53 protein-coding genes (2 of these 53 running past the window's edge) are annotated in these 57,671 nt (G+C 53.3%); 17 read left to right on the forward strand and 36 right to left on the reverse strand.

Annotation, left to right across the window (positions count from 1 at the left end; genetic code table 11):
* From JFC11_RS11325 to JFC11_RS11340, 4 genes are all read right to left on the reverse strand, one after another.
* Window positions 1-289, reverse strand: partial view of a lysophospholipid acyltransferase family protein gene (locus JFC11_RS11325; RefSeq protein WP_038480279.1) — the 5' portion only. Its footprint begins 446 nt before the window's first position; 289 of the gene's 735 nt are visible here — the first part of the coding sequence; the start codon lies at window positions 287-289; its stop codon lies beyond the left edge, outside the window.
* Window positions 286-1,176, reverse strand: a complete 891-nt coding sequence (locus tag JFC11_RS11330) for a sugar nucleotide-binding protein (RefSeq protein WP_038480276.1) — start codon at window positions 1,174-1,176, stop codon at window positions 286-288. Before JFC11_RS11330 ends, JFC11_RS11325 begins: the two co-directional genes overlap by 4 nt.
* Window positions 1,177-1,234: 58 nt before the next feature.
* Window positions 1,235-1,894, reverse strand: a complete 660-nt coding sequence (locus tag JFC11_RS11335; RefSeq protein WP_038480272.1) for a single-stranded DNA-binding protein — start codon at window positions 1,892-1,894, stop codon at window positions 1,235-1,237.
* 169 nt (window positions 1,895-2,063) lie between these two features.
* A complete protein-coding gene (locus tag JFC11_RS11340) occupies window positions 2,064-3,443 on the reverse strand; it encodes an MFS transporter (protein WP_038486465.1) in 1,380 nt (459 codons plus the stop codon).
* A 171-nt stretch (window positions 3,444-3,614) separates the two neighbouring features.
* Here JFC11_RS11340 and uvrA point away from each other — a divergent pair, with 171 nt between their 5' ends.
* Together uvrA and JFC11_RS11350 are read left to right on the forward strand one after the other, a co-directional pair.
* Window positions 3,615-6,464 carry an excinuclease ABC subunit UvrA gene (uvrA, locus tag JFC11_RS11345; protein WP_038480269.1) on the forward strand — a complete coding sequence of 950 codons (2,850 nt, stop codon included), beginning with the start codon at window positions 3,615-3,617 and terminating at the stop codon, window positions 6,462-6,464.
* 187 nt (window positions 6,465-6,651) lie between these two features.
* Complete coding sequence (locus JFC11_RS11350) at window positions 6,652-7,392, forward strand: Crp/Fnr family transcriptional regulator (protein WP_038480266.1); 741 nt, start codon at window positions 6,652-6,654, stop codon at window positions 7,390-7,392.
* A 127-nt stretch (window positions 7,393-7,519) separates the two neighbouring features.
* Here JFC11_RS11350 and JFC11_RS11355 read toward each other — a convergent pair whose 3' ends face one another.
* Window positions 7,520-8,314: a ribonucleoside-diphosphate reductase gene (locus JFC11_RS11355; RefSeq protein ID WP_095604349.1), complete on the reverse strand. Its 795-nt coding sequence runs from the start codon at window positions 8,312-8,314 to the stop codon at window positions 7,520-7,522.
* A 59-nt stretch (window positions 8,315-8,373) separates the two neighbouring features.
* Window positions 8,374-10,485: an adenosylcobalamin-dependent ribonucleoside-diphosphate reductase gene (locus JFC11_RS11360; protein ID WP_120385953.1), complete on the reverse strand. Its 2,112-nt coding sequence runs from the start codon at window positions 10,483-10,485 to the stop codon at window positions 8,374-8,376.
* 208 nt (window positions 10,486-10,693) lie between these two features.
* On the opposite strand from JFC11_RS11360, the gene JFC11_RS11365 reads away from it, so the two are divergent.
* Window positions 10,694-11,251, forward strand: coding sequence for a hypothetical protein (locus JFC11_RS11365; protein WP_038486463.1), 558 nt, complete (start codon window positions 10,694-10,696; stop codon window positions 11,249-11,251).
* A gap of 9 nt (window positions 11,252-11,260) precedes the next feature.
* On the opposite strand, the gene JFC11_RS11370 is transcribed toward JFC11_RS11365, so the two are convergent.
* The 27 genes from JFC11_RS11370 to JFC11_RS11500 all read right to left on the reverse strand — a co-directional run bounded on the left by JFC11_RS11370 (window position 11,261) and on the right by JFC11_RS11500 (window position 40,843).
* Window positions 11,261-13,300 carry a sensor domain-containing diguanylate cyclase gene (locus tag JFC11_RS11370; protein ID WP_198349560.1) on the reverse strand — a complete coding sequence of 680 codons (2,040 nt, stop codon included), beginning with the start codon at window positions 13,298-13,300 and terminating at the stop codon, window positions 11,261-11,263.
* Window positions 13,301-13,323: 23 nt separating this feature from the next.
* Window positions 13,324-13,995, reverse strand: a complete 672-nt coding sequence (locus JFC11_RS11375) for an OmpA/MotB family protein (protein WP_038480253.1) — start codon at window positions 13,993-13,995, stop codon at window positions 13,324-13,326.
* Window positions 13,996-13,999: 4 nt separating this feature from the next.
* Entirely contained in the window at window positions 14,000-14,815 is an 816-nt protein-coding gene (locus tag JFC11_RS11380) for a motility protein A (RefSeq protein WP_038480250.1), read from the reverse strand.
* A gap of 39 nt (window positions 14,816-14,854) precedes the next feature.
* Window positions 14,855-15,556, reverse strand: coding sequence for an RNA polymerase sigma factor FliA (locus tag JFC11_RS11385; protein WP_038480247.1), 702 nt, complete (start codon window positions 15,554-15,556; stop codon window positions 14,855-14,857).
* Window positions 15,557-15,582: 26 nt separating this feature from the next.
* Window positions 15,583-16,011 carry a flagellar protein FlhE gene (locus tag JFC11_RS11390; RefSeq protein WP_232482871.1) on the reverse strand — a complete coding sequence of 143 codons (429 nt, stop codon included), beginning with the start codon at window positions 16,009-16,011 and terminating at the stop codon, window positions 15,583-15,585.
* 134 nt (window positions 16,012-16,145) lie between these two features.
* Window positions 16,146-16,724 carry a hypothetical protein gene (locus JFC11_RS11395; protein WP_038480244.1) on the reverse strand — a complete coding sequence of 193 codons (579 nt, stop codon included), beginning with the start codon at window positions 16,722-16,724 and terminating at the stop codon, window positions 16,146-16,148.
* On the reverse strand, window positions 16,721-18,931 hold the full coding sequence (flhF, locus tag JFC11_RS11400) for a flagellar biosynthesis GTPase FlhF (RefSeq protein WP_198349561.1): 2,211 nt from the start codon (window positions 18,929-18,931) through the stop codon (window positions 16,721-16,723). Before flhF ends, JFC11_RS11395 begins: the two co-directional genes overlap by 4 nt.
* A 52-nt stretch (window positions 18,932-18,983) precedes the next feature.
* The gene (flhA, locus tag JFC11_RS11405; RefSeq protein WP_038480238.1) at window positions 18,984-21,068 is read right to left on the reverse strand and encodes a flagellar biosynthesis protein FlhA; all 2,085 of its coding nucleotides are present in this window, start codon (window positions 21,066-21,068) and stop codon (window positions 18,984-18,986) included.
* On the reverse strand, window positions 21,065-22,231 hold the full coding sequence (gene flhB / locus JFC11_RS11410) for a flagellar biosynthesis protein FlhB (RefSeq protein WP_038480234.1): 1,167 nt from the start codon (window positions 22,229-22,231) through the stop codon (window positions 21,065-21,067). The genes flhA and flhB overlap by 4 nt, the downstream gene beginning before the upstream one ends.
* A gap of 117 nt (window positions 22,232-22,348) precedes the next feature.
* Window positions 22,349-23,044, reverse strand: coding sequence for a protein phosphatase CheZ (gene cheZ, locus JFC11_RS11415; RefSeq protein WP_038480231.1), 696 nt, complete (start codon window positions 23,042-23,044; stop codon window positions 22,349-22,351).
* A 42-nt stretch (window positions 23,045-23,086) separates the two neighbouring features.
* Window positions 23,087-23,476 (reverse strand): chemotaxis response regulator CheY, encoded by a 390-nt coding sequence (gene cheY / locus JFC11_RS11420; protein WP_009097747.1) that lies wholly within the window; start codon window positions 23,474-23,476, stop codon window positions 23,087-23,089.
* 121 nt (window positions 23,477-23,597) lie between these two features.
* On the reverse strand, window positions 23,598-25,295 hold the full coding sequence (locus JFC11_RS11425) for a methyl-accepting chemotaxis protein (protein ID WP_038480226.1): 1,698 nt from the start codon (window positions 25,293-25,295) through the stop codon (window positions 23,598-23,600).
* A gap of 36 nt (window positions 25,296-25,331) precedes the next feature.
* Window positions 25,332-26,393: a protein-glutamate methylesterase/protein-glutamine glutaminase gene (locus tag JFC11_RS11430; protein WP_038480223.1), complete on the reverse strand. Its 1,062-nt coding sequence runs from the start codon at window positions 26,391-26,393 to the stop codon at window positions 25,332-25,334.
* Between the two features lie 88 nt (window positions 26,394-26,481).
* A complete protein-coding gene (locus JFC11_RS11435; protein ID WP_038480220.1) occupies window positions 26,482-27,354 on the reverse strand; it encodes a CheR family methyltransferase in 873 nt (290 codons plus the stop codon).
* On the reverse strand, window positions 27,351-29,513 hold the full coding sequence (locus JFC11_RS11440; RefSeq protein WP_038480217.1) for a methyl-accepting chemotaxis protein: 2,163 nt from the start codon (window positions 29,511-29,513) through the stop codon (window positions 27,351-27,353). The genes JFC11_RS11435 and JFC11_RS11440 overlap by 4 nt, the downstream gene beginning before the upstream one ends.
* Window positions 29,514-29,571: 58 nt before the next feature.
* The gene (locus tag JFC11_RS11445; protein WP_038480214.1) at window positions 29,572-30,897 is read right to left on the reverse strand and encodes a methyl-accepting chemotaxis protein; all 1,326 of its coding nucleotides are present in this window, start codon (window positions 30,895-30,897) and stop codon (window positions 29,572-29,574) included.
* Between the two features lie 102 nt (window positions 30,898-30,999).
* Window positions 31,000-31,500, reverse strand: a complete 501-nt coding sequence (gene cheW, locus JFC11_RS11450) for a chemotaxis protein CheW (protein WP_038480211.1) — start codon at window positions 31,498-31,500, stop codon at window positions 31,000-31,002.
* A complete protein-coding gene (gene cheA, locus JFC11_RS11455; RefSeq protein WP_120385960.1) occupies window positions 31,497-33,605 on the reverse strand; it encodes a chemotaxis protein CheA in 2,109 nt (702 codons plus the stop codon). Before cheA ends, cheW begins: the two co-directional genes overlap by 4 nt.
* A gap of 43 nt (window positions 33,606-33,648) precedes the next feature.
* A complete protein-coding gene (gene motB, locus JFC11_RS11460; protein WP_038480205.1) occupies window positions 33,649-34,569 on the reverse strand; it encodes a flagellar motor protein MotB in 921 nt (306 codons plus the stop codon).
* Entirely contained in the window at window positions 34,566-35,435 is an 870-nt protein-coding gene (gene motA, locus JFC11_RS11465; protein WP_038480203.1) for a flagellar motor stator protein MotA, read from the reverse strand. The genes motB and motA overlap by 4 nt, the downstream gene beginning before the upstream one ends.
* A 227-nt stretch (window positions 35,436-35,662) precedes the next feature.
* A complete protein-coding gene (flhC, locus tag JFC11_RS11470; RefSeq protein ID WP_038480200.1) occupies window positions 35,663-36,187 on the reverse strand; it encodes a flagellar transcriptional regulator FlhC in 525 nt (174 codons plus the stop codon).
* The gene (gene flhD / locus JFC11_RS11475; RefSeq protein WP_038480197.1) at window positions 36,184-36,516 is read right to left on the reverse strand and encodes a flagellar transcriptional regulator FlhD; all 333 of its coding nucleotides are present in this window, start codon (window positions 36,514-36,516) and stop codon (window positions 36,184-36,186) included. The genes flhC and flhD overlap by 4 nt, the downstream gene beginning before the upstream one ends.
* 103 nt (window positions 36,517-36,619) lie before the next feature.
* A complete protein-coding gene (locus tag JFC11_RS11480) occupies window positions 36,620-36,913 on the reverse strand; it encodes an EscU/YscU/HrcU family type III secretion system export apparatus switch protein (RefSeq protein ID WP_089040063.1) in 294 nt (97 codons plus the stop codon).
* Window positions 36,897-38,126 (reverse strand): flagellar hook-length control protein FliK, encoded by a 1,230-nt coding sequence (gene fliK, locus JFC11_RS11485; protein WP_198349562.1) that lies wholly within the window; start codon window positions 38,124-38,126, stop codon window positions 36,897-36,899. The genes JFC11_RS11480 and fliK overlap by 17 nt, the downstream gene beginning before the upstream one ends.
* Window positions 38,123-38,530 (reverse strand): flagellar protein FliT, encoded by a 408-nt coding sequence (fliT, locus tag JFC11_RS11490; RefSeq protein ID WP_198349563.1) that lies wholly within the window; start codon window positions 38,528-38,530, stop codon window positions 38,123-38,125. Before fliT ends, fliK begins: the two co-directional genes overlap by 4 nt.
* Before the next feature lie 8 nt (window positions 38,531-38,538).
* The gene (gene fliS / locus JFC11_RS11495; RefSeq protein ID WP_038480185.1) at window positions 38,539-38,955 is read right to left on the reverse strand and encodes a flagellar export chaperone FliS; all 417 of its coding nucleotides are present in this window, start codon (window positions 38,953-38,955) and stop codon (window positions 38,539-38,541) included.
* A 196-nt stretch (window positions 38,956-39,151) separates the two neighbouring features.
* Window positions 39,152-40,843 carry an HD domain-containing phosphohydrolase gene (locus JFC11_RS11500; RefSeq protein ID WP_198349564.1) on the reverse strand — a complete coding sequence of 564 codons (1,692 nt, stop codon included), beginning with the start codon at window positions 40,841-40,843 and terminating at the stop codon, window positions 39,152-39,154.
* A 230-nt stretch (window positions 40,844-41,073) separates the two neighbouring features.
* On the opposite strand from JFC11_RS11500, the gene JFC11_RS11505 reads away from it, so the two are divergent.
* A complete protein-coding gene (locus JFC11_RS11505; protein WP_084183644.1) occupies window positions 41,074-41,457 on the forward strand; it encodes a flagellar protein FlaG in 384 nt (127 codons plus the stop codon).
* Between the two features lie 131 nt (window positions 41,458-41,588).
* Here JFC11_RS11505 and fliE read toward each other — a convergent pair whose 3' ends face one another.
* The gene (fliE, locus tag JFC11_RS11510) at window positions 41,589-41,915 is read right to left on the reverse strand and encodes a flagellar hook-basal body complex protein FliE (RefSeq protein WP_038480180.1); all 327 of its coding nucleotides are present in this window, start codon (window positions 41,913-41,915) and stop codon (window positions 41,589-41,591) included.
* 257 nt (window positions 41,916-42,172) lie between these two features.
* Here fliE and fliF point away from each other — a divergent pair, with 257 nt between their 5' ends.
* The 13 genes from fliF (at window position 42,173) to fliR (ending at window position 54,726) form a co-directional block, all read left to right on the forward strand.
* A complete protein-coding gene (gene fliF, locus JFC11_RS11515; protein ID WP_198349565.1) occupies window positions 42,173-43,936 on the forward strand; it encodes a flagellar basal-body MS-ring/collar protein FliF in 1,764 nt (587 codons plus the stop codon).
* Window positions 43,929-44,936, forward strand: a complete 1,008-nt coding sequence (fliG, locus tag JFC11_RS11520) for a flagellar motor switch protein FliG (RefSeq protein WP_038480175.1) — start codon at window positions 43,929-43,931, stop codon at window positions 44,934-44,936. Before fliF ends, fliG begins: the two co-directional genes overlap by 8 nt.
* On the forward strand, window positions 44,929-45,699 hold the full coding sequence (gene fliH / locus JFC11_RS11525) for a flagellar assembly protein FliH (protein ID WP_038486457.1): 771 nt from the start codon (window positions 44,929-44,931) through the stop codon (window positions 45,697-45,699). The genes fliG and fliH overlap by 8 nt, the downstream gene beginning before the upstream one ends.
* Window positions 45,700-45,739: 40 nt before the next feature.
* A complete protein-coding gene (fliI, locus tag JFC11_RS11530) occupies window positions 45,740-47,128 on the forward strand; it encodes a flagellar protein export ATPase FliI (RefSeq protein WP_038480172.1) in 1,389 nt (462 codons plus the stop codon).
* A gap of 2 nt (window positions 47,129-47,130) precedes the next feature.
* Complete coding sequence (gene fliJ / locus JFC11_RS11535) at window positions 47,131-47,583, forward strand: flagellar export protein FliJ (protein WP_038480169.1); 453 nt, start codon at window positions 47,131-47,133, stop codon at window positions 47,581-47,583.
* A gap of 23 nt (window positions 47,584-47,606) precedes the next feature.
* Window positions 47,607-50,171, forward strand: coding sequence for a flagellar hook-length control protein FliK (locus tag JFC11_RS11540; protein WP_198349566.1), 2,565 nt, complete (start codon window positions 47,607-47,609; stop codon window positions 50,169-50,171).
* Window positions 50,172-50,339: 168 nt separating this feature from the next.
* Window positions 50,340-50,816, forward strand: a complete 477-nt coding sequence (gene fliL, locus JFC11_RS11545; RefSeq protein WP_038480166.1) for a flagellar basal body-associated protein FliL — start codon at window positions 50,340-50,342, stop codon at window positions 50,814-50,816.
* Between the two features lie 20 nt (window positions 50,817-50,836).
* On the forward strand, window positions 50,837-51,892 hold the full coding sequence (gene fliM / locus JFC11_RS11550; protein ID WP_038480163.1) for a flagellar motor switch protein FliM: 1,056 nt from the start codon (window positions 50,837-50,839) through the stop codon (window positions 51,890-51,892).
* On the forward strand, window positions 51,889-52,407 hold the full coding sequence (gene fliN / locus JFC11_RS11555; protein WP_038480160.1) for a flagellar motor switch protein FliN: 519 nt from the start codon (window positions 51,889-51,891) through the stop codon (window positions 52,405-52,407). The genes fliM and fliN overlap by 4 nt, the downstream gene beginning before the upstream one ends.
* Entirely contained in the window at window positions 52,404-52,856 is a 453-nt protein-coding gene (gene fliO / locus JFC11_RS11560) for a flagellar biosynthetic protein FliO (protein WP_120385964.1), read from the forward strand. The genes fliN and fliO overlap by 4 nt, the downstream gene beginning before the upstream one ends.
* 8 nt (window positions 52,857-52,864) lie before the next feature.
* Window positions 52,865-53,632, forward strand: coding sequence for a flagellar type III secretion system pore protein FliP (gene fliP, locus JFC11_RS11565; protein WP_038480156.1), 768 nt, complete (start codon window positions 52,865-52,867; stop codon window positions 53,630-53,632).
* A 28-nt stretch (window positions 53,633-53,660) separates the two neighbouring features.
* Window positions 53,661-53,930 carry a flagellar biosynthesis protein FliQ gene (gene fliQ, locus JFC11_RS11570; RefSeq protein WP_038480153.1) on the forward strand — a complete coding sequence of 90 codons (270 nt, stop codon included), beginning with the start codon at window positions 53,661-53,663 and terminating at the stop codon, window positions 53,928-53,930.
* A gap of 4 nt (window positions 53,931-53,934) precedes the next feature.
* Window positions 53,935-54,726: a flagellar biosynthetic protein FliR gene (fliR, locus tag JFC11_RS11575; protein WP_198349567.1), complete on the forward strand. Its 792-nt coding sequence runs from the start codon at window positions 53,935-53,937 to the stop codon at window positions 54,724-54,726.
* A gap of 101 nt (window positions 54,727-54,827) precedes the next feature.
* On the opposite strand, the gene flgL is transcribed toward fliR, so the two are convergent.
* Both flgL and flgK read right to left on the reverse strand, forming a co-directional pair.
* The gene (flgL, locus tag JFC11_RS11580; protein WP_083000298.1) at window positions 54,828-56,081 is read right to left on the reverse strand and encodes a flagellar hook-associated protein FlgL; all 1,254 of its coding nucleotides are present in this window, start codon (window positions 56,079-56,081) and stop codon (window positions 54,828-54,830) included.
* Between the two features lie 15 nt (window positions 56,082-56,096).
* Window positions 56,097-57,671: the 3' portion of a flagellar hook-associated protein FlgK gene (gene flgK, locus JFC11_RS11585; protein ID WP_198349568.1), read on the reverse strand. It continues 84 nt past the right edge of the window; only the last 1,575 of its 1,659 coding nucleotides appear in the window; its start codon lies off the right edge, out of view — the gene reads right to left on this strand; its stop codon occupies window positions 56,097-56,099.

The raw sequence follows: 57,671 nt of genomic DNA on the forward strand, positions 1-57,671 counted from the left end.
TGCAAACGGGCGGCTTCATCACCTGCAGAAATACCGTTTCCCACTCACATTGGTGGTTGGCCTGGATCACACAGGGGCCCGCCGGAATATTTTCTCGCCCCTGAATGTCGTATCGCACGCCACACGCAACTTTGAACCACGCCATCAAAAAATGGTTATAGAGGTTTAGCAAACGATAACGGGCAGCCAACGGCAAAAACGGTGCAATCGGCAAAAAAAGAACGCCAATCAACAGCATGGCAGAAAAATATCCCACATAAAAAACCAAGCTGCGAACCAGATTGATCAAGCCAACTCTCCTGTCCCTTCGCCCTGCTGTTGTTCCCGCCTCAAACACCACGCATCCAGCATTCGTCCTACCTCCAGCCGCCATGGCTTCTGGTGAACACCAAACACATCAAGAACACGGCGGCAATTAAGGACTCGCCGCAGCTTGGCATCATGGTGATGATTAAGTGCTTGTACTTCGCCAAGGGCGACACTTTCGCCGCGACCTTCCAGATGGGTTGCCAGTTGGGTGCGAACCATTGAGGTAAATGTAAACGCACTGACAGGCTCGGTGCCCGCTAAGTGGTAAGCCCCCCAAGCATCGGCCCCACAGACTTGCTGCTGCAGCATGCCTATCAACGCCATGGCGACAGCATCGGCAGACGTAGGGCAAAAAATGACATCCTCAGCGGCGCGAGCAGACTGCCCAATCATCAAGCTGTCGATTATTTCGTTTAGCCACGCATGGCTGCCTTCCAGCGCAAACAAGGGGCCTAAGCGAACAATGAGATGTCGGTGATACTCAGCACGAATACGATCGCCCGCTTGCACTAAGCGGCGCAGGCTCTCATCCCTGGGAGCAGGCACCACATGTTCATCGATGGGGATTTCAAAACCGTCTTCGTAAAGCTGGTCTGAAACACACCACACCAACGCAATGCCTTGTGCTTGGCATGCATCGACGCAGACATCAACGGCATCAGCGTGTGCCATTACATCGGCAGGTGCCATACTGAGCGGGTGCGCTAATGGGGGAATAATCACCGCATCAGGTGTTATCGCCTGGAGTTGAGCGGAGGTAATCGTAGTACCCTGCTCAATAACAAGCTCAGTATCCGTTCGACGACTGGCTTCTCGGGCTAATGCCAAACTTAAGCAGTGCCCCGCATCTAGTATCAGCAGCTTCAAGACAGAACCTCCCTCTCACCTAACCCCAGGAATGTGGCGAACTATTCAGTTCAGGCGGTCAGAACGGAATTTCGTCGTCAAAATCATCGAAGTTGCCTGGATCGGGGGCCCCATAATTGCTGTTTTGATTAGCCGGGGCTGGCTGGTTGTGTTGTGGTCCACGAGCAGGCTGGGGCGCGCCGCCATAGTTACCTTGAGGAGCACCACCTTGAGGAGGATAACCACCCTGCTGTGGCATACCGCCACCCTGATGACCCTGAGGGGCCGCATGCTGAGGAGCTGAGTGCTGCGGCGCGGGTTGCTGCTGAGCCGGCGCACCTTGCGCAGGGTTATTTTGTGCGTAACCACCTTGAGGGGCTCCGCCACCCTGGAAATCGCCGCCACGGCTATCTAGCATCTGCATATCGTTGGCCACAATTTCCGTGCTGTAGCGATCTTGACCATTTTGGTCTTGCCACTTACGGGTTTGTAGGCGACCTTCAATGTATACCTTGGAGCCCTTTTTCAGGTACTGCTGGGCAATTTCAGCGGTTTTATTGAACAACACAATGCGGTGCCACTCGGTACGCTCTTGGCGCTGTCCACTTTGGCGGTCCATCCAGGTGTCAGACGTCGCCAAATTCAGGTTTGCTACCGCCGTTCCTGAGGGCGTAAAGCGTACTTCAGGGTCTTGGCCCAGATTACCAATCAAGATGACTTTGTTAATACCGCGCGCCATAGGTCGCTCCTTTCAATAATCGGTCATATATCAATACCAGTGCCGTCAAGGGTATCACTGATACGGCTGACAGGCCTGAATGCCATGCAGCAAATGTGTGTAAAAGCTTCGCTATGTGTTTAAACATGGAGGTGTAAACGCTTGCTGTACAAATGATCAGAGATGGTCGTTACGTCTTAGGTGGTGATAACAACCTCGTCAGCGCTGCTTGATCGAGTTCTTTGCGATTCACTTTCAGGTACATCAAGCGCTCCTCCGGCACCACCATTACATCTTCCACGCCCACAACATCAGCGAGATGTTCCATCAACAGATTTAATGCATCAGGCTGCGTATCGTGTAGTGCTACGACTTCGCTGGAGAGAGGCGGTGGCGACGGCATACGCCACATCGCCAGCCACCACAGCAGCGCTAGCCCTGCACAGCCGAAGAACACCGCATCAAGCCCCCATAGATTCGACAACAAGCCACCCAGCGTGCCTCCTAAAAAAGCACCCAAAAACTGGCTGGTAGAGTACACACCCATCGCGGTGCCTTTAGCACCCGCGGGTGCCAACTTACTGAGCATTGATGGCAGCGTGGCTTCGAGCAAGTTAAATCCTGTAAAAAAAACAAATAGCCATGCGAACAGCCAGCTCTCTTGGGAGAATGGCAGCCCCAGGCTGCCCAAGCTAATGACAATGGCGCCGATTGCCAGCAAGCATATTAATTTCATGCGCTGGTATTTCTCGGCCACGATCACCAGCGGCACCATAGCAATAAACGACAGCGCCATAATCGCTAGATAAGCCAGCCCGTGATACTCAATCGCGACGCCTGCATTTAATAGACGGAAAGGAACAGCAACAAAAATCGCCATTAACACCAGATGCAGCGAAAAAATCGACAGATCTAGCCGCCATAAATCGGGGCGCGTAATAACACTTTTAAACTGCTGGCGATCCATCCCCACATCGCGGTGGCGCAAACGGCGTGGTGCGGGCGGCACCCATCGCCAAAGCACCACTAAACCGACGAGCGTTAACAGCGCCGTAAACCAAAAAACGCCCGCTAGGCCCGCCCAAGCCGCCAGCCAGGGGCCAAGAACCATGGCAATCGCAAACGACACGCCAATGGAGAGCCCAATCGTGGCCATCGCCGCCGTCCGCACCTGCTCACGGGTTTGGTCGGCCAGTAGCGCCATAATCGCTGCAGCAACGGCACCACAGCCTTGCAGCGCGCGACCCAAAATAACCCCGCCAATGGAGTCTGCCATAGCAGCGACCACGCTTCCTACGGCAAAAATCAGTAAGCCCATGGCAATAACGCGCTTACGACCAATACGGTCTGACAGCAGCCCAAAGGGGATCTGTAGCGTTGCCTGAGTTAGTCCATAGACACCTAATGCGACACCAATTAACAATGGGGTAGCGCCACTTAAGGTGTCAGCGTAAAGCGCCAACACCGGCAGCACCATAAACAACCCCAGCATACGAGACGCATAAAGCCCGGCTAAGCCGCTGATTGCACGGCGTTCAGTGGCCAGCAGCAGTGCGGAAACCTTGCGCATAATACCCTTGTGGTCAATAAAGGGGCTGAACAGCCCGAGATAACCGTCCATTCTAGCGCTTTGTATCCACGCTGGAAACGCCAAGCGCTGACCCCATATCAATATGGAGCTTTGCCGGGAGGGGTACAGCAAACGTATAATTACACTTTTGCCACGCGATTCGAGGTGTTGATGGACAGCATTCTGGTCAGGGGTGCACGCACCCACAACCTCAAGCAGATCGATGTGGAGCTGCCCCGCGACAAACTTATCGTCATTACCGGTCTTTCCGGCTCAGGTAAGTCGTCGCTGGCGTTCGATACGCTCTACGCTGAGGGGCAACGCCGCTATGTGGAGTCGCTTTCCACCTATGCGCGTCAGTTCCTTTCGATGATGGAAAAGCCCGATGTGGATCACATCGAAGGGCTTTCGCCTGCGATCTCTATTGAGCAGAAATCCACGTCCCACAACCCCCGCTCTACCGTCGGCACGATTACCGAGATTTACGATTACCTGCGCCTACTGTTCGCCCGGGCAGGCACACCACGTTGTCCAGAGCACGGCGAGGAACTGGAAGCACAAACCATTTCCCAAATGGTCGACCAAGTCATGAACCTGGCCGAAGGCACCAAATTGATGCTGCTTGCACCGGTGGTGAAAGGTCGTAAAGGGGAGCACCTGCAACTGCTGGCAGAACTACGGGCTCAAGGCTTCGTTCGGGTACAGATTGATGGTCAAGTGCTAGAACTTGACGATATTGCCCCGCTCGACAAGCGCAAGAAACACGATATCAGCGTGGTGGTTGACCGTTTTAAGGTGCGCGATGATATTGCCCAACGTCTAGCAGAATCGTTTGAAACCGCAATTAATCTCGCCGACGGCACGGCGATGATCCACTTTATGGATGGTGATCAGGAAGACCTTGCCTTTTCAGCACGCTTTGCCTGCCCGGTGTGTGGCTATTCGCTTTCTGAGCTTGAGCCGCGAATGTTTTCGTTCAACAACCCGGCGGGAGCTTGCCCCACCTGTGATGGCTTAGGCGTTCAGCAATATTTTGACCCCGACAAGTTGATTAGCCACCCAGAACTATCGCTAGCAGAAGGCGTGATTAAAGGTTGGGATCGGCGCAACATTTATTACTTTACCCAACTGCAGGCGCTGGCTAAACATTATCAGTTTGAGCTTGAAACGCCATGGATTGAGCTGGCAAGCCATGAGCGTGAGATTATTTTAAATGGCAGTGGCAGCGAACAGATTCCCTTTGTATATGTGGGTGACCGTGGCCGCAAGGTAACGCGCGAGCACGCCTTTGAAGGCGTATTACCCAATATGCAGCGCCGCTATCGGGAAACCGAATCCAATATGGTGCGTGACGATCTGGCCAAGTATATCGCCGTGCAGCCCTGCGCCACTTGTGGCGGCTCGCGGCTGCGCAAAGAGTCACGCCATGTGTTTGTCGATGACCATAACATTGCCGATATTGTGCACTTACCTATCGGTGAGGCATGGCGCTACTTTGCCGAGCTTTCCCTACCGGGCCGCAAAGGCGAGATTGCCGATAAGATCGTTAACGAAATTCATGCCCGGCTAGAGTTTTTGGTTAACGTAGGGCTCGACTACCTGAACCTGGAGCGCAGTGCTGACACGCTCTCGGGGGGCGAAGCACAGCGTATCCGTCTCGCCAGCCAAATTGGCGCGGGGCTGGTGGGCGTGATGTACATTCTGGACGAGCCCTCCATCGGCCTGCACCAGCGGGATAACGACCGTCTGTTGAAAACCCTGGAGCGCCTACGCGACCTGGGCAACACCGTGATCGTGGTTGAGCACGACGAAGACGCCATTCGCGCTGCGGACCATGTACTCGACATCGGTCCTGGTGCAGGTGTCCATGGTGGCGAAATTGTCGCTCAGGGCACGCCTCAAGACGTGATGGACAACCCCAATTCGCTGACCGGCCAGTACTTGTCGGGAACGCGGGAAATCGCTGTGCCCCCCTACCGCATTCCCGGCAATCCGGAAAAGCAGTTGGTGGTGCGCGGCGCTACGGGCAATAACCTGCAAAACGTCACGCTCAGCCTGCCACTGGGGCTGTTTATTGCCGTCACGGGGGTTTCCGGCTCGGGCAAGTCGACGCTGATCAACGGCACCCTGATGCCGATCGCGGCCCGCGAGCTTAACCGCGCCACTACCTTGACCCCGGCTCCCTATGAGAAGGTAGAGGGGCTTGATCAGCTCGATAAAGTGATCGATATTGACCAGAGTCCTATCGGTCGTACGCCGCGCTCAAACCCAGCTACCTATACCGGTATTTTCACCCCGATTCGTGAGCTGTTTGCGGGCACTCAGGAAGCGCGTTCGCGAGGCTACAAGCCAGGCCGGTTCAGCTTTAACGTTAAAGGCGGCCGCTGCGAAGCGTGCCAGGGCGAAGGCATGATCAAGGTAGAGATGCACTTCCTGCCAGATATTTATGTGCCCTGCGATGTGTGTAAAGGCAAACGCTACAACCGCGAAACGTTGGATATCCACTATAAAGGCAAAACGATTCACGAAGTGCTGGCCATGACGGTAGAGGACGCCCTGGAGTTCTTCAGCCCAGTGCCTGCTATCGCTCGTCGTTTGCAAACCCTGTTGGATGTAGGCCTCTCCTATATCCGCCTAGGGCAAAGTGCCACAACCCTTTCTGGCGGTGAAGCGCAGCGTGTCAAACTGGCCCGCGAGCTAGCCAAGCGTGACACGGGGAAAACGCTTTATATATTGGATGAGCCCACCACTGGCCTGCATTTTGAGGATATCCGCCAGCTACTCACGGTACTCCACCGCTTACGTGATCACGGCAATACCATTGTGGTGATCGAGCACAACCTGGATGTGATCAAAACGGCTGACTGGATTATTGATCTTGGCCCAGAAGGTGGCTCCGGTGGTGGACAAATTATTGCCGAAGGAACACCAGAACAGATTGCCAAGCAGAGCGTTTCCCATACAGGGCATTTCCTGGCACCGTTGTTAAAACGTGGTAATCGTGCCAAAAAAACCGCCTAGCGCCACTTCCAGGGTGGGTAACTCCCCCCTGGAAAATGACAGCGATATGCCTGCCCCTCCCCAAGGACGACAAGAGAGCAGAAAAGACCAAGCAACATAGGACGGCCCTGTTTATATTGATTAACGTTTATATTGATCAACAACGCGGCCTGTTAATCGTTGCTAACCTTTTTAGGAGAAGGAAGCTGTGGATCAGGATAAAAGCTGCATTATTAGCCACTTCAGTCACTACTGCTCACTAACTGAAGCAGAAAAAGCGCTATTAATCGAGTTGGAAGAGAGTCCTACCGATATCAAAGCAGGGTCACTGCTGTGGGAAATTGACGCCCCCGCGAATGAGTTTTGCACCTTGCGCAGTGGCTGGGCTTACTCCTATCGACATTTAGAAAACGGCGATCGGCAAATTCTGGAAGTATTTTTGCCTGGCGATATTATCGGTTTGCGAGAGTTTGCGTTTTCCAGGCGGCTGGAAAACGTGCGCATGATTACTGACGGCGTGGTCTGCCATTTTCCCCATAAGCGCATGCTAGAGCTATTTCGTCAGTCACTAACGCTGACCTCGGTGATGTTTGCCATTGGCAGTCGCCATCAGGCGCTACTAACGGAACGGCTGGTCAACTTAGCGCGGCGTAGTGCTAGGCAAAAAATGGCCCACTTCCTCCATGAAATGTACCTACGCTTACGCCAGACTAATCATGACATCAGCGAACAGTTCCGTTTGCCACTTTCTCAAGAACAGTTAGCCGACATTCTAGGTTTGAGCCCGGTTCATGTGAGCCGAACCTTTAGCGCATTGAGTGAAGATGGCTTGGTGTTCCGTGACCGCCATAACGTCACTATTCCCGATTTAAAGGCGTTGGCTACCGAGGGGGAATTCGACGACTGTTATTTAACCGATAACGTCAGGCCGCTACTTGTTAGCGCCTGAGCCCTAGCGCCTGAATCAACGGCAGATTATTCGTTTTTAAACTTTTCTATCCTTAAAATAAGCAACGCCGCGTGGCTCTCTAGACCACGCGGCGTTGTTGGTTAGCGTTCTAGTGGGTTTGTCTGGCTTAGCCGCACTTAGACCAGCCGCAGCCTGCATAGCAGGTTGGGCAGCCATCCATCATAATAAGCTCACCGCGACACTCAGGACAGTTACCCACGGTTGCCGGGCCACTGCCTTCAGGCTTTTTTACGGCGTTTTCTTGCTCAGCGGCACCGCCAATCGGCTCCACAGCGCTAACCGCTGAGCTGGTCTCTGGCTCGTCGACCGGTGGTTGCCAAGCATGGCCATGCTGCATGCGGTGCGCATAACGCTCTACCAACATTTCTACCGGTACTTGGTTACCATCCTGGTCCAAGAACCCGCGCCGATAAAGAATCTGCTGGATCGACCAGGCAATCGCCGCCACTTCGGAATCGTGGAACATTGGCTTGTTCCAACGGTTCATACCACAGCGCACTAACCCTTTATCCCACGCCACTTTACGCAGGTCAGCCACTGCCTGGGTGACATATCCCCCGCGCGCAGCAAGGGAAAGGCTACGCATCGTCGCCGTAATCCATTGGTGCTCGCTGGAAAGCTGTCCTGATGGGAAAAAGAACTCAACCGGGCGCTCAATGACCACACGTCGGCCACCCACCACCCCTTCCACGGGCATAAAAGAGACCAGCAGATAGACTTTTTTGCGACCTTCCGCCCCCACATAAGAGATCTTTTCGGATACCGCTTCTAGCGTTCCTTCTGGGCGCGAGGGAATCCTGACCGTCAGCGGGTCTTCTTCCGGAAGTTCAGGGGCAGGCGCTGCCTGCTCCTGCTGCTTGATACGGTAACCAACGATTTTTGAGGTAATTTCTACAGCCATGGTGTTCTCCACTTAGCAAAGGGTGTCGGGCGATGTTCGTAGCAAGGCGTAGCCCGCCCTTACCATTTGCCGTAGGTGCCCTCTTTTAAGGCATCAAACAGGTTGGCGGCGTTATGCTCTTCACCGTCGTAGACCACCGTTTCATCGCCGGCCAGTTCTAAGGTCTCGCCATTTTCCAGCTCAAACACGTAGGTGGTGTTTTTTAAATCATCTTCACGTACCAGAACGCCCTGAAACGCTTCTGGGTTGAAGCGGAATGTAGTGCAGCCTTTAAGGCGGCTCTCATACGCCTGTAGGTAGAGATCCTGGAATTTCTCAAACGGGAACTCTGTCGGCACGTTAACCGTTTTAGAGATTGCCGAGTCGATCCACTGCTGAGCGGCCGCCTGCACGGCCACATGCTGCTCAGGCGACACGGAGTCTGCGGTAATAAAGTAGTCGGGTAAATCGCTTTCCACCGCATCGGCGGCAATAAAGTGACGATAAGCGGCTAACTCGAACGAGACAACTTCAACCTGCTCTTTGGTTTTCTTACCCGATTGAATGATATTGCGGAAATAACGGTGCGAGAATGAGGGTTCAATGCCGTTGGAGGCGTTATTCCCCATCGACAGCGAAATCGTGCCAGTGGGCGCAATAGAGCTATGGTGGGTGAACCGTGCACCATGTTCCGCCAACTGTGTGACCAACTCAGGATCGAGCTCAGCCACTTTCGCCATATACTGGCTATAGCGGGCATGTAGAATACGTCCTGGTACTTTATCACCCACTTCATAACCATCGGCAGCGAGTTGGGGGCGCTCACGCATCATTTTCGGTGTAATCGTATGCTCTTGCTCAAGCACAGGCGCCATGCCTTTCTCTTTAGACAGCTCTAGCGCTTGCTTCCAGCCTTCCAGCGCGAGGTGGCGGCTAACTTCTTCGGTAAAGGCCAGCGACGCTTGAGAGCCATAGGGAATTTTAAGCATGGTCATCGTTGAACCAAGCCCCAAAAAGCCCATGCCGTGGCGGCGCTTGGCTTCAATCTCACGCTGTTGCTGCGGCAGTGGCAAGCCAGCAATTTCCACTACGTTATCGAGCATGCGAGTGAAGATCGCTACCACCTTGCGATAGCGTTCCCAATCAAAGCGTGGCTTGTCGCTAAACGGCTCAATCACAAACTTGGTCAAGTTGACCGATCCCAGCAGACAAGCACCTTCTGGCGGCAGCGGCTGCTCACCACACGGGTTGGTCGCCCGGATATCTTCGCAGAACCAGTTGTTGTTCATGCGATTGACTTGATCAATCAGAATAAACCCAGGTTCAGCGTAGTCATAGGTCGAGGACATAATGGTGTCCCACAGCTCGCGCGCTTTAATGACTTCAACGACACGGCAAGCCACGCGGCCTTCATCATCGACCGTATAGCCTTCTTCAATGACGGGCCAGTCGCGATAAATCAAATCGCCCGCTTTTACATCGTCTTTTTCACCAGGGTGCAATGGAAACGCCAGCGGCCAGTCGGCGTTGTGCTTCACTGCTTCCATAAATTCGTCGGTAATCAACAGGCTCAGGTTGAACTGGCGCAGACGACCGGCTTCTCGCTTAGCTTGGATAAACTCACGAACATCAGGATGACCAACGTCGAAGGTGCCCATCTGAGCACCTCGGCGACCACCTGCGGATGCCACGGTGAAACACATCTTGTCGTAGATATCCATAAACGCCAGCGGCCCGTTAGTGCCAGCACCAGCGCCAAACACAAACGCTCCCTTATGGCGCAGCGTCGAAAAGTCGTAGCCAATACCGGCGCCAGACTTCAACGTCATGCCAGCATCAACGACGGAGTCGAGAATATCGCGCATAGAATCACGAATAGTGCGCGAAACTGTGCAGTTAATCAGGCTGACCGCAGGTTTGTAGGCTTCAGCGCCCGCATTGGAAAGGATTCGTCCGGCAGGAATAGCGCCGTTTTCTAACGCCCAGCGGAATTTTGGCAGCCATTCGTTAGCATTGTCACCTTCAACCGCCGCTAACGCTCGTGCGACACGCTCGAAGGTAGCACCCACATCCTGGTCAACAGGTTGGCTATGGCGATCTTTTAACCGATATTTAGCATCCCAGATATCTTTTGAGGGAACCTGTAGTGGGACGTCATTCGAAGTCTTCATAGCCTTTGCTGCGGTGCTCATGTCGCGAAACTCCTTCACAACGGGGTGAAATTAGCGCTCAAAACGGTGCGATTATACGTTCTGCGGTTATGAAGTATAGACTTGACTTTACACTATATGCGGCATTTTTCTTGTTAAAGACTACTACATATAGAAAAATCAGCGCGTTACCTTTTGCTTATCGTCAACAAACGATAGGCTAATGTTTTTCTTGTGCGATGCCACCCTTATGCCTACTTTAAAGCCTTTTGCGTTAGCGACCTTCAGCGCCATACTTTCCAGCACTGCGCTGCCTAGCATGGCAGCAACGTTCAATATTGATGCCGCGCAATCACACAATCATTGGCAGTCAATGGCGCTAACATTAGGCAGTGAGCAACACTTTCGTGCTGTGGAAACCCATAGCTATTCGGATGCCACCTTGAGTTTGAACGCGACTCAGGGTGTTTGCGACTTACCGTGGCTGGAAATGCGGGTCACGTTGGCTGAGCAACAAGGCGAAAGTCGCGCGGTTAACTTAGTGCCTACCAGGATCCGAGTGGATGACACACCGATCATCGATACCATGGCCGAGTTTATTACCGAGCGAGGCGATGATGGGTTTTATGCGCACTTCTACCTGAGCGACCTGCAAACATTAATGGCGCAAATGAGCCAGGGAGAACAGCTGTTTATCGGTTTCGATCAACAAGATAGTGAGCCTTGGTATATGACCTTTAGTCTTGATGGTGCTGATGACGCCATAGCGAGAATACAGCGCTTATGCGGCCGCGCCGACGACCAATGATGCCGCGTATCACTGCACGCTTTTTTCGGCGATTTCAACGCGGTTACGCCCATTACGTTTAGCTCGGTACATCGCAGCATCGGCCCGGGCGATAATGGTTTTGCAGCTATCATCGGGCTGCCATACTGCGACACCAATGCTGACCGTTATCGCTTGGCCCAAGCCCTTCACCTGTAGCGTTGCCACTAAACCACGCAAGCGTTCAGCAAGCCCTTCAGCGGCCTCCATACTGGAGTGGGTCGCCAATACCACAAACTCTTCCCCTCCCCAGCGCCCCAAATGATCACAGCCCCGCAGTGAGCTTTCCACCATGCGTGCTAGCGAAATCAGCACATCATCGCCCACGCTATGGCCGAGGGTGTCATTGATCTGTTTAAAATAGTCGACGTCAAATAACAACAGCGCGAAAGCCGCCCCATAGCGTTTTGCTGCTACCAGCTCTGCATCAATAGCCTGCTCGATGCGGTAGCGGTTCCACACCTGAGTAAGTGGGTCAAAATGTGCCAACTGTTCTAACCGTTGATTCGCTTCTGCCAGCGCTTTACGCTCGCGCTCCAGGTGCATATTGAGCGTGCTGATCTCATAAGCCGAAATGGCCAGCGTCAAATCTTCCCCCAGATCAATCGCGGCTAGCCGCTCAACCCGTTGCCAGGCTTCGCTTTTTCCTGTGACCTCCTCGCACCACGCGTCAGAAGGCGACATCATCATAGGCGGTAGTGATGCAGAAGAGGGCTGCATCGCCCAGTAGAGCGTCTCCACTTGTTCAGGGCGAAAAAACATCAGCCAGCCGCGCTGAACAGGGTTAGTAGGCAGCGGCACGGCGAGCACACCACTCTGCTCTAACATGTCTAAAGAGGACGTTAGCGGCTCTTTGGCTGTCTCTTGGGTACACCATGGCCCACTATGGATATGGGCTTTTTCAATTCGTGTGACCAACTGGCTGATCGTTTCTGGCTTGGGCGTATTGCCTGATTGATAGATACTGCCTTTCACCCATAACACAACGCCATTGGCACGAAAGAGCGACTTCCATGTCTCGGCATGCTCCGTAAACAGCTGATAAGGCCCCTGAGGCTTTAAGCGATTATTGCTTGAAAGCACCAGGCTATCTTGTACACGCTGCAAATAGCGCGCTTCTTGGCGAGCTCTCAGCAGTAACAGCCGCTGCGTAGCCATTTGCACCAAGGTACGTACCGCATCTCGTACGGGCGGCGCTACAGGGTAAGCCGCTGCCGAGTGGCAGAATAGCAGCCCCCAAAGGCCGGTATCTCCCTGCATCGCCACGCTTAGTGCACCGCGTACGCCAAGTCGTTGTAAGTACTGTTGCCGCTCAGGGGCCGGAGCGCGCAAGAAGCAATCACTTACATCTACCGCCACACTCGTCGGCAGTAAGTGCTCACAGGGTGCTGCGACATCCTGGATCAGCCGCACCGGATGGCGCTCATAGGCGCGCCGTAGTGCGATAGGGAAGTCCTTGGCGGGAAAGCGTTGCCCTAACAAGGCAGGTAAACGAACTACCGGCAACTCGGTATCGGGCTGAACGCGCCCCTTAGCTAACGACTCGGCCACGATTAACCCATGCCAATCACTATCGAAATGGCATACAGATACCCGGTCATGCCCGGTTAATTCTTGAACGGCTATCACCAGATAATCAAGCAGTTCTTCTTGATGTGTCGCTTCCGCTAAACGCATCAGGCGTTCGTTCACCGTGCCAAGTAGACGCTGCTTACCGAGGGTATGAAGGGGCTCTATCTCAACTAACACATGCGCACCGGCACGGTAAGCATGTAACTGGAAACGGTTTGATCGAGCGGGACACTTAAAGGTGAGCGGCCCCGGCAAACGCTGCTGACCTTGTAGCTCGTAGCGTACGCGCTGGCTTAAGCGCTTGCCTAGAACGCTGGAGAGCGTTGGGAGACACCCCTCACGAAGGCTTATTCTCAGCAATTCAACAAAGTTGCTACTAAACGCCTGTATGCGCCGGCAGTCAGCATCGAGCACCAGTAATGCACCGAACGACTGTAGTAGCGAGTGATGCTTCAACACAGAGATGGCCTCAAGAAATCTCTTTACCCCTCAGTCTGCTGCCTTAGCAACAGTTCAACGCGCCGGTTGGCAGATCTACCTTCCGGTGTTGCGTTACTTTCCATGGGTTGGGTATCGGCGTAACCGACTGCCCGCATACGTGAAATAGCAACTCCCTGGCGCTCAAGATGCCGGACCACCGCAATGGCGCGCCCTACCGAGAGATCCCAATTTGAGGGGAAGCGAGAGGTAGCAATGGGAACATTATCCGTATGCCCTTCTACTGAAATTTGACCCTCAAAGGATGCTAACACTGCCAGAAGGCTTTCTAACACATCTTGCCCCTGGGGCGTTAGTACGGCGTCACCGCTAGGGAAAAGCAAGCTGTCGTCGATACGCAGCGTAACACCTTCTTCACCTTGAGAGACACTAACCCCTGGGATATTAAGCTCCGTCATTCGCGGCTTTAGCCCGCTGTGACGTGGATGAATACCGGTTGCTAAGCTGGCCAACGGAAGCGAGGTGATAGCACTTGCAGAACGCATTCTATCGCGATCAAAGGCTTCCCCTCCCCCCGGCGGGGTCAATGCAAGCAGTAAGACAAACAGCGTGATTAACAGCGTTAATACGTCTAAATAGCTCGTTAGCCAACCTTCATCGCCCTCCCCTGACACAGTGGGCAATTCCAGTGCGTGCCGTGAATCACGATCTAGCATAGCGCTATCCTTTTGCCGCAGAACTAACTGTTGGCCGCGGTTTTACAGAGGCATCACGGATCTCGTCATGATAATTAGCCACAAAGGAGTTGAGCGTTTCTTCAATAAAAGAAGGCAGCCGCCGTTTAGTAATTAGCGAAATGCCCTCCAGCACCATGTTCATGGTGATAAGTCGCTCTTCCGTGCGCCGCTCTAGCTTGACGGCAATCGGTTTGAACACCAGGTTGGCGAGCAGAATACCGTAGAACGTTGTCAGCAGAGCCACCGCCATGCGCGGGCCAATAACGTCAAGGTCACCTGCATCCATCACTTCCAGCATATTGACCAGCCCCACCAAGGTGCCAATCATGCCAAACGCGGGCGCATAGGTGGCCATGGTACGAAATATCTGCGCCTCAGCATGCTCCCGCGCCTTTAATCGTGCGATTCGCCAGCGCAGCATATCGAAAATTTCGTCCTCTTTCGTGTTAGCAATCACCAGTTGAATCCCGGTGCGCAAAAAGGGGTTACGGGTATGCTCTAGCTCCTTCTCAACCGCCCTGACATCGCCTTTAAACCACAGCCGTGCCATGGAAACCAGTTCGTTGATATCATCTCGCACATAGGTGTTTTCACGCCGAAACACCAACCCCACCAGCCGCACCACGCGTAGCACTTCTTTCAGCGGATAACTAATAAAGGTAGCCGCCAAGGTGCCCGTCACCACAATGGCTAGCCCCGGCAAGTTGATAAAGCTTTCTGGCGACTCTGCAGTAAAAAACAGCACGCTTACCAGCAAAAGCATGCTGGCAAAAATACCGATCAGCGTAGATGGGTTCATCAACGGCTCCTCGCCGGTTATTCGTGATTGATAGTAGCGTTAGGTGGTGTCATATAAGCGAGCGCGAAGCCTGCTAATCGCTTGGCTGTGAAGCTGGGAGACACGGGATTCAGTCACACCCAGCACCGCCCCGACTTCTTTAAGGTTCAGCTCTTCTTGGTAATACAACGCCATCAGTAGTTTTTCACGTTCAGGTAAGGCATCGATCGCATCAATTAACGACTGACGCTGCTGTTTATCTAACAACTGTTCGAAGGGCAGGTTAGTGGCTTCCTCTTTCGCAGACTCGGCCCCTTCGGCCACCAGCTCTTCAAAGGGCAACAACTGGCCACTGTTCGTATCGTTGAGCAATTGCTGATACTCACTAAGCGGCATATCCAGGTCACGCGCGATTTCACCCTCTTCCGGCGGGCGCCCTAACTGCTGCTCAAGACGACGCACCGCATCATCCACAGCTCTGGCAGAGCGGCGTACACTACGCGGCAACCAGTCACGTGTTCGCAGCTCATCCATCATGGCACCCCGAATACGCTGACTTGCAAACGTGGCGAACGTTGCCCCCTGGGTCGCATCAAAACGCCCTAGTGCCTCTAATAAGCCCACCATGCCGGCTTGAATAAGATCATCCAACTCAATACTTGCGGGTAGTCTTACCTGCAGCGTTAAGGCCTGACGTCTTACCAGTGGCATGTATTGGGTTAACAGCTCGCTCTGTTTAATCCTGCCTTGTGCTGTATACATCCTCGTGCCTCACGGCTGAACTCTGTTCACTGGTAATTCACAATCACTTGCAGTTCCTGCACCCGTACCGGGCGCTGGCCTGGCGTCAACGCAAAACGAAAGTACAGCGGCCCACTGACCTGTTTACCGGCTAACGCAGTGGTTGAACCTCGCATAGCAGTCAAAGGAACACACTGCTCAGGGTGGCATAGCCACGCATTAACCGGCGCATTAACCGGCATTTGAAAACGCCAATGAATACGCTCTATCGCAGCATGCTCTACCTGCGCCCCTGCCGGTGGTTGAATGGGCTGGCTGCTGACAGCTCGGTCACTCATCGCGACCAGTACGCTAGGCACCTCACTACTCCAACTGCCCGTAGCGGCATAAACACTCATGGTGATGGCGCTTAGCGCCACCATCAACACGGTTTTGAAGTTATCAACCTTGAAGCTAGCGATCTCAAAATAGTCCATTATGTTAAAACTATGTGCGTAACTATCGTGTTGTAATAACGCTTCTTGAAACCAGCGAGAATAGACATTGTTATTCCTTATAGGGGCGCTTGATAGCCACTGTTAAAGCACGGCCACATGGCGTCAGGCTAGCGTCATCGCGCCAGCAGTAAAAGCTCTATATCCAAGTAATAGCTGGCTGCTTCGCGCAGGTTATCGAGCAGACCTCTGCGCGGCAAGTTTGGCTCGTGCAGTGCTAACAGCTGCCTAGGGCCACCGTTCTCCTGCACTTGCCGAAGCGAGCGATACATCTGTGCGAAAGCATCGGCATCGCTATTAATCCATAGCGCCCAACGCGGAAAGCGCTCTTTCAGTTGGCCAAGATTAGCGGCATCCGCATTGACGATGTGAATATCCCAATCATCCGGGTCGCCAGCCCAACGTCGCCCCAGCACAGACCATTGGGCTAGGCGCCCTTTTACTCTTGCCACCTGCTGATCGCCACCGTTAGGCATACCGATCACGATAAGCGGCTTTTGCGGCACCGAGGGCGGTGCAGTGGTTTGCGTTTGGGCAGCAGTTGGCGGCACCGTCAAAGAGTCGGTCATAGCGGTCAGTGACTCAGCCGTAAGTTCGTCTCCCGTGGGGTCACTTTCAACTGACTCTGCTTGGCGCTGCTGGCGCTGTAAATCTGCCCACTTGCGCAGGCCCGCTGCCTGATCCTGGGCACTCATACCAGCCCCTCACGGCTAACGCTGCTGAGTTGACGAATGGCGTCACGGGCCATAAACGCGTGAACAAGCGCATCTAGCATCGCCGTGTCGCGCCGCTTACGCGTGGTGCCCAATAACCTTAGCAAATCGGAACGCAGTGCTATCGCAGCGTCATCATTGGCGATATCTAAGTGTCCCGCTGCTGCGGCGATACCGCTGGCCATCAATAAGCGAACCTCCGTGCTTACTTCGCCATCATCCGCATCTTTCAACTGCTGCCAAGCGCGTTTGGTTAGGCTAGACACCCCTTCGCTTTGCAGTTGGATAACCAGAAGCGAACGCACATCTGCACCTAATCGGGCAGGCGTTAACCAGTAGCGGCGCGCGATGCGTTTGCCATTTTCTGGATCGCGAACTTCACCAACCCATGCCAACAGCGGTGTACCAGCGGCGTCCTCTACAGCAATATGGGTATGCCACAGCTGCACTGTTTGCCCACGAAAACGCAGATCAGTGTGATCTGTGAGCGGGCTATCTGTGAACAGCTGGCGCAGGACATAACGCTCGCCCTGACAGTATACCCGCTGAGTGGCAGCTACTAGCGTGATCCAGGTCAAGTGTTGGGCTTCTAGCCACGCTAACGTGGCGGGGTCGGGAAATACGGGGAGCAGATGTACGGCGGCCCCCAGCGTTTCGCCCTGGCGCAGCAGCCGTGATTGCCAGCCTGCGGGCTGACGGTGCTGTAGGCTGGTTAGCGCTAGCCAACCGCCATCGGCGTCTAGCCCAAGATCGGGCATCGACCAGTCACAGCCTCGCTCATTACGGCGGGGAGACCATGCCATGCCCAGCCCCTTATCCGCGCAGGGCTCGCTAGCCAGTAGTGCATCCAAGCGTCTGTCTTGCACCACGCCCGGTAAAGAGGCGATATCCCATACCGACTCTAACGCTGAAAACCCAATAATCCTTTCACGCAGCCGCGTCAGCACAGAGCTGAGGCGGCGCCCTTGCCCCAGCACGTCTCGCGACCAGCGCGGCAGACTCACCGAGTGAGGCTGCGAAGCGGAGGGCGAAGATCGCCCTTCACGCACTCTTCCCAATGGGGTATTAAGCGCTTGATCGATCAGCGCAGCAGGGTCCGCAACCGCCATATCTTCTGGAACACGTTGCCCGTACGAACCAAATAACACCCGCAAGCCATGGCGTATGACAATATCTAGCACGGGGGCTAACCGGCCAGCTTCGTCCTGCTTGGTAATAATGCAATCATCTAACTCAGCGCCAGCCGCCCGTGCGGCTTGGCGATAGCGCAACACGACCTCTTCCAATGTTTCAGGCTGGCTAGCTGCATTCAACAGCAGCACTAAGCGGACGGACGCTTGCCCACCCTGCAAATGGGCAATTTGCTCAATCACACGCTGGTCACGCTGACTCATACCGACGGTGTCGATAATCACCCACTGTTTACCCTGCAATCGTCCGACCAGCTCATCAATCGGTTGCTCGGCGTCTAAGGCATACATGGGGGTATCAAGCAGGCGGGCATAAATTCGTAGCTGTTCGTGGGCACCAATACGAAAGCTATCAGTGGTGACAAGGGCCACAGGGCGCGTACCGTGGCGCATCACGAAACGTGCTGCTAGTTTCGCAGTGGTGGTGGTTTTCCCCACCCCTGTTGGCCCCACCAGCGCGACAATTCCTGCTTGATCGAAAAAGCCGGTTTCTTCTTTCAGTACGGGTAACCGCGCCATTAGCTGCCCACGAAGCCACTCCATCGCAAGCGCGCTATCGTCATCCGGCTGAGCCAATGACGTCGGCAGCGCCGCCAGCACCTCGTTGCTTAGCTCCTCGCTGAAACCAACGCTAAGCAGGTGCTGGCGCAAACGAAAGATAGGGTCGTCAGTGGTGGCAGAGACGGGCGCATCGGCAGTTGGCTGCCGCTGGGACAGCAGCTCCCGCATCTCTTGCATCTCGCGCAGCAAGCGTTCACTCATTGCCTGCAGCGGATCTGAATCTTGCGCTGAAAAGGCGATTTGGGGAGCTGGGGTAGGTGGAGGTGGCGACGTAGGGGAAGGTTCAAAATGATCGACCGCTTCATCCGCCATCGCCAATATTTCAACCCCACCCTCGGTACGGCGATTGGCGACAATTAAAGCGTCATCACCTAATGTTTCGCGCACTTGGCGCATCACATCGCGGCTGTTTGCTCCAACAAATCGTCTCACGCTCATGCTTTACCTGCGCCTCTTCTTGATGGCTTGGAACGGATGTCCTGCGTCAGTCTCATCCTCGCCCTCCGACTACCGTAGTGACTCGTAACGTACGGTCATCCGGTATTTCTGCTTGAGACATCACCACCAAATGACGCACGCGCCGACGTAAGAAACGTGATAGAACAGCACGCAGCGAATGTTGTACGACCAGCACCGGTGCTTCACCGCTACCTTCATGGCGCTCCAGGGCCTCTTGTGCCTGCGTCATGAGCGTATCAGCAAGCCCGGGCTCCATCGCACCGTTACCATTCATGGCCTGCATAAGCACTTGCTCTAACTGGGCATCGAGTCCCATCACGTTGAGCGTTTCCTGGCCGGCAAACCACTGCTGGGTAATCGCTCGACCCAAGGCAATGCGCACCAGTGCGGTCAGTTCATTAGCATCTTTTTGCTGCCCAGCATGTTCTGCCAGAGTATCTAATACCGTGCGCATATCGCGTATCGAGACATCTTCATCGAGCAGATTCTGCAAAATACGTTGCAACACGGTGAGTGAAATGGCTTTCGGCACCACCTCTTCGACTAGCGACTTTTGATCCTCGCCCAGCTTATCGAGCAGCTTTTGCACTTCTTGCCGCCCCAGCATTTCTGGCGAGTGGCGATGCAGCAGGTGGTTTAAGTGAGTAGCAATGACCGTACTGGCATCCACCACGGTATAGCCGTATACCTGGGCGTGTTCACGCTGATTGGCATCGATCCAGATGGCGGGCAAACCAAAGGCCGGATCTTGGGTGGGCGTTCCCTGCAATTCGCCTGATACCTGACCTGGGTCGATTGCCAGCCATTTGCCCGGCTGTGCATCCGCACGACCAATTTCAGCCCCCTTCATAGAGAGTACGTAGGTATTCGGCGGCAGTTCCAGGTTATCGCGTATATGCACCACGGGCGGTAAGAACCCCACCTCTTGGGCAAACTTCTTGCGCACACTTTTGATCCTAGCCAGCAGCTCCCCTTTCTGGCGGGAGTCCACTAGGGGAATAAGCCGATGCCCCACCTCAAGCCCCAGCGTATCAACCAGTTGCACATCTTCCCAACTGGCTTCCGGTGACTCTTGCTGGGGCAGTGGCGCTGCTGAGATTTCCTCTTTTACCAACGCCTGCTCTTTTTGGCGAATCAAATACCACGCCAAGCCCGCCAGTAGGGCTGTAAAAATAAGAAATACCAGGTTTGGCATCCCAGGCACCATGCCCAGCAGCCCCATCACCATCGCAGAGAGGATCATGACCTGAGGGTTAATAAATAGCTGGCTGATCATTTGCTGACCAACATCCTGGTCAGTGTTGACGCGCGATACAGTGACACCGGCGGCGGTTGAAATCACCAGCGCAGGGATCTGGGCCACAAGACCATCGCCAATAGTTAGCAAGGTATACGTACGAGCGGCATCAGCAAAACCCATATCGTGCTGCATCATACCGATCAATAACCCACCGATGATATTGACCACCATGATGACCAAGCCAGCCATGGCATCACCACGCACAAACTTGCTCGCACCATCCATAGAGCCATAAAAATCTGCTTCCTGGGCGACTTCAGCACGCCGCTTTTTAGCGTCCTCTTCACCAATCAGGCCTGCGTTCAGGTCCGCATCAATCGCCATCTGTTTGCCAGGCATGGCATCTAGCATAAAGCGAGCGCCCACTTCGGCAATACGCCCAGCCCCCTTGGTAATAACCATGAAGTTGATGATCACCAGGATCAAAAAGACCACCAGACCAACGGCAAAATTACCGCCGACCAGGAAGGTACCAAACGCTTCGATGACTTTACCGGCCGCATCCCCGCCTTGGTGGCCTTCCATCAGTACAACACGGGTCGAGGCCACATTAAGCGATAGCCGTAATAGCGTGGTAAACAACAGCACCGCGGGGAAAGCGGCAAAATCGAGTGGCTTTTCCGCAAACATGCTGACCAGCAGCACCATGATGGCCAGTGCGATATTGAACGTGAACAGCAAATCGAGCGCGAAGGGCGGCAAGGGCAGAATCATCATGCCCAAGATCATCAAAATCAGCAGCGGCCCTGCGAGCAGCTTCATGCGCACATCGCCCATCCAATCGCGCTGATTGATCAATTGGGTTAAGCCTTTCATGATTGCGCCTCACTGCCACCGGCATCTCGATTGGAACGTTCCATTTCGGGAGGGACCGATAAATTGTCTGGGGTTGGGGGCACCTCGCCTCCTTGTTGTGCGACCTGCTTCAAGCGGTAAGCCCAGGCCATCACTTCAGCCACTGCGGTATACAGTTCCGCAGGCACTTCAGCGTCTAAATCCACGTGATGATACAGGGCGCGCGCCAAGGGAGCGGCCTCCAATCGCGGCACACCGGCTTCCAGGCCTATTTCGCGGATACGTGCGGCCACTGCATCGGCCCCTTTGGCTACTAGCCGCGGGGCGCCCATGCTACCTTCCTTGTACGCCAGGGCCACCGCATAGTGGGTTGGGTTGGTGATAATGACGTCGGCGTCAGGCACTTTACTCATCATCCGCCCTCTGGCCATTGCTTGCTGCTGCTGGCGAATACGCCCCTTGACGTGGGGGTCGCCTTCCGACTCTTTATGCTCTCGCTTAACCTCTTCCTTGCTCATACGCAGCTTTTTCGCATTACTCCAAAGCTGAAAAGGCACATCAATTAAGATAACCACCACTAGCGATAAAACGATCAGACCAGCGGCTAGCGCCGACATATTCAATGCGCTTGCCAATGCTTGTTGAATGGGCTGATTCATTAGCCCCATAAACTTACCAAGGTTGGCGTACAGAAACGCCGCTGCAATGCCACCGACCAGGATTGATTTGGCAATCGCTTTGGTTAATTCAATCAATGCCTGCGACGAAAAAATACGCTGCAACCCTTTTATTGGGTTTAGCTTTGACAGTTTGGGCTGCATTGATTTTGCTGAGACTAGCCATCCCCCTAGTAATGCGGGTGCGACCAGGGCGATCACCGTCAACAGTAAGAACAGCGGCAGCATTGCAAATAGTGTGCGCTGCCCCAGATCCAGCGCATTGACCAGCATCGGGGTACTTTCCATGGCATGACGGCGCTCGAATAAGAAGGCCTGCTCCATCACCATGCCCAACTGGTCATAGAGCATTTGCCCCATGCTCCACAGCCCGATCACACCGCCTAATAACAGCAAAAAGGTCGCCAGTTCTCGAGACCGGGGTACTTGGCCTTCTTCCCGGGCTTTGTCTAAGCGTCGGGGTGTGGCCTCTTCCGTCTTTTCCTGATCGCTGTCGTTATCTGCCATGCGGCCATCCGGCGGTATATTGCGTGGCTTATCATAAATTCAGCCGCCCCGAGGGACGGCTGAACAAATGCCTATAGTGCCAGATACTGCCTTTCACAATGTCTTAATAACAACGCATTAAAAGCCTAATTCGTCCAATAAGTCGTCGACCTGATCCTGACCAGTAACGATGTCAGGCGCATTGTCCTTCACCTGAGGACCATTCAACAGCTCTTCATTACGACGTGCGTTGTCATTTTTCCATTGGTCTTCTGCCTTACGCTGCATCGACTCACGGACATGGGCACCCGGCACGTTATCGATCAGCACTTGCACCAACTGATGCTCAATTTCTCGGATGACATCCATCATCTTCTTGATGACCTGGCCGGTAAGATCTTGAAAATCCTGGGCCATCATAATATCGAGCAGTTCTTTATTTGTCGCTGCAGCAATGGTTGGCACATCACTTAGATAGGTGCGTGTCTCTTTTACCAAGGCTTTGGCATCATCCAACTCTTGGGGCGCTTCAAACCACTCGGCCCAGCGCTTATCGAGCGCTTCAGCACGGTCAGAGAGTTGGTCTTGCAATGGCTGGGCGCGATCAATAGCGTTTAATGCACGCTCAGCTGCCTGCTCAGTCATGGTAGCGACGTAATGCAACCGGTCACGCGCGTCAGGAATTGCTTCCGCTGCTTTCTCGATCTCTTTGTCCAGACCCAGCTCTCGCATGTTGTCGCGTAACATACGGGTAAGTTTGCCGATGCGAAAGATCAGGTCTTCAGCGGCTTCCTCAGATAGCTGGGTAGCGCTATCCTGCTCATGCTGACTCATCGTGTTGTCTCCTCGTTAACCGAGCACTCAGGCACAGCCGCTTCATTTACCCATCTTATCGAAGATTTTGTTTAGCTTTTCTTCGAGTGTGGCTGCTGTAAACGGCTTGACGACGTAGCCGTTAGCGCCCGCTTGGGCGGCCGCGATGATGTTCTCTTTTTTGGCTTCCGCGGTCACCATCAATACGGGTAGCCCTTTCAGTGCTTCATCCTGGCGGATCTCTTTAAGCATTTCTAAGCCGTCCAGATTAGGCATATTCCAATCAGATACAACGAATTCGAAGTTACCCGCACGCAGCTTATTCAGCGCGTCCTGACCATCTTCTGCTTCATCAACATTGGTAAAACCTAGCTCTTTCAACAAGCTGCGAACGATCCGACGCATGGTGGGAAAGTCGTCCACTACCAGGAAACTCATGTTCTTATCGGCCATTGGTCATCCTCTCAATCAAATTATTTCTAAAATAACGATGCTTAAAAACAGTCCTTAAAGCAGTTCTTAAAACCGTCCTTAAAACCGTCCTTAAAACCGTTCTTAAAACGGCTATTAAAACCTAGAACGCTTCCCACTCGTCGTGGTGGCTGGGCTCTGGGGTTCGGCGAGTGCGGGGCGCAGTGGCTGCCTGCGGCCTGGCAGCAGGCACGTTTACTTGGCTACTCGCTGGCAGTGCTTGACGCTGCACTCCCGCTTGGCTGGTTAACAAAGCAAAGACAGCCACCGCCTCTTCTAACTTATTTGCTTGCTCTTCAAGCGACATAGCCGCCGCGGAGGCTTCCTGAACCAGTGCCGCATTCTGCTGGGTCACTTCATCCATCTGCCCTACCGCTTGGCTTACCTGCTCAATGCCATCGCTCTGTTCCTGAGACGCTGCAGAAATCTCATCCATAATATCGGTCACCCGACGGACAGCCGTCACCACGTCGGACATAGTGGTGCCCGCTTGTTCTACCAGCGTAGAGCCTTGCTTGATTTGTGCAACAGAGGCATCTATCAGTGTTTTGATCTCTTTTGCCGCATCGGCACTGCGGCTAGCTAAGTTGCGAACCTCGCCTGCCACAACGGCAAAACCACGCCCTTGCTCGCCAGCGCGAGCCGCCTCTACCGAGGCATTGAGTGCCAAAATATTGGTTTGAAAGGCGATAGAGTCGATCACACTGGTGATATCTGCCACTTTTTGGGAACTGGTAGAAATACCGTGCATGGTCTGCACTACCTGCTCAACCACTTGGCCACCTTGCTCGGCAGTGGTAGAGGCATCTGCGGCCAGCGTGCTTGCCTGACGCGCATTGTCGGCATTTTGCTTAACCGTTGCCGTCATTTGTTCCATGCTGGCGGCCGTTTCTTCGATCGAAGCAGCCTGCTGCTCAGTGCGTGATGACAGATCCGCATTGCCACTCGCTATCTCTCGAGTGCCGTGATGGATTTCACTACTGCCTTCTCGAACACGTGTCACGATCGCCGTCAGGTTTTGCTGCATCGTGCCCATCGCTGAAAAAAGACGCCCCACTTCATTTTTGCCTGATGCGGGAACGGATTCCGTTAGGTCAGCCTGAGATATTTTGTCCAACCGTCTTACGGCATCATTCAACGGCGCGATGACCGTACGGCGTAATGCTATATAGATGAACACTGTCACCAATAGCGCAATTGCCACGGCAAGCGCATTGACTAACATAAACATATCGCCTTGCGCATCAGCATCGCCACGAATGCTATCTACCCGCTGAAAACCATACTGCACGAAAGCCGTCGCACTATTGGCTAAGCTGTTCAATGGCTCAACCAGTTCACCCCGAAGCTGATTGAAGGTACTGATGTCCATGGTTTCGAACGTCGCATGCTGCTGTTTGACCAAGGCCAGTACTGTGCGGAAGTCTTCTATCAATGCCTCGCCCAATGCCTCACCTTGCCCCGCGCGTGGCGACGCAGCGAAGCTTTCAAAACGCTCTTCGGCACGCGCAATTCGATCCAGAGCAATGTCGACCTGGGCATTGGATTGGCGTGTTTGACCGACCATTAAAAAGTTGGATGCCGTTTCCATGGCCAGCATTGCCTGGTTGAGCAATGAGTCAGCGCGATTAATCTCGTTGAGCTGACTATTACTGATGAGGCTATAGGTTGACAGGTTGGCCTGAGCATTACGATCTGCCATAAAACTGATACCAGCTAACACCACTATCAGCATGACAAAGCTAGCCAACGCGGCAATAACGGCAGAGTGAATACTGATATGACGCAGTGAGCGTGTCATTTTTGTCCCCTTTTTTTATTTATGCGCAATGGGGTGTTATACCCGCTGAGCACGCCCTGAAGCGGCAATTAAGGCCATCAACCGCGATGGAATATCATCTAAAGCAACCACTTCTACTGCTCCCCCGACGGCGATGGCTTCTCTTGGCATACCAAACACCACACAGCTTTCTTCATTTTGCGCAATGGTGGCCGCCCCAGCTTCCCGCATCTCAAGAAGGCCTACAGCGCCATCCTTACCCATGCCGGTCAAAATCACCCCAATGGCGTTTTTACCCGCATGCTTGGAAGCAGAGTGAAACAGCACATCAACAGAGGGACGATGACGGTTGACCGGCGGGCCATCATTTAAGCGCACGACATAGTTAGCACCACTGCGGACAAGCTCTAGGTGCTGGTCGCCTGGGGCAATGTAGGCATGGCCTGGCAAGACACGCTCGCCATCGGTGGCTTCTTTTACGCTAATTCGGCACAGCCGATCTAGCCGCTCGGCGAAAGAGCGGGTGAAACCACCGGGCATGTGCTGGGTAATCAAGATGGCTGGCGCATTCGCCGGCAGTGGTTCGAGCACTGACCGGATCGCTTCTGTGCCGCCTGTAGAAGCACCAATGATAATCAGCTTTTCACTCGACACCATGGGTGCTTTTAGCTGTGTCGGTGGCGGCGCATTTTTATGGCGAGCTTGGCGAGGACGCGAGCGGGCCGCGGCGCGAAGCTTATCGGTAATTTCAGTTGCATACTCCATCATGCCGCTGCGAATACCCAAGCTGGGCTTAGCCACAAAATCCAATGCGCCTAACTCTAACGCACGCAGAGTAATCTCTGAGCCGCTCTGGGTCAGTGATGACACCATGAGTACCGGCATAGGGCGAAGCCGCATTAACCGTTCAAGAAAATCAAGACCATCCATCCGCGGCATTTCTACGTCCAGTGTCAGCACATCAGGATTGTGTTGTTTGATCAGATCCCTCGCAGCAATGGGGTCTGGCGCGACGGCGACGACTTCCATATCCGGCTGAGAGTTGATTATTTCCGTTAACAAATCACGAATCAGCGCCGAGTCATCAACGCACAACACTTTGATTTTGGCTGCGCTCAAAGCACGCCTCCTTTATTACGGTAGCCACCTGTGTGCCAACCCACTCCGCTAAGGCGATTGCCCAAAGGAGTTAACGCACGTAACCGATTTATTTTTTTGCGAGGGTATAAACCGTTTGCCCACGCAGCTTGAATGCATCGCTGATATACGAAAAATTTTCCGAGTGTCCCGCAAACAGTAACGCGTCTGGCTTCATTAGCGGAGCAAACCGTTTTAGAATCTTAGCCTGGGTATCTTTATCGAAATAAATCATTATATTGCGACAAAAAACGGCATCGAAAGGGCCTTTTACCGACCACTGGGGCGCCAGCAAATTAAGCGGCAAAAACTCCACCAACGATGATACTTCTGGCCTTACGCGTGCCAAACCTGCATGACTACCGGTGCCTTTCTGGAAAAACCGCTTAACCCGCCCTTCCTCTAACTTACGCACCTGTTCAAGCGGGTAAATACCGGCACGCGCTTTGCTTAGTGCGTCGGTGTCAATATCAGTGGCAATGACTTTGGCCTGGGTAGCTTTTGGCCCCAGTGTTTCTAACAGCGTCATTGCTATCGAGTAGGGCTCTTCCCCGGTGGACGCCGCTGAGCACCAGATAGTCACGGGACTTTGCTGTTTCTTAATGTGCTCAGCTAATAGCGGAAAGTGATGCGCCTCACGAAAAAAAGCGGTGAGATTGGTGGTTAAGGCATTGGTAAACGCCTCCCACTCTTTAGCGTCCGGCTGACGCTCCAACCGAGACAGATAGTCGGTAAAACGTGTAATACCATGGTGACGCAATCGCTTGGCTAAGCGGCTGTAGACCATTTCACGCTTATGCTCAGCCAGCACTATTCCGGCGCGCTGGTAAATCAATTCCCGTATACGCGCAAAGTCGGCATCGGTTAGCACAAGATCACGTTCGATCTGCCCTCCCGATGCCCACTGGCCGACATCAACTCCCCGCTCGCGTTGGTCGATCAAAATTCTTCCCACTCCTCTACTGCGGCCAGCTGCCGTGTGGTTGGCGACGAAGGCGGTTTAGTTGGGCTATCTGGGAGCTGAGCTCGCGATCGATAGGCAGTAGGGGCTGTACTAAGCGCTGTTGTTGGCGAGTTCTGATGGTTCAAACGAAACGCCTCAACAGACAGGGCTAATAAGCCCGCTTGCTGCTCTAATGCCACGGCGGCACGTGCTGTTTCCTGGACACGAACGGCATTCTGCTGTGTCGCTTGATCCATTTCGGCAACGGCTTGGTTCACCTCCGCGATACCATGACTCTGTTCTGCTGACGCTGACGAAATATCATGCATGATCTGGGTAACATTGCGCGCCGCATCGGCAACCTCACTAATCGCTACTTCGGCTTTTTTGACCAGCCCAGCCCCCACATTGACTTCTTGATTAGAACCATCAATCAGCACACGAATCTCTTGAGAGGCGCTTGCGCTTCTTCCTGCCAGCTTACGCACTTCTTCAGCAACCACCGCAAACCCACGACCATGCTCCCCGGCCCTGGCAGCTTCTACCGATGCGTTGAGCGCCAAGATATTGGTTTGGAAAGCAATCGAGTCAATCACATTGATAATGTCAGTCATTTTTTGCGAGCTTTGGGTAATTCGCTGCATATTCTCGACCAACTGCGACATGAGCTCTCCGGTTTGGGTCACTTGCTTAGCATTGTTATCGGCAAGACGACGCGCTTCTTGAGCGTTATCGCTGTTTTGACGCACGGTCGTGGTCATTTCTTCCATGCTGGATGCGGTTTGCTGTAGCGATGCTGCCTGTTGCTCGGTACGAGACGATAAAGCCTCATTACCGCTGGCAATATCCCGAGCAGCAGGTGTAACCACATTAATACCGCCTTTTACATCGCTAATAATGCTGCTCAAACTTTTCCGCATAGTGTTCAGCGATTCCATCAGCATCCCAACTTCATCACGCTGATGGGGAGGCACTTTAGCCGCTAGGTTTCCACCCGCGATTTGCAAGGTAAAGCGAGACGCGCTTTTTAGCGGCCGAACAATGGAACGTAACGTCATCACCCCAAGCAGGATAAGCGCCAGTACGCCAACACCTAGCACAGCGGCTTGAGCGCTTAGCATGCTGGCTTGACCTTGCTCAGCATCGGCAGCCATCACCTCGGCGTCAGCCTGTTTTTCGGCGATGAGCTGGTTCACCATCGACGAGAGTTCGCGCCCTTCGTTATTCATTACACTGATGACCGCGTCCAAGCCGGTGAACACTTGATACGTGTCTTCTGCTTGCAAGACGGTTTCCGCCTGGAACATGCCATTGTCTAAAAAGGTTTGCAGCTGAGCGTTGAAGGAAGTGGCAAGCGCTGTCGTGTTGACATCACGGGAGTAGTATTGCTGCCAAGCGGACTCAATCGTCGCCGCGCTATTGGCAATCATGTCCCCCATCTCAAAGCGCTGCTGAATCAGCTCCATACGCTCTGGTTCAATCATGGCCTGGCGCGTTTGCGCGATGGTCTGGTCTATTTGCTGTAAGCGAATAACGTCTTGCAGGCCATCATTATTAAGCGTCGCTAGCCGCTCTCCTGCGACGTTAAGGCCATACAGCCCAAGGCCACCACTCACCAGCAGCAGCGCGCCAGCAACGACAATCATGCCAATCAATTTAGCGCGCAGAGTATCTAGTCGTATCCGTTTTAAGCGTTGAGTTAGGCCTTTCTTACGCAACCGCCCCTTGTCTAAATAGAGCTGTTTGTTACGGCCTTCACGTATTTCAGCGTAGGCCTGTTCCGCTTGGGCAATCGCCTCTCGGGTTGCCTGCACCCTGACAGAGGCATAGCCAACGACGTGGTCGTCTTCAATAATCGGCGTTACGCTGGCACTAACCCAGTAGTGGTCGCCATTCTTACAACGGTTTTTAACCAGCCCTCGCCATGTTTCACCGCTTTTCACGGTCTGCCACAGGTTTTCAAACGCCGCTGGCGGCATATCCGGGTGCCGTATCAAGTTATGGGGCGCACCTACCAGCTCTTCTTGCTGGAAACCACTTATCTGGATAAACGCTGGGTTTACATAGGTAATACGCCCTTTAAGATCCGTGCGCGAAACGAGGAAATCATCACTCTGAAGTTCAACTTCACGCTGAGTGACTGGCTGGTTATTACGCATCCGCATACCTTATTTTTAGTATTGAAGCCGAGGAAGTAATGAGCCTAAACCGCAAGGCTTAAAATGCTTCCCACTCATCGACTGCCATGTTGCGAGCGGGTATTTTTTTGGCCGCTGGAGTTTGGGCGGCAGGTACTTGCTGAAGAGCGCGGGGCCGCATGGCATAACCAGATTCCTGTTTCCCCTCAGCCAGGGCAGGCGTCACATGGAAGCGCTCAACCGCTTCTCTAAGGCGTGCCGCTTCGCTTTCTAATTCGTTGGCGCTACGTGCTGCCTGTTGAACCAGCTGGGCATTTTGCTGAACAACCTGATCCATTTGGGCAACCGCTTGATTAACTTGCCCAATACCATTGCTTTGCTCTTCAGAGGCAGCCGCAATCTCATCCATAATATCGTTAACACGCTGCACCGCGGCGACAAGATCCTGCATGGTTTTTCCCGCGTGATTCACCCGCTGGGTACCCGCATCCACTTTGCCAAGCGATGCATCGATCAGCGTACGAATTTCTTTAGCAGCATTAGCACTGCGGCTAGCGAGACTGCGAACTTCCTGCGCAACAACGGCAAACCCTTTGCCATGCTCGCCAGCACGGGCGGCTTCTACCGACGCGTTTAAGGCGAGAATATTGGTTTGAAAAGCAATGTTATCGATCACCGTAATAATGTCGGCAACTTGGTGGGAACTCGCGCTAATGTCCTGCATGGTTTCAACAATATTGGCAACTTCTTCGCCGCTGCGTCTGGCGGTTAGCGTTACCTCATTGGCGAGCTGACTGGCTTGTAGTGCATTGTCTGCGTTGTGCCCAACGGTAGAGGCTAACTGCTCCATGCTCGAGGCCGTCTCTTCTAGCGAAGAGGCCTGCTGTTCAGTACGTGAGGAGAGGTCGTTATTGCCACTGGCAATATGCTGAGAGCGCTCAAAAATTGACGCGCCGCTTTGGCGTACCACACCAACGGTTTCAGACAGTGAAGACTGCATGTGCGCCATCGCTGTGTACAACCTGCCAATTTCATTATTACCAGGCGAGGTAATTTGCTGGCTTAGATCGCCCTGAGCCATTTTCTCAAAGTAACCGACCAGACGATCCAGGGGACGCAACACATTAACAGTCACTCCCCACACCACCACCGCGACCGTTACGCCGGTCATAATGACCACGCCAATCAGCACCCAGCGAATGCGTGTCGCAAACTCACTGAACGCCGCTTGCTGCGCCTGCAAATCACTCGATGCCTGCACAATAGCGGCACCGTGGTGGAGTGCATAAAGACCTATACCGCAGGCCACCACCACCAACATTGAAAAAGTGGCTAATACCAGCCCCCAACTAAGGCGCACGGTCATATTGCTCATCATTTGACGCAGTAGCGGTGTCACACGCATTACTCCAAATACAACCGTAGTGGCCGATGCTATCCGTAGCACCAGAGAGGGCTGTTTTTTTGGCTTAAGAAGGCACTCTCCCTGTGCCCAGTCACAAAGGGATTAGCGGCTGCTGGTGCTATCGACTAAAGCCATTTCTTCGCTGGTCAGCAGCTTATCGATATCAACTAACACCAGCATGCGGTCTTCAAGACTGCCTAATCCGCTTAAGAAATCGGAGGAGAGCGTTACACCAAACTCAGGCGCTGGTTTTATTTGCTCGGGTGTTAGTGTCATGACATCGGAAACGCCGTCCACGACAATACCAACGACGCGGTCGGCGACATTGACCACGATGACAACGGTTTGGCCACCGTACTCCACACTGTCTAGGTGAAATTTAATGCGCAGATCGACAATAGGCACAATGACGCCGCGTAGATTGGTCACCCCTTTAATAAAATCAGGGGCATTGGCAATACGCGTGACGTTTTCATAGCCGCGTATTTCCTGAACCTTCAGGATATCAATGGCATACTCTTCTTCTCCCAAAGAGAACACCAAAAATTCGCGATTATCGGCTTCTGCGGCGGACAACACCGCTCCATTGTTTGCCTGGCTCATGACGGCTCGGCCTCCTGGTAATAAGAGAGATGGGGATAATTCACCTGTTTTCCGGCTTCTTTCTTGGCACGGCTTAACCGGTGTAAACCTGTAATATCTAGAATTAGCGCGACGCTACCGTCACCAAGGATGGTCGCCGCCGAAACGCCCGGCACTTTGCGGTAATTATCTTCTAAGTTCTTTACAACCACCTGTTGCTGGCCAATCAGCTCATCGACCAACATGGCATAACGACGCCCCTCCCCCTGCACGATTACGGCAATACTTTTGGTCGGGTCGGTAATGGCATTTTCCACATCCAACACTTCATGGATCGCGATGACCGGCAGGTACTCATCGCGCACTTTAAGCACCACATCATCACCCGCCATGGCATACATATCGCCTTTGGCAGGCTGCAACGACTCAAGTACCGTGGAAAGCGGCAAAATAAAGGTTTCGCCGCCCACTTTGATCGACATGCCGTCAAGGATGGCAAGTGTCAGCGGCAACACGATGCGCGTGTTGGTGCCTTCACCCTTCTTGGATTGGATTTCAACCCGGCCACCCATGCCTTGAATATTCCGCTTTACCACATCCATTCCGACACCGCGGCCAGAAACGTCTGTGACTTCTTTTGCCGTGGAGAAACCCGGCGCAAAAATCAGCTGAAAAACCTCCTCATCAGACATGTTGTCGGAAACGTTCAAACCATTTTCACGCGCCTTGGCCAACAACCGATCACGATCCATGCCCGCGCCATCATCACGCACTTCAATCAGAATATTGCCGCCCTGGTGGCGTGCCGATAACACCAACTTGCCAACTCGGGGCTTACCTACCGCTTCGCGCTCATCCGGCATTTCGATGCCGTGATCCAAGCTATTACGTACTAGGTGCGTTAACGGATCGGTAATGCGCTCAACCAGACTTTTATCCAGCTCGGTGGACTTGCCTTCGGTGATAAGCTCAATTTCTTTGCCCAACTTACCGGCGGTATCACGCACTACACGTGGGAATCGGCTAAACACAAACTCCATCGGAATCATGCGGATCGACATCACCGCTTCTTGAAGATCCCGCGCGTTACGCTGTAGCAGACTCATGCCATTTTGTAGCGAGCTATTGCCAACGGATTGATCGCCAAGGTCGCTGACCGTTTGGTCTAGCATCGACTGGGTAATAATCAGCTCGCCAACCAAATTGATGATTTGGTCGACTTTATCTACCGACACACGGATTGAGGCTGACTCTGCGGCCGCTTTTTTAGGGGCGGATTTCGCTGGCTTCTCTGGCGAAGGTGCTCTATCAGCAGGTTTAGCCACCGCTGGCGCCGCAGGCTTAGCACTATTAGTAGGCTCAACAACATCAGTAGGCACGGCTACTGGCGCGTCTAACTCAGGGCTAACACTAGCCTCTTCGTTTTTTTCAACCGCTACCACGCTAATTTCAATCTGCTCAGGCTCAATAATGAAGCACATCACTGCTTCAATATCGTCAGCACTAACGTCACCTGTTAGCGTTACTTCGTAACGTTTTTCATCACCCGAGTGGGACTGGACATCACCCAGTTGCTCCAGCTCTTCTACCAGCAACGTGCGATCTTTTTCGCTAACATTCAGTAGCGCAACCAACAGATGGCGCTCGCTTAGCGAGGAGGGTTCAGCAGCCTCGGCGCTGGCTGATGTTTTCTTTTCAATCGTTGGCGCGGGGACCGCAGGTGCATCCAACGTCTGGCCAATTTCTTCTAGTGCGATCTGCTGCAGTGTCTGGCAAATTCGCTCGTAGGCTTCTTGGTTGGGCTCTTCCTCGTTGCGATAGGCATCGAGTTGCTCATGCATGATGTCTTTTGCCTCTAAAAAAGTATCAACGAGGTCAGCTCGCAATGTCAGCTCACCTTTGCGTGCGTGATCTAACAAGTTTTCAAAGATGTGCGTGGTTTTCTGCAGCACGCTGAAGCCGAAGGTACCGGCGCCGCCTTTTATGGAGTGGGCGGCGCGGAAGATAGCGTTTAGCTGTTCGCTATCCGGATCATCGACATCCAGTTCCAGCAGATGCTGCTCCATATCGGCCAGCAGCTCTTCGGCCTCTTCAAAAAAGGTGTCAAAAAAATCCGCTATATCCATGCACCGCTCCACATAAACGTCTTTGTGTTGTGATAAGCCCTGCTCATTCGCTTTCATCGCTCTGAGGCACGCTTTGTGGCAGCGCCTCTAAAAGCGCATCTTCATCAGGTAATGGGCTATCAAGCCCCATAACGCCTGGATTACGAATCGCTTCTGCGATTTCTGGCAATAAGACAACGAGCTCAATGCGACGATTAATCGGGTCTGTCGGCGCAGTGTCAGGCAACCTGACACGATCGGCAAAGCCCGATACGCGCAGCAGTTGATCTGGATCAAGCCCGCCGGCAACTAATTCACGCCGAGAGGCATTTGCTCGATCATTGGACAGCTCCCAGTTACTGTAACCTCGATAACCGCCTGCATAGGGCACGCTGTCAGTGTGGCCGCTGATACTTAAATCATTGGGCAATTCGTTGAGTAGCGGTGCCATCGTACGTAACAGGCTGCGCATGTAAGGAGCTACTTGATCGCGGCCTAACTCAAACATGGGCCGCTGCTCCGTATCGAGCAGCTGAATACGTAGCCCTTCGCGGGTTAAATCAAAGCGCATTTGGCTGCGTAGGTGGCGCAGCTCGGGGTCTTGTTCAATGGCTCGCTCAATGCGCTCTTGCAAGTCGTTGAAGAAACGCCTCTCCTGAGCACTAGGGCGGCTATGTTGAAGCACATCGATTCGGGCACGTTCGCCATCGCTGTGGGTAGGATCTGGGCCACCACCTGGAATCACCTGAGTGCTTCCTGATCGGTCACCACTGGTCATTGCCGTTATTAATGGCGTACTGAAGTACTCCGCAACACTGCGGCGGGTTTCATCGTCGGAAACACTTAAAATCCACATGACCAGAAACAGCGCCATCAAAGCTGTCATGAAGTCGGCAAGGGCAATCTTCCACGCACCGCCATGGTGGGCATGCACCACTTTTTTGCGCCGAATAACAATCGGACGCTTATCGCCCCCCTTACTCATGCATTACCGCCCTTTTTAGCGTCGCGAACATACTCTTCAAGCTCTGCGAAGCTGGGGCGCTCGGTGCTGTGTAATGCCTTCCGACCAAATTCAACGGCTAACTGGGGAGCATAACCATGCAGGCTGGCCAACAGCGTGACACGGATACACTGGAGCATTTTCTCTGCTTCTTTGGCTTGCCGTTCGGCATAGCTAGCGATAGGACTAATAAATCCATAGCCCATTAAAATCCCCAAGAAGGTACCCACCAATGCCATGGCAATCATTTGTCCCATTTGTTCAGGACTGGCATCTGCGTAGGTCAGTGCTTTAATAACCCCCATTACCGCCGCTACGATACCGAACGCAGGCATTGCATCACCTACTTTGGCAATCGCATCGATGGGAATATGTGCTTCCTGCTCAAATACTTCGATTTCGTGAAGCATTAACTCATCGATTTCCATCGGTTCCATGCCACCGCTCACCATTAACCGCAGATAATCGGTTAAGAAATCCATAATATGAGGGTCTGCAAGCACCGTGGGATGCTCTTGAAACAGGGGGCTTTCCTGGGGGTTGTCAATGTCACGCTCAATGCCCAACATCCCCTCGCGGCGCACTTTAGAGAGGATCTTGTATTGCAGCGCCATTAACTCCATATACAGTGCTTTATTATATTTTTTGGTTCGTTTGAGCCTGGGAAGTATTTTAAACGTGGCTTTAATCGCTTTGCCGTTATTTGCAGCAATAAAAGCACCAACGCCTGCACCGCCAATAATCAGCAGCTCCAGGGGTTGGTACAGGGGGCCCAAGCTACCACCTGCCATCACATAACCGCCAAAGACAGATAGCAGTACGACCAAATAACCCAGAGGAATCAGCACAAGCAGTGTCCTTGCGGTATCAGTTTTATTTCAAGGGAACGCTATTTCCGCGTCTCAAAAAGAAGACACAGAAAAGTCCCGCTCCACGCGTTTCTTAGCCATAGCATACGCAGGCGTAGGCAGTTCTAATGAAAAAGTACCCACCCCTTTTGGTGCTATCTATGCGTTAAAGACGCACGTTATTGGTTATATGCTTACCCGCTGTGGGCGTGGCCGTTTTTTATCTTTTAAAGCCGCGCCTTGCGCGTTTTGCCAGCTCGCGAGGGAGGCTGGCAAATACCGCAAACATAATCATGAGCGGGGCTATGCGCATGCGCGACAAAGTGCCCTTCACAACGCGTACACATGTTGAGCTGCAGCAAGTCACTTTCAAAAAACCGTACCAGTGTCCACGCCCGGGTAAGCCCCAGCACCGGTTCAACGTTTTCAAGGTTTATCTGCTCTTCATACAGGCGGTAAGCTTTGACAAAGGCATCAATACGCTCACAGCAGGTATTTTTTTGTATGCTGTTGTAAATGTTATAAAACAGCGACGAATGCACATTTGGCAGCCAGGTTACGAACCAGTCCGCTGAAAAAGGCAACATTCCCTTAGGCGGCGACATCCCCCGCACTTCTTTGTACAACTTAATCAAGCGCGTGCGACTTAGGTCTGTTTCGGTCTCTAATACTTGTAAACGTGCACCTAACTCAATCAGCTCTATGGCCAGTTGTACTTGGTGCATTTCATCAACCAAGCTTTTCTGGCTCACTCTGGCTCTCCTACTGGAAACACCTCAAACGCTTCACAAGCCGACAACAATGAAGCATGTAACCCTGAAAGACCTTGATCCCGAGGATTCTGAGTGATTTTGCGCAGTTGATGGACGCTCGTTTGGCTTAGCCTGCATATCAGCTGATTATTGCGTGCCAGTTTCGTCAACTGCCGAGCATTTAGAGACACCAGCAGGTCGGCAAGCTCGCTGTCTACTTTTAAGCGAAACATCGCTGCCTCACGGTCTTCGACCAATAGGCGCTGCGCGAGAAGTAAATACGCTAAATTAATTTCTTGAATTTCATCGAGAAAGCTGGTTTGACTCATAGTGTTCCATCGAACGACATAGGCGTTTCATTATGACTTTATACGGACGCCTTAAAGGTTTTTAACATTCCCCCATCATGGTTACATACAACGTTTGTATTGGCTACCAACGCTCTTGACGAGGAATTAACCCTTCTTCGGATAACTCAAATACCCACACAAGAAGTTCTGCAATCACCTGATATAAACTTGCAGGAACCTCGGCATCGAGATCTAACTGCATCAGCAGTGCCACCAGCTCAGGTGCATCATGCACATAAATGCCTTGGCGCTGAGCCTCCGCCATAATCCGCTCCGCCAACTCGCCGTAACCTTTTGCGATCACTCTCGGTGCCTGATCTTTATCTTGATAGGCAAGCGCGACAGCTTGACGACGATGCTCACCCGATGTCGCCATCATGACTCTCCAAGGTGGCATAGTGGGCTTTCACCTGAATACTGCGAAAATCTAACGCCCGCAGACGTTTTTCCAAACGCTCACTCCCCAGCTCTAGAGACTGGTAAGTCGACGCCGTATCCGTGGTCAGATCAATGCTTAACACTGATTGGTAAAGTCTGAGTGATACACTGAACGCTCCCAGATTAGGCACGTCGAGCTGCATATCTGACTGCCAGACACCATCACCCTCTGCTTCTTGCTGGGCACTTTCGCGCTCACCTTCCCGGGTGGGCATATGGATGACTAATGCCATAAAAATACCGGCCCACACATCACCTTCCCAGCGAATAACAGGCATCACGAGCATATCGAGCTGTTGACGCACCAGGCTCTGCAAACTTTCATGCACAATCTCACGGCCACCGCGCACTAGCGAACTCTCTTCCATGGCTCGCGCGCTTGCCATATCAATACTGGCGGAAGCGCTCGCAGAGACATTGGCAGGCACACTTTCACGCTGCGCGCCTGCTGGCAGCGTATTATCCATTGGCATAAGCGCGGCTGTGCGCATCAAACCAGCTTGGTCACTTGCCACAGGTATCAGCAGCGAATTCGGCAATATGGCAACGTTTGTATTACTCGCACCCAATGTGGCATTTGCCGCAAAAGGAGGCATTACAAACGTGGCCAGACTGACAGGCAGTAGAGGTCGTGGGCCTGGCTGCATCTGCGGCTCTCGCAGCAATTGTTGTCGGGAAGACTCTCCTTGAAACCATCGCTTTAAATGCGATTCGTAAAACAGTCCGCTATCCCGAACGCTGCTTTCTAACCGACTCGCTAGTGCCGCAGCAGAGGGCGCTTCCTCCAATCCCATCAATGGCGCCTGCGGGCGTATCATCGCGGGTGGTGCGGGAAAGCGCAGCAATACATCGGCGATGGTGCGTGCCGCTGGGCTAAAGTGTGTTTGCGTTGAGCCTAGCGGTGTGCTGGCTGCCTCTCCCTTCGCAGCGGGCAGCCGTTGCCCATCAAGCGAGGAGGAAAGACGCCTAAGATCATCGAGTGGCGATGATAGCGGGCGCCCATCCAAGCTTGAATCGCCTTGCAGTGCGCGCGGCCCCTCACCCGGCGGTACTGGTTGCACAGGCACGTTAAGAGGACGTTGGGACAGCTCGCCCTTACGCCCAAGCACTTGGTGCATGAGCGTATCGATAAGTGGCGTAATGCCACTCACGAAGCCCCCTTCTCCTGATCGCTACCGGTATCGAAAAACGCCGTATCACCTTGCTGAGGCGCATAAGCACGATGCAGGCTTCGCTGACGTTGAGAAACACCTATCAGTTTGCCTAGCTCATCTCGCCGAGCCACCAAGCGACGACGAATTTCAACATCATGCTCAAGAATGCTCTCCAGCAACTCTGTTTTTCGCTTCCGGCCATCATCATCAAGCACGGTCTCTTCATCGCGCTGACGCAACGCTTCAACTGACATCACATAGTGAGTACGCTGCTCGATAAGCTCCGCCCACTGCTCCGCATGCGCGAGCTCGTGCATTTTTGTCACACAGGTGAGTAGCTTGGCGTACGCATCAATGAGCGCTTGCTGGGCATTTTCACGAGCAGTTTCAGAAGCCGACATGCTTTGCCTCACGCACTTTGCTGTTGACCGATTTCACGCCATGCAGAGGCGATGTCTTCAAGCAAACGTTCTGCTTGGTTAAGGCTGTCTTCATCATTTCGAAGATTTGCGGCTAACAATAAACGGGAAATGTAGTCATAAAGAGAAGCAAGACGCTCAGCAATATCGCCGCCCTTCTCTTGATCCAGCGCAGCCGCCAAGCCATTGTTAATAATATCCAAGGCCTTGGAAATCGACTTTCCCTTTTCAGCCGTGTGGCCTGCCTGCATATGAATACGCGCCGCACGGATGGCCGCCTGAGCACCATCAAACAGCATTACAATGAGCTGATGAGGATCAGCTGACATAACGCCGCTTTCCACGCCAACGCGGGCGTAGGCATTGGCACCTCGGCCATAAGCGGCGCCACCGCGGGAGTATGTCATAAGCGGGCTCTCCTTTATTAATGTGAACAACAGCCACACGATCAACGACTCGCACTGTTTCTCGTTAGCTGTTTCGCGTCCAAAATCGAGCTTATTGACTCGGTTATAACTAGTATCGGCGCCTGGCTAATAGACTTTAATGTTTACCTTACTTTTCGCTCAGAAAATTTCGCTCTCTTTGCCAAGCAGTAAACGGCTACGTAGACACCGCCACTTCACGTGTTGGCTTACCCAACCTTTCTAGAACGTCCCCACGCAGCGTATTGCCCAACGTCTCGCGAATGGGCGCCTCTGCCTGACGGGTCAGCGCCACTTCAGCCGGCGCACCCTGCTCGTCAAGGCGAACAACCCAAGCCATCTGTTCACTGGAAAAATACGCCAGCGACCCCACCGGCAGTGGTTTGAAATGCTCGATGTAGCGCTTGGTCCAGCGGGGATCAAATTGGTGAGGGTGGCTCAGCAAATGACGATATATTTGCTGCGCCGTTTTAGCGGGTCGGTCAGCTCGATCACGCCGCATCGCTTCTACCACATCGACCACAGCGCTCGCTTTCGCTAGCTCGTTAATATCATTGCCGGTTAGGCCATCAGGATAGCCACTACCATCCAACCGTTCGTTAATACCACCAATCACCGCTTGGGCAACGGCAGCAGAAAGCCACTGGCAGTGCTGAAGACGATCTAATAGCAACGCCACATGCTCACTCATGGCTTGGCGATGAGTGGCCTCGAAGTGTGGCGCCTTAAACAGTATTTGTGGAACAAGCGCCTTACCAAGATCATGCACCAAACCACTCGCTACAATCGCTTTGCGCACATCACGGGGCATATTTGCCCCCACTAAATCGAGCAAATGCACGGCTACTGCAATGCCATGGCGAACAAGCAGCGGCTCTGGCGACAAGCAGCGCGTCGCAAACAGCAGCGCTTCACGGTCTTCCTCATGGAGCAACAAAAGACGGTCTGCATTACGTGATAGCTGGCGAGAATCGATGTCGCTGCCTTGCTGTAAAAGCAGCAGTTGGGCATCCAGATAAGCCGCAATTTTCACTAAGCGCCGCGCCATTGGCGTTGCATAGCGGCGAATATCACGCCGCCCGACATGCTCACTTCCCGCCGTACGTCTGCCAGACTGCTCGAATAGCGGCGATGGCTGACGATCATCCTGCGCTTCTTTTTTATAACGGGCGGCTTCACGCTCGATTTCACAGACAAAATACCAAATTTGTCGCTCTTGTTCCGAGGCGCAATTCGTAAAACGGAAGCCTACGCGCAATAAGTGCCGTTCAGGGTCGGTTTTTTGATGGCGCGGAACACCCTGCACTTCAAAATAGGTGCCATCAGGGAATGTAAAGGCGAGCGTTAGCGGCAAGTCAGCTTCAGCCAACACGCCACTGGCAGTCAGCGGCAGCTCTATCTGGCAGCCATCTTGGGAAAGGTCGCGTAGCTCCCCGTAAACCCCATCACCACTTTCGCCACATATTGAAGCGGGCACAACCATGCCTAAACGCAGCTCAGCGCGAAACGACTCGCGGCGCTGGAGCACTTCCAAGGTCGCGGGGTAGTCGCTACAACATAAAAAACGCCCCCCTGCATGGCGGGTTTCGGTTAACGACAGAAACGGCGTGCGCACCACTTTACCCTGGGAGTGGCCGCGCAGAAAAAACGACTCACCTTGCTGTAAGCGATTTAGCAAATGATCGACCGAGGATAAGTCCATCACTAGCGTCTTGCCGGCGTACTGCTCCATCAACACGATAGGCTCTGGGCGTGCATCAGCGGAGGCCAAACAAAGCGACACCCCTCCACCTTCGATCATGGTATTTAAAAGAGAGCTGACTGCCGTTGGACTGGTAACTCTTTCATATTCATCTTGTTGGACTGACATTCTCGTCTCGCTCACTACCACGTTGTTATTACGTCACACCCACAAAAAGGCGACAGAGCATATCAGAAGCTTTTGGGCTGCCGTTATAACGACCACAGCCCTACGCTATGCAAAAATAAAGTTTTTAGCCCCCCTGCCGATAGCAGTGAAGAGGCCTATAGCTACGACTCGACGGCCTTATCACTTTATTGCCACCACGCCGTGTGGCTTTTTTCTAAAGGATTCCGTCTATGGGCCCCTTGTTAATTGATGAGCTAATCTCGATAGCAACAGCTCCCTATTCATCAAACAACCATCAATCAACCAATTTCCAACCAGCTAATCAACAAACATCGCTGAAGCAGACGCCGGGCATTCCAGGCGTTGGCGGAGAGCAAGCCGAGCCGCGCAACGTAAGCAAAGAATCGCTTGCGGAGCCTATACAGCGGATCAACGAAACCTTGCGGCCACGGGGGTTGGAATTTGTACTAAGTGAGCAATCTGGGCGCGTCATCACGAAGGTCATCGACCGCGAAACCGGTGATGTTATTCGCCAAATACCAGCCGAAGAGGTGTTGCTCGTCGCAGAGCGGCTGGAAGAGCTACAAGGACGAATTATTTCTTTAGAAGCCTGATCAAGCGATAGGAGAGGTTACTTCGCCATGACCAGTGATCTCTCTTGCTTACGCCACCCGCTAATCAATTACCCAGTGTTCTCATTAGCGCTTGTTACTAGCTTTTTTCGACGCCAACAAATAAACGCTATCTACACCTGCATATTCATTACGTCGCGATAGGCCGTTACCAGGCGATTACGCACTTGAAGACCCATCTGAAAAGCAACGCTCGCCTTCTGCATGTCGACCATCACGTCATTCAGTTCAACGTTCGGTTCGCCTGCCTGAAACGCCATCGCCTTTGTATTGGCGGCCTGCTGTAACCGATTGATACGCTGAATAGACGCCTGCAACTCACTACCAAAACTGCCTTGGCCCACCGCCGTGGCAATATGCTCACCCTTAATAGGCTGGGCTGCCTGGGTAGCTAAACCTTGCATTTGCTGCAGCGCTGATTGTATCGCAGGTGAACTCATAAGCACGCCTCATCCGAAGGAAGGTGAAGTAATACCAAAAGCCTATCACTGGTAGCAGAACACTCATACGTACAAATACGCCTTAAAAGCCAACCTGTTCATTCATTTATGCTCGACCTGCCACAGGATAATGGCGTCCATCACAATTCCGCTTCATCTTTTTAGCGGATAACCGCGATTGACGGATATTAGCCTATGCCTTCTTTGGTGATGCGCCTGAGCCGTCATCAGTTTTGCCTGTCCTCGTGGGGGCACGCATGAGCGAAACTGGTGCTACGGCAGGCCGTCAGAATAGTACGACACAACATGCACCCCGCAGCGGAACGGCAGACAATGACACCAAAAGCCCCACGACGGCTCAGCGCACGTTAAAACAGCTGCGTGGCAACCCGTTGGTTGTGCTGTTGGTCGCTGCTGCAGCTTCTATTGCGATTATTGCTGCGCTTTTCATGTGGGCCAGCAGCCCTGAGTATCGGGTTCTGTATAGCAACCTGAATGAAGCCGATGGTGGACGCATTATTGCGGAGCTGGATAGCCGCGGCGTTCCCTATCAGTTCAGCGAGGGCGGTCAAGCGCTGTTAATACCAAGCGATCAGGTACACACGCTAAGGTTACAACTTGCTGAGCAAGGGCTCCCCCGTGGCGGTAACCTGGGCTTTGAGCTGATGGAGAATCAAGCCTTTGGTATCAGCCAGTTTGCTGAACAAGTTAACTTTCAACGTGGCCTTGAAGGTGAGCTGTCTCGCTCCATTGAATCACTGGGGCCCGTCGATAAGGTTCGCGTTCATCTTTCGATGGCCAAGCCGTCGGTCTTTATTCGTGATCGTGAGCCCGCCAAAGCATCGGTGGTACTGACGATGCTACCTGGGCGTGTCCTGGGCGAGGGGCAAGTCAGCGCTATCGTCCATATGGTATCCAGCAGTGTTCCTGAGCTGGCACCGGAAGACGTCACCATTGTGGACCAAAATGGCCGCCTGCTTTCGTCTACAGCGTCACAAGGAAACGACCTGGATGGCTCTCAGCTGGCTTACATCGCGGAAGTCGAACGCTCCTATCAGCGTCGTATCGAAAATATCCTGTCTCCCATTCTTGGCAATGACAACGTACGCGCACAGGTAGCGGCGCAGATCGACTTTTCTCGCCGTGAACAGACCTCAGAGCGCTATGCCCCCAACCAGGCCCCCAATGAGTCCGCGGTTCGCAGCCGTCAGCTCAGCCTGTCGTACGATGGCGAGGATCCTCTGGCGACAGGTATTCCAGGGGCATTAAGCAACACCCCTCCCGGTGTAGCGCCATCACCTATCAATCAGCCCGACGCTGATGAAGAGGATGCAGAAGTACCTGAAAACGCCTTACAGAATCTGCGTCAAGATGACGTGGTGAACTATGAAGTTGACCGCAGCATTGAACACATTCAGCACCGCCTTGGCCAGGTAGAGCGCCTATCGGCAGCGGTTGTCGTGAACTTCCGCCAGGTTGTAAATGACGAGGGCGAAGCAGAGCAAGTTGCACTAAGCCCAGAAGAGGTTGCTCAGCTAGAGCGCTTGGTTCAACAGGCCATGGGCTTCTCGCAAGCGCGTGGCGATCAGGTGGAAGTCGTTAATACGCCGTTCGTCAGTGTCGATGACAGCGCGTCTGACGTCGTTTGGTGGCAACAGCCTGAGACCTTGTCGATTGCCTCAACCTTGGGCCGCTATCTGCTTGTCGCCCTGGCAACGCTATTGCTCTATTTGCTGATTCTACGGCCACTGATCAAGCGCTATACCCAGCCACCTGTGATGGCTGCCGCCATGCCTGGCAGTACGTTTAGCGCCAGCGTTGGAGGCGAAAGCGAAGAAGATGAGCAAGAGAACGAGGCATCTGCGTCTGGTGAGAACGAGGATACCTACAGCAGCAAGCCCAAACGGCGGCGCAAAACCTCGCTGTACGAACACAATCTTAACGACCTGCGTGAAATGGCCCAGGAAGATCCCCGTATGGTCGCAATGATTATCCGCAGCTGGATGAACACCCATGAGTAGCCCGATTGCCGAGATGACCGGCGCACGCAAAAGCGCCATTCTCTTGCTTGCGCTGGACGAGGATAGCGCGGCGGAGGTTTTCAAGTACCTTAGCGCCAGCGAAGTACAAGACATCAGTCTGGAAATGGCCCGCTTGCATCAAGTCTCACACGAAGACATGAAAGCAGTGCTGGAAGCCTTCCATAAAGAAACCGAAGAGTTTGTGGCGTTGAACCTCAACTCTAGTGAGCATATTCGCTCGGTACTCACCAAAGCGCTGGGGAGCGAACGTGCCACTAGCCTTATTGAAGATATTCTTGAGACCACGGGAGGCAACTCAGGCATTGATGCGCTGAATCTCATGGAGGCCTCCATGGTGTCTGAGCTGATTCGTGACGAACATCCGCAGATTATTGCCACTATTCTGGTTCATCTGGACCGGCACCAAGCGGCCGATATTCTTGAGCTGTTTGAAGAGAAGCTGCGTAACGATGTGGTATTACGTATCGCAACCTTCAGCGGCGTTCAGCCAGCCGCACTGCAAGAGCTAACAGAAGTGCTGACCAGCATGCTGGATGGCCAAAACCTCAAGCGCAGCAAGATGGGTGGCGTCAGAACGGCGGCCGAGATTCTCAACCTGATGAACTCCTCTCAGGAAGAAGTGGCCATCGAAACGGTTCGCTCCCACAGCGAAGACTTGGCGCAAAAAATTATCGACGAAATGTTCCTGTTCGAGAACCTACTCGACCTGGACAACCGTGCCATTCAGATGGTGCTTCAAGAAGTCGAAACCAACTCCTTGGTGGTGGCCCTCAAGGGTGCCCAGGAAGCATTGGTCGACAAGTTCCTACGCAATATGTCGCAGCGGGCAGCGGATCTTGTTCGCGAAGATATGGAAGCCCGAGGTCCTATTCGCGTTTCACAGGTAGAAACCGAACAGAAAGCTATTTTGCAGGTGGTGCGCCGATTGGCTGATTCCGGTGAGATCGTCTTAGCAGGCGGGGACGATGAGTATGTCTAACGCCAAAACGCCTGAATTTGACCGTCACGGCAGTTGGCGGCGCTGGCAGATGGACGAGTTGGCTGAACAGACAACAGGCTCACAACCGGGCGGCATACCAACGCCTTCCGCCCAACAACGCAAAGTAGAGGCAGCCAAGAAAGCAGCCGAGCAGGCGCGCCAACGTGAAGAGCAGGAACGCCAGGCACTTTACGAACGCATTCGCCAGGAAGCCGAGAAAACGGGTTATCAGGATGGCTTAGCCCGAGGCCATCAAGAAGGTCTTGAACAAGGCCTTAGCGAAGGGCGCGCCCAGGCAGAGACAGAGCTAGAGCAACACATACGTAAAACTGTGGCGCCCCTACGGTCGCTGGCAAAACAGTTTTCTGATGCGCTAGAACGTATTGATGAGACGGTGGCACACGACCTCGCCGAGCTTGCCCTGGCAACCGGCAAGCAATTAGCTGCAGACGCACTGCAAGAGAGCCCTGAGCAAATTCTTGAGATCGTTCGTGAATTGCTCCATACCGAGCCACCGCTCGTAGGCCAGCAACGTCTTTGGCTTAATCCGCAGGACCATGCACTAGTTAAAGAGCATCTCGGTAGCGAGCTACAAGCAGCCAGTTGGTCGCTTCAGCCAGATGATCAGCTCGCACGTGGCGGGTGCCGGATCACCAGTGCCCAAGGAGAGCTGGACGCCACGTTTGAAAGCCGCTGGCAGTCAGTTGTTGCTCAGTTACGCAAACGCCATCACAACAGTGATTCCCCCTCTTCTACTCGTTAATACAAAGGTAAATGCACACGTTGATGAAACAGGTAATGCAATGAGCGAGGCAACTTGCCCCCACCTTTACCGCTGGCGCAAAGCACTGCGCCGTACAACGCAGCGCGTCAGCCAGTTGCCTCACTACCGTACCAGTGGCCGTGTGATACGAGCCACGGGCATGGTCATTGAGGTAGTTGGGTTACGCGTGGCGGTGGGGAGTGCTTGCCGCATTGAATTACCGGGTGCAGATGGGCGGTTGAACGATAGCGACAAACATGCGGAAGCAGAAGTGGTTGGTTTTTCTGGCGACAAGCTGTTTCTTATGCCGCTAGAAGAAATTTCTGGCCTTATGCCGGGGGCCAGAGTCTCTCCGCTTAGTGATGGCAGCGGCCACAGCGCCCGACGTTTTCCGATTGGCGATGACCTGCTGGGGCGAGTGCTCGATGGCAATGGCAACCCGCTAGATGACCGTGAAAGCTTTGAGGATACGCCTCGTGCAACCCTTAACGCGACGCCGCTTAACCCGCTTTCCCGGGCACCTATTGATGCCCAGATTGACGTTGGCATCCGTGCCATCAATGCATTACTGAGCGTTGGCCGTGGTCAGCGTATGGGGCTCTTTGCGGGCTCAGGGGTAGGTAAATCCGTGCTGCTGGGCATGATGGCGCGCTATACCCAGGCGGATGTCATCGTGGTGGGACTTATCGGCGAGCGTGGCCGTGAAGTACAGGACTTCATCGACAATATCCTGGGGCCTGAGGGCCGCAGGCGTGCTGTGGTCGTGGCGGCGCCCGCGGATACCTCACCACTCCAGCGCCTACAAGGGGCTGCTTATGCGACGCGGCTGGCCGAAGGGTTTCGCGATGCGGGGCGCAACGTTCTGCTAATTATGGATTCGCTGACCCGCTACGCCATGGCACAGCGTGAAATTGCGCTCGCGATTGGCGAGCCACCCGCCACCAAGGGTTATCCACCTTCGGTGTTCGCTAAGTTACCCGGGCTTGTCGAGCGTGCTGGAAATGCTGAGCGCGGCGGCGGTTCGATCACCGCTTTTTATACGGTGCTGACCGAAGGCGATGACCAGCAGGATCCTATTGCCGACTCAGCCAGGGCAATTCTTGATGGCCATATCGTGCTCTCTAGAACGCTAGCCGAAGCAGGGCACTATCCGGCCATTGATATTGAAGCCTCGATCAGTCGTGCGATGACCGCCATTAGCTCTCCTGAACAGCTTCAAGAAGCCCGCACCTTTAAACAACTCTTTTCACGCTATCAGCGCAATCGTGACTTGATCAGCGTAGGGGCTTATAGCCCAGGGCACGATCCAAGGCTGGACGAGGCGGTGAACCGCTTTCCGTCATTGGAACGGTTTCTTCAGCAAAACATTGATGAGTGTGCAACGCTTGAAGCATCACGCCAAGCTCTGCACGCGGTAGTGGGAGGTTAGCGATGAGTCATTCACAGCTCGACATGCTGACAGGCTTAGCCCGTGATGCGCGGGATAAAGCCGGGAAATTATTGGCAGAAGAACGACAAACACAGCAACAAACAGAAGCGCAGCTTCAGTCGCTTAACCGCTATCGGGCGGAGTATGCCGAGCGTTTACAGAAGGCAATGCGCGACGGCATCGATCCTGCCACCATGTACAACTATCAGCAATTCCTGGCGTCGCTGGATGCCGCCCTCAGCCGGGCACGGCAAGCGCTTGTGGCCCAGCAAAAACGTGTGCAGCAAAGTCAACAGCATTGGCAACAGGAACAGCGTAAGCTTTCCTCCTACGATACGCTGACATCACGACGCTTATCTGAAGAGCATCGCCGCCAAGAACGTCATGAGCAAAAATCGAGCGATGACTTTGTGACTAACCGTTTAGCCCGCCAGCCGAATGATAAGGCGCATTAGCGTCGCGCCGAGGAGCTGTATTTATGACTATTGAGCTATTGCTATCAATGCAGGGCCAGGGAGCTAACTCGTCATCAAGCTCTTCTGCAGCCCCAGGCTCTCCTCGTGCGACGCAAGGCATGTTTCTCCAGGCGTTTACGCAGGCTGCAAGCTATCAAGCCCGCACCCTCACTGACACCCCGGCAGAAAACACACCCACAGTTCCACTGAGCGATATCGTTAAACAACTAGCATCATTTGATAGTGAGCTGGATGAGGAAACACTGTCGAACATAGTCGCCACCGTAAGCGCTCAGGGGCAAACTGCCGACATCTTCTCTTCTGGTGCCGATAGCGTTGCGCCGGCTCAAACGCTAGAAATGGCATCAGCAGCGCAAGAACAAGTCCGGACACCAGAACAGGCTTCTTCGTCGCCTGCTAGCGAAGGCACTGAGACGACCCAGACAACCACGCGGGTTACTATCGAAGAAGTCGCGTCGCGCTTAGCCCTCATCGAGTCATATTCTACGCCGCCAACCGCAACCAACGCTGCGGGTTCCAATGCACAGCCTACTAACCCTGCGACGCCCTCAGCAGCAACAGGCTTAAGCAAGGCGACGACCCAGACGTCACACGACCAGCTTGCGTCTGCCAACACATTAACTGCCGCCACTTCTTTCCTTGATCGCACAACCCTCGCGATGCCTGCGGCGCTGTCTGTTCGCGCGTTAGCCACGGAGCCTACTCCACTAGCACAGACACAAGGCCAAGATCACACTCAAGCACTGAGCGCCCATCAGCCTCCGAGGGCACAAGCAGCTACTACAGTGACCACTAATAGCGCCGTTTCACCTGCTAACGGCCAAGCCGCTATGTTGCCAGGCACCGTCGCTAGCGCTGCTCCACGTGACGTTCAGGTAGCCCAAACAGGCGAAAGAGTCGTTGCAGAAACATCACGGACAACGACGCAAGCAACAGCTTCACAACCAATGGCGTCGCAAGCAACGGCACAGTCAGCGCTTTCCACGCCAACCAGTGGATCGCCACAGGGTCTTTCATCGGCACCCAGCGCTGGCTCAGCAACCTTATTGCCGCCTGTAACTGCTAATGGCACCGCCGCCACGCTGCAAGATGCCCCCACTAGCGTTGTTCCGCGAGATGGGCAGGTAGCGTTAACCGGCGAAAGAGTGGCCCTAACACCGCAGCCGACGATACAAGCAACGACAACGCAAACAGCGGCACAGTCAGCGCCTTCCACGCCAACCAGTGAATCGCTGCAAGGTCGTTCACCGGCACCCAGCGCTGGCTCAGCAACCTTATTGCCGCCTGTAACTGCTAATAGCACCGCTGCTACATTGCAAGGCACTCCCGCTAGCGCTGCTCCGCAAGATGGGCAGGTAGCGTTAACCGGCGAAAGAGTGGCCTTAACACCGCAGCCGACGATACAAGCAACGGCAACGCAAACAACGGCACAGCCAGCGCTTTCCACGCCAACCAGTGGATCGCCACAGGGTCTTTCATCGGCACCCAGCGCTGGCTCAGCAACCTTATTGCCGCCTGTAACTGCTAATGGCACCGCCGCCACGCTGCAAGATGCCCCCACTAGCGTTGTTCCGCGAGATGGGCAGGTAGTCCAAGCAGGCGAGCGCGTCGTTGCAGAAACATCACAAGCAATGACACAAGCGTCAACCAACGCTGCTGCATTAGTCATGCCGCCGTTGCCTGCCAATAGTTCGGCCACTAGTTCAGCCACAACGCTACCCAACAATACGGGTGAGCTGGCTCAGTCAGCGGTTGGCTCCTCACTACCCAGTGCCCTAGCAGCCACAGCACAGCAAGCAGTTGGCGTCACCAACGCCCCGCGCCCAACCCCATCAAGCGTTAAGGCGTTGCCAGCAGAAGCGGCTACCACGCCTGTTAACACCCCGACACTTGCGGCATCGCTGGAAACCATTCCTGCCCAACCGTTTACGAGCATGCAGCCAGGCATGCATGCGCTGTCTCCGCTCAATACTGCACTAGCGCCAGCGGTGAATGCTGACGCGGTGGCCAGCCTATTCGCTGAGGCAGAGACGGCGAGTGTCACCAGTGGCGCGAGCAAAGGCAGTGAGCAGGTGTTACCTGCATCGCTGACATCACAAAGCCAAGCAATGCCCAACAGCCCAGCGACAGCGACCTTAAACACGCCGCTTAACAGTCCCGCTTGGCCTTCCCAGTTAGGGCAGCAGTTAATTCAGTTTGCTCAGCGTGGCGGTGAGCACCAGGTTAAAATGCAGCTTCACCCTGCTGAGCTAGGGCCATTATCGATCACGCTCAAGGTGACCGAACAGGGCACACAAGCACACTTTTTATCGTCACACGCACCTGTTCGTCAGGCTATTGAGCAAGCCATTCCTCAACTGCGTGAAGCACTTGCTGAACAGGGTATTTCATTAGGCGAAACCTCTGTGGGCGAACAGCAGAACCCGAACGAGCAGGCTTTTGCCCAGCAAACGCCAGGAAAAGCAGCTGGCAATCGAGGCGGTGAGTTAGGTAACGATAGTGCCCCTTCACCTACTGAGGTGGATGTCCAAGGCAGCCAAGATGGCCGTGTAGATCTCTATGCTTAATGCTTAATTCAGGAGTTAGCGTTGAGTGTGACGACACTGAGACTCACAGCATCACTTAACTAAACCAAAAGATAGGCTCATCCAATGAGCTTGTTCATTTCATCACCTGTAACAGCGTTAGGCATAATGCTTGGCTAGTGTTACGGGTGAAATTTATGGGAACAGCAAATGGCAGAAGCAAGCGGCGGATCTAAAAAACTGCTTTGGATAATGATTGTATTGGTACTGCTTTCGTCGGCAGGTGCCGCGGCAGCTATTTATTTAGTACTGGATCAGCGCGGCGGCAATGCTGGAAACGACGAAGTACAGCAAGAAGTTGAGCATGTACCACCTGTTTTCACACGTATTGACCCGTTTACTGTCAATCTGGCAGATGATCGTTATGGCTCTCGCTTGCTTTATACCGGCATTACGCTTCGGGTTGGCAACGAGCAAAGTAAGGCGATTATTGAAGAACACATGCCCCAGGTGCGTAGCCGCTTGCTGATTTTATTATCAGGCAAACAGGCTAATGAATTAACGTCCACCGAAGGGAAAGAAGCGCTGGCCCAAGCAATCATCAACCGCTTGAGCGTCCCGCTTACTGAAAACCAGCCTCCCCTCGACTTACGGGAAGTGCTGTTTACCGAATTCATTGTGCAATAACCCGGGAACTGGAGCCGTTCATGTCACAGGACGATCTACTGTCCCAGGAAGAAATTGATGCCTTACTAAAGGGCGTCAGTGGAGATGATGAGCCTGCTGCTCCGTCATCGTCCACACAAGAGGAAGTGCGCGTTCGCCCCTACGATCCCGCGACACAGCATCGAGTGATTCGTGAGCGCTTGCACGCGTTAGACTTTATTAATGAGCGTTTTGCACGCTACTTCCGCAATGGTCTATTCAACTTGATACGGCGCAGTGCCGATATCACCGTTGAGTCGGTGCGTTACCAGAGCTTTAGCGACTTTTCGCGCAATGTTCCAGTACCCACTAACTTGAACCTTGTATCAATGAAGCCGCTGCGCGGATCGGCCCTGGTGGTCTTTCCACCTAACCTGGTGTTTATGGTGGTGGATAACCTGTTTGGTGGCGATGGTCGTTTCGTGACGAAATCGGATGGCCGTGAATTCACGAATACCGAGCAGCGTATTATCCAACGCCTGCTCAACTTGGCCATTGATGCCTACCAAGAGGCGTGGAAGGTTGTTTATCCGCTAGAAGTGTTTTTTTTACGCTCCGAAGTGCAATCCAAATTTGCCAACATCACCAACTCGCCCAACGAGATTGTGGTGAACACCAAGTTCAATATTGAAGTGGGCAACCTGTCGAGCAACTTCCAGATTTGCATGCCCTACGCCATGATTGAACCGCTTAGGGATTTGCTCGCCAACCCGATTAATGACAGCAACCATGACCACGATGGCACATGGTCACGGCGCATGGCGAACGAACTTCGCCAATCAGAAGTTGAGTTAGTCGCTGAATTTGCCCAAATACCCAGCCGCATTGCCCACGTAATGGGGCTTAAAAAGGGCGATGTATTGCCCATGGATATTCCCAATACGATCACCGCTCGTGTCGACGGTGTCCCGGTGATGGAGTGCGAGTACGGGAGCCAACAGCAGCAACGTGCATTACGCGTGCTACGTATGATCGACCATGCCGCTATGAATAACCTATCGTCCAAGGACTTTATTAAAGGTTCAACGCGACAGAAAGCCAAGGAACCCAAAGCATGACTGATCCAAATAAACCCGATCAAAAGGTCTCTGATGATGATTGGGCGGACGCCATGTCTGAGCAAGAAGAACCCAGTTCAAGTGCCGATGCCGCAGGTGAAGAAGACCCATGGGCAGCGGCCATGGCCGAGCAAGAAGCCGCTGAGGAAGCAGATGCCTCAAGCAGCGAAGCTGAGCCAGAAGCGCCTGTTGCTAAACCAGCAAGCGATGAAGTATTTCGTCCGTTAAGCGCTGAAAGTGGCCATGCCGAGTCTCGCGACTTGGAAATGATCATGGATATCCCGGTCAAGCTGACGGTGGAGTTAGGCCGTACCAAGCTGACCATCAAGCAACTGCTTGAACTTGCCCAGGGGTCGGTGATTGAGTTGGAAGGTCTCGCTGGCGAGCCCATGGATATTTTGATCAATGGCTATTTAATCGCCCAAGGGGAAGTGGTTGTGGTGGATGATAAATACGGCATTCGCATCACAGAGATTATTACCCCCTCTGAGCGCATTCATAAACTCAACCGATGAGCGTCGCTTCCTCTTCTTCATCAAGCTCCTCACTTGATGCCATAAGCGGCAGCGGTGATGCCTTAATAGGCATGGCAGCACTCGGCAAAACAGCAGCGGCACTCGCTCTGGTCATTGCCATTATTCTGCTGTGCACAGCGGTGCTGAAACGCTGGCAAACCGCCCGTCATCATCATGGTGCCCACTTAAAAATTGTGGGCAACACCGCGGTAGGCAATCGCGAGCGTATTGTCGTGGTTGAGATTGAGGACACTTGGCTGGTCGTCGGCGTTAGCAATGGGCGAATAACGAAACTGCATGAACGCCCTGCGCCGACGGATCGCTCCACTGCGTCGCCCGCCGAGGCTCCTTCGCGTTTTTCTCAGCGTTTAGCCCAGGCAATTGCCACCAGCCGGAGCAAGCACGATCACCAGCCCCCTACCGCCTCTGATTCAAACCACACACCATGAGATTCGAGATGCACTTCGCTTGGCCTTATGGGCGGCGTTGGTGGCTAATACTTGCCACGATCGTCTGCTGCTTATTTGTTCTACCTGCTCATGCACAGCAGCTTCCTGGGCTGGTTTCTCAGCCTTTGGATAATGGTGGTCAGCAGTGGTCGCTGTCGTTACAAACGCTGCTATTTTTAAGCTCTCTGGCTTTTTTGCCAGCCATGCTACTCATGATGACCAGTTTTACGCGCATCATTATTGTACTTAGCTTGCTTAGAACAGCCATGGGTACCCAGGCAACACCACCAAACCAGGTTTTATTGGGTATCGCGCTTTTCTTGACGTTTTTTATTATGTCGCCTGTTTTAAACCAAGTGTACGACACCGCTTGGATGCCGCTCACTAATGAAACGATCAATTTTGAAGAGTTCTTACTGCGCGCTCAGCAACCGTTTCGTGAATTCATGCTCGCCCAAACCCGCGAGCCTGATTTAGCCCTGTTTGTTCGTTTAGCAGATGTAGGTCCGATGCAAGGCCCCGAAGAGCTGCCTATGCGGGTCTTACTGCCTGCCTTTGTCACCAGTGAGCTCAAAACTGCATTTCAGATTGGTTTTACTATTTTTATTCCCTTTCTGATTATCGACTTAGTGGTTGCAAGCACACTGATGGCACTCGGCATGATGATGGTGCCACCGATCACGATTTCACTGCCCTTTAAGCTCATGCTGTTTGTATTGGTTGATGGCTGGCAGTTGATTATTGGCTCGCTAGCAGAAAGCTTTTACATGATTTGAGCGTCGCGTTCAGCGACCAGGAGTATCCATGACCCCAGAAATGGTGATGAGCATTGCTTACCAAGGCATGCGGGTAACGCTTTTTCTTGCTGGCCCTATGCTGCTGGCTGCCCTTTTCACCGGCCTTATCATTAGCTTGTTCCAGGCAGCGACCCAAATAAATGAAATGACACTGACCTTCATTCCCAAAATATTAGCCGTCTTTGCCGTCCTGGTACTTGCCGGGCCCTGGCTAATTGGTTTGATCACCGATTTCACGCATCGCCTCTTCTCCAATATTCCCAGCATGGTGATGTAACGCTATGGTGGAGGTGACGTTCGCCCAGCTACAGGCGTGGTTAGTGGCTTTCTTTTGGCCATTTGCACGTATTACTGCTTTTATGGCGGCCTCGCCTCTATGGGGCCATTCCAGCGTTCCGAATCAGGCCAAGGTGGCGCTGGCAGCTATCATTGCTATTGTCATTGCCCCTATATTGCCTGCCATGCCTGATGTTCCCATCGTGTCGTGGGCAAGCGTAGGTATCATGATTGAGCAGTTGCTGATAGGCGTTGCTATTGGCTTAGTCATGCATATTATTTTCGCCGTGGTTCAGGCTGCCGGGGAGTTTATCGGCTTGCAGATGGGCTTGGCGTTTGCCAGCTTTTTCGATATGTCGAGCGGCACCAATATCATGGTGCTATCGCGTATCCTTTATATGATTACGCTGTTGATGTTTCTTGCCATGAATGGCCACCTGATGGTGTTAGAAACATTGATAATAAGTTTTGAAACGCTACCCATCGGCATTGGCGCCTTAAACCCGAATGCATTTGAGCTGCTGGCGCGCTATGCGGGAACTATTTTTGCTTCAGGTATGCTGCTTGCGCTACCGCTGGTCGGTTCACTGTTGATCATTAACTTAGCGCTCGGCATTCTCAACCGCTCAGCGCCACAGCTGACGGTATTCAATATCGGCTTCCCCGCCTCATTAACCGTTGGGCTTATCCTGTTGATGGTGTTAATGACAGATATCGGCCGCTTTTTACAACAGCTCTTTAGCCAGGGCCTGGCATTTATGCAGAGCTTGATCGAGACCATGGCGCCGTTAGGCTAATGTTCAAAGCGCACCAGCAAAAAGGCCCCAACCCTAAGCTTACCGCTAGAGGTTGGGGCCTTTTTTAATGCGACCTCATGAGTTACTAAAGAGTGGCCGTTTTACATATAGTCGAACAACGACATGCCTCTAATATCGACGAATGCTTTCTGAGCCGCCTGAAGGCCTACTTGCCGCAGACTATATTCAGAAATCGCTTCGGCGTAATCCAAATCGACCAAGTCAGACAGGGTTTGCTCATAGTTAAGCTTTCGGTTGCTGCCTACCGCATCAATCACATCCAGCTCATTCAGCCGAGCACCCGCAGAAGCACGAACGGTCAGCACGTTATCGAGCGCATTATCAAGATCACGCATCGACGTATTCAGCGTATTGCGCAACGCCGCTTTTTCCGCGGTGCTTTGGGCAGGCGTTTCTAGTACGCTAATTGCTGCTTCCATGGTGCGAAACAGATCCGCACCACGCTGCTCACTGCCCGCCTGGGCAATCAGGATTTCATCATCAGGCTCGGCGCTGCCGGTAAGTGTGACATTAATCCCACCAAAACTAAGTTGCTGACCGTCGCCGACATATTCACCACTAGCCACCAAATCAGCAGCGTCTTCCTGCCAGGCGCCGTCGCTAAAACGTTGCACTTGATAGCTGATGCCGCTATCCAGCGCTGCATCTTCACTGAACACGACACGGTAGCTGTCGCCATAGCCTGGATCGTTAACATCCGTAAGCTGAGGACCGTTGAAGGTAACGCCCCCCTGGTTTCCTGCATTGGCTTCAGCGATATAGCCAGCACCGCTGGGGACGCCCTGAAAAATCGTGGCGCCATTTTCAGCAACGGGCATCAAACGCGAGGCATCGACACGTTGCAGGCGTGAACTGTTATCACCGTTATATTCCACATTGCCGTCTGCCGATTTAACAAACGGCGGGGCGTTATCTTTATAGCCGCCGAATAAGTAGCGGCCATTGCCATCAGTGGCATTCGCCTGCCCCAGCATCGTTTCGTAAATGCCTTTTAGATCACTGGCAATGGACTCACGATCCACATCGCTTAGCGTATCGCTAGAGGCTTGAATCAACAGCGTTTTAGCACTAGTAACGGCATCACTGACACTGTTAAGAATGCTCTCAGTTTGCGACAGTGAATTTCGTGCCGAAACCCGAGAGTCTGAAAACTGCTGGTTCATCGCTCTGGATTGATCAACGCCGACAGCGCGTGATGCTGCCTGCGGATCATCGGAAGGATTAACCACGCGACGGCCACTGGCAATTTGCTGACTAACTTTCAAAAAGTCACTTTGCTGACGGTTAATAGAAGCCGTGCTCTGCTCAAACATGGTGACCGTACTAATACGCATCGCCTAAGCTCCTTATTAGTTCCGTAGATTCAAGATGGTGTCCATAATGGCACCCGCGGTATCAATCACGCGCGCATTCGCTTGGTAATACTGCTGATAGCGAATCAAGTTAGCCGCTTCTTCATCAAGATTGACGCCTGACTCAGATTGCTGCACTGCTTTCAATTGATCAGTTAACCCTTGTCGAGCATCTAAATTCACCTGGGTAATATTGGTACGGTTACCCACATCGCTGACAATGACGCCATATGCGCCGCTCACCGATGCACTACCTCCCACGATGGCTTTTTGCTGTAAGTCCTGTAATGCCAAAGCATTGCGGTTATCACCTGCACCCGTCGCTACCCAGCCGGCAGGGTCGTCTTCAGGATTCACTGGTGTACCAGCAGCGATACGGTCTAGCTCTTTGATGGTGACATCCATGTCACTTGCGCCCCGGCGCACCGGCTGCACTTCAAAACGGTCACCATTGTTAGGCGTGCCGCTAATCGTAAGTGCTACGCCACCAAACGTTAGCGCACCCGTTCCCGCGTCCCAGTCAACATCATCTACTGTTGCTCCGTTATCGTTACGCGTAACGGTTGGAGCACCATCTTCAAAGCGAACGGTGTAATCCGTCGCGCGCAGCTGGTCAATCGTGTCGATATCAAACTCGGCAGACTCAATGACGGCTGTGCCACTGTTCTTCTCATGGCTAAACGTTTGGGGAGCACGCACGGCAAAAAAATCGCCACCTTGCTCGCCATCCAGATCGACACCCTGCTTGTGCTGCTCGTTAAACGCCACTGAAAGAGAAACCGCCAGCTGGCCAATTTGGTTCTGAGTTTTATCCAGCGTTTCTGAACGGAATGTCATCAGACCACCCAGGGCGCCACCTTTAATCGCTGACTCTCCCAACTGAGTTACGCCACCTCCACCATCACGATAAGCCACCACGGTACGCTGTGGATCAGCGTCTGATTGCACAGCTTCAAGCTTAAACGCGCTGGTCCCCGTTACTAACGGCTGACCATTCGGCAAACTGAGGTTGTAGCTTTTCCCATCCTGTATATTTAGGCGTATATCCATGCGTTCATTGAGCTCAGAAATCAAATGATCGCGCTGGTTCAACAGGCTATTGGGCGCTTCGCCGCTACGTGCACGGGCAAGCGCAATTTCGCGATTCAGGCCGGCAATTTGTTCAGTCGTGTTATTTATCTGAATAACTTCATCTTTGACTTGGCTATTAATATTGCTCTGCATATCTTGCAGATAACCGTCAAAAGAACGGAATTGGGCGCTGAGTGTATTGGCCGAGCCAACAACGCCTTGGCGAGCAGCAGGATCCGCTGGCGCACTGGCCAAATCTTCCAAAGAGGAGAAAAACGACTGCATTAACGGCGACAAGCCCGCTTCTCGATCCGCAAGCAAGTTATCAATTTGGGTGACTTGGTTGTGGTAAGTCGCCAGTGCGCTTGATTGGGTCTTGGCGCTGTTAAGCTGGCTCGAGACATACGTATTAAACTGGCGCTCGATACTGTTGATCTTAACGCCGCCTCCCACAGACCCTTGGCCAAGCTGAGCCAGCTCACGATTATACCCAGGCGTATA

The sequence above is a fragment of the Vreelandella alkaliphila genome, assembly GCF_016107625.1.
Taxonomy (GTDB): domain Bacteria; phylum Pseudomonadota; class Gammaproteobacteria; order Pseudomonadales; family Halomonadaceae; genus Vreelandella; species Vreelandella alkaliphila.

Bases quoted from the DNA above. Each gene is read 5' to 3' on its own strand.
- JFC11_RS11355 (WP_095604349.1), bottom strand. From the start codon at position 8,314: ATGGCTGTAGAAATTACCTCAAAAATCGTTGGTTACCGTATCAAGCAG.
- JFC11_RS11385 (WP_038480247.1), bottom strand. From the start codon at position 15,556: ATGTATACAGCACAAGGCAGGATTAAACAGAGCGAGCTGTTAACCCAA.
- fliP (WP_038480156.1), top strand. From the start codon at position 52,865: ATGCACTTCGCTTGGCCTTATGGGCGGCGTTGGTGGCTAATACTTGCC.
- fliR (WP_198349567.1), top strand. From the start codon at position 53,935: ATGGTGGAGGTGACGTTCGCCCAGCTACAGGCGTGGTTAGTGGCTTTC.
- JFC11_RS11335 (WP_038480272.1), bottom strand. From the start codon at position 1,894: ATGGCGCGCGGTATTAACAAAGTCATCTTGATTGGTAATCTGGGCCAA.
- JFC11_RS11365 (WP_038486463.1), top strand. From the start codon at position 10,694: ATGCCTACTTTAAAGCCTTTTGCGTTAGCGACCTTCAGCGCCATACTT.
- flhB (WP_038480234.1), bottom strand. From the start codon at position 22,231: ATGGCAGATAACGACAGCGATCAGGAAAAGACGGAAGAGGCCACACCC.
- JFC11_RS11395 (WP_038480244.1), bottom strand. From the start codon at position 16,724: ATGAGTGCCCAGGATCAGGCAGCGGGCCTGCGCAAGTGGGCAGATTTA.
- fliQ (WP_038480153.1), top strand. From the start codon at position 53,661: ATGACCCCAGAAATGGTGATGAGCATTGCTTACCAAGGCATGCGGGTA.
- JFC11_RS11425 (WP_038480226.1), bottom strand. From the start codon at position 25,295: ATGACACGCTCACTGCGTCATATCAGTATTCACTCTGCCGTTATTGCC.
- fliF (WP_198349565.1), top strand. From the start codon at position 42,173: ATGAGCGAAACTGGTGCTACGGCAGGCCGTCAGAATAGTACGACACAA.
- flhD (WP_038480197.1), bottom strand. From the start codon at position 36,516: ATGAGTCAAACCAGCTTTCTCGATGAAATTCAAGAAATTAATTTAGCG.
- fliT (WP_198349563.1), bottom strand. From the start codon at position 38,530: ATGTCGGCTTCTGAAACTGCTCGTGAAAATGCCCAGCAAGCGCTCATT.
- flhF (WP_198349561.1), bottom strand. From the start codon at position 18,931: ATGAGCGTGAGACGATTTGTTGGAGCAAACAGCCGCGATGTGATGCGC.
- fliL (WP_038480166.1), top strand. From the start codon at position 50,340: ATGGCAGAAGCAAGCGGCGGATCTAAAAAACTGCTTTGGATAATGATT.
- JFC11_RS11500 (WP_198349564.1), bottom strand. From the start codon at position 40,843: ATGTCAGTCCAACAAGATGAATATGAAAGAGTTACCAGTCCAACGGCA.
- fliE (WP_038480180.1), bottom strand. From the start codon at position 41,915: ATGAGTTCACCTGCGATACAATCAGCGCTGCAGCAAATGCAAGGTTTA.
- JFC11_RS11445 (WP_038480214.1), bottom strand. From the start codon at position 30,897: ATGCGTGTGACACCGCTACTGCGTCAAATGATGAGCAATATGACCGTG.
- JFC11_RS11380 (WP_038480250.1), bottom strand. From the start codon at position 14,815: ATGAACCCATCTACGCTGATCGGTATTTTTGCCAGCATGCTTTTGCTG.
- JFC11_RS11480 (WP_089040063.1), bottom strand. From the start codon at position 36,913: ATGGCGACATCGGGTGAGCATCGTCGTCAAGCTGTCGCGCTTGCCTAT.
- fliH (WP_038486457.1), top strand. From the start codon at position 44,929: ATGTCTAACGCCAAAACGCCTGAATTTGACCGTCACGGCAGTTGGCGG.
- uvrA (WP_038480269.1), top strand. From the start codon at position 3,615: ATGGACAGCATTCTGGTCAGGGGTGCACGCACCCACAACCTCAAGCAG.
- JFC11_RS11505 (WP_084183644.1), top strand. From the start codon at position 41,074: ATGGGCCCCTTGTTAATTGATGAGCTAATCTCGATAGCAACAGCTCCC.
- cheY (WP_009097747.1), bottom strand. From the start codon at position 23,476: ATGGCCGATAAGAACATGAGTTTCCTGGTAGTGGACGACTTTCCCACC.
- JFC11_RS11390 (WP_232482871.1), bottom strand. From the start codon at position 16,011: ATGGACTATTTTGAGATCGCTAGCTTCAAGGTTGATAACTTCAAAACC.
- fliM (WP_038480163.1), top strand. From the start codon at position 50,837: ATGTCACAGGACGATCTACTGTCCCAGGAAGAAATTGATGCCTTACTA.
- flgL (WP_083000298.1), bottom strand. From the start codon at position 56,081: ATGCGTATTAGTACGGTCACCATGTTTGAGCAGAGCACGGCTTCTATT.
- JFC11_RS11360 (WP_120385953.1), bottom strand. From the start codon at position 10,485: ATGAGCACCGCAGCAAAGGCTATGAAGACTTCGAATGACGTCCCACTA.
- fliJ (WP_038480169.1), top strand. From the start codon at position 47,131: ATGAGTCATTCACAGCTCGACATGCTGACAGGCTTAGCCCGTGATGCG.
- JFC11_RS11340 (WP_038486465.1), bottom strand. From the start codon at position 3,443: ATGCGCAAGGTTTCCGCACTGCTGCTGGCCACTGAACGCCGTGCAATC.
- fliO (WP_120385964.1), top strand. From the start codon at position 52,404: ATGAGCGTCGCTTCCTCTTCTTCATCAAGCTCCTCACTTGATGCCATA.
- JFC11_RS11375 (WP_038480253.1), bottom strand. From the start codon at position 13,995: ATGCTAGATCGTGATTCACGGCACGCACTGGAATTGCCCACTGTGTCA.
- fliG (WP_038480175.1), top strand. From the start codon at position 43,929: ATGAGTAGCCCGATTGCCGAGATGACCGGCGCACGCAAAAGCGCCATT.
- cheZ (WP_038480231.1), bottom strand. From the start codon at position 23,044: ATGAGTCAGCATGAGCAGGATAGCGCTACCCAGCTATCTGAGGAAGCC.
- flhA (WP_038480238.1), bottom strand. From the start codon at position 21,068: ATGAAAGGCTTAACCCAATTGATCAATCAGCGCGATTGGATGGGCGAT.
- JFC11_RS11440 (WP_038480217.1), bottom strand. From the start codon at position 29,513: ATGCGTAATAACCAGCCAGTCACTCAGCGTGAAGTTGAACTTCAGAGT.
- cheA (WP_120385960.1), bottom strand. From the start codon at position 33,605: ATGGATATAGCGGATTTTTTTGACACCTTTTTTGAAGAGGCCGAAGAG.
- fliS (WP_038480185.1), bottom strand. From the start codon at position 38,955: ATGACATACTCCCGCGGTGGCGCCGCTTATGGCCGAGGTGCCAATGCC.
- cheW (WP_038480211.1), bottom strand. From the start codon at position 31,500: ATGAGCCAGGCAAACAATGGAGCGGTGTTGTCCGCCGCAGAAGCCGAT.
- fliN (WP_038480160.1), top strand. From the start codon at position 51,889: ATGACTGATCCAAATAAACCCGATCAAAAGGTCTCTGATGATGATTGG.
- fliI (WP_038480172.1), top strand. From the start codon at position 45,740: ATGAGCGAGGCAACTTGCCCCCACCTTTACCGCTGGCGCAAAGCACTG.
- motB (WP_038480205.1), bottom strand. From the start codon at position 34,569: ATGAGTAAGGGGGGCGATAAGCGTCCGATTGTTATTCGGCGCAAAAAA.
- JFC11_RS11540 (WP_198349566.1), top strand. From the start codon at position 47,607: ATGACTATTGAGCTATTGCTATCAATGCAGGGCCAGGGAGCTAACTCG.